This is a genomic window from Paenibacillus sp. Marseille-Q9583 (genome assembly GCF_976954365.1).
In genome coordinates, this window is the sequence record NZ_CDRJTB010000001.1 from 1 (window position 1) to 57,671 (window position 57,671).

General features: G+C 43.2%; 48 protein-coding genes (1 of these 48 running past the window's edge). All 48 read right to left on the bottom strand.

Features of this window, described 5'->3' with window-relative positions; genetic code table 11:
- A partial coding sequence (pseC, locus tag ACWNM1_RS00005) for a UDP-4-amino-4,6-dideoxy-N-acetyl-beta-L-altrosamine transaminase (protein ID WP_449599048.1) occupies positions 1 to 1,199 on the bottom strand: 1,199 nt, incomplete at its 3' end.
- Between the two features lie 48 nt (positions 1,200 to 1,247).
- Positions 1,248 to 2,195: a dTDP-glucose 4,6-dehydratase gene (locus ACWNM1_RS00010; RefSeq protein ID WP_449599050.1), complete on the bottom strand. Its 948-nt coding sequence runs from the start codon at positions 2,193 to 2,195 to the stop codon at positions 1,248 to 1,250.
- A 95-nt stretch (positions 2,196 to 2,290) separates the two neighbouring features.
- Positions 2,291 to 3,016: a cytidylyltransferase domain-containing protein gene (locus ACWNM1_RS00015; protein WP_449599385.1), complete on the bottom strand. Its 726-nt coding sequence runs from the start codon at positions 3,014 to 3,016 to the stop codon at positions 2,291 to 2,293.
- Positions 3,017 to 3,039: 23 nt separating this feature from the next.
- The gene (gene pseI / locus ACWNM1_RS00020; RefSeq protein ID WP_449599052.1) at positions 3,040 to 4,095 is read right to left on the bottom strand and encodes a pseudaminic acid synthase; all 1,056 of its coding nucleotides are present in this window, start codon (positions 4,093 to 4,095) and stop codon (positions 3,040 to 3,042) included.
- Positions 4,096 to 4,108: 13 nt separating this feature from the next.
- On the bottom strand, positions 4,109 to 5,620 hold the full coding sequence (gene pseG / locus ACWNM1_RS00025) for a UDP-2,4-diacetamido-2,4,6-trideoxy-beta-L-altropyranose hydrolase (protein WP_449599054.1): 1,512 nt from the start codon (positions 5,618 to 5,620) through the stop codon (positions 4,109 to 4,111).
- A 44-nt stretch (positions 5,621 to 5,664) separates the two neighbouring features.
- Positions 5,665 to 6,669 (bottom strand): SDR family NAD(P)-dependent oxidoreductase, encoded by a 1,005-nt coding sequence (locus tag ACWNM1_RS00030; RefSeq protein WP_449599387.1) that lies wholly within the window; start codon positions 6,667 to 6,669, stop codon positions 5,665 to 5,667.
- A gap of 130 nt (positions 6,670 to 6,799) precedes the next feature.
- On the bottom strand, positions 6,800 to 7,972 hold the full coding sequence (locus ACWNM1_RS00035; protein WP_449599056.1) for a motility associated factor glycosyltransferase family protein: 1,173 nt from the start codon (positions 7,970 to 7,972) through the stop codon (positions 6,800 to 6,802).
- A 24-nt stretch (positions 7,973 to 7,996) separates the two neighbouring features.
- On the bottom strand, positions 7,997 to 8,608 hold the full coding sequence (locus ACWNM1_RS00040) for a hypothetical protein (RefSeq protein ID WP_449599057.1): 612 nt from the start codon (positions 8,606 to 8,608) through the stop codon (positions 7,997 to 7,999).
- A 116-nt stretch (positions 8,609 to 8,724) separates the two neighbouring features.
- Entirely contained in the window at positions 8,725 to 9,960 is a 1,236-nt protein-coding gene (locus ACWNM1_RS00045; protein ID WP_449599059.1) for a flagellin N-terminal helical domain-containing protein, read from the bottom strand.
- Between the two features lie 242 nt (positions 9,961 to 10,202).
- Positions 10,203 to 10,445, bottom strand: coding sequence for a carbon storage regulator CsrA (gene csrA, locus ACWNM1_RS00050; protein ID WP_449599388.1), 243 nt, complete (start codon positions 10,443 to 10,445; stop codon positions 10,203 to 10,205).
- A 1-nt stretch (position 10,446) separates the two neighbouring features.
- The gene (gene fliW, locus ACWNM1_RS00055) at positions 10,447 to 10,893 is read right to left on the bottom strand and encodes a flagellar assembly protein FliW (RefSeq protein WP_449599060.1); all 447 of its coding nucleotides are present in this window, start codon (positions 10,891 to 10,893) and stop codon (positions 10,447 to 10,449) included.
- Positions 10,894 to 11,008: 115 nt separating this feature from the next.
- On the bottom strand, positions 11,009 to 11,575 hold the full coding sequence (locus tag ACWNM1_RS00060; RefSeq protein WP_449599062.1) for a DUF6470 family protein: 567 nt from the start codon (positions 11,573 to 11,575) through the stop codon (positions 11,009 to 11,011).
- Between the two features lie 16 nt (positions 11,576 to 11,591).
- On the bottom strand, positions 11,592 to 12,509 hold the full coding sequence (gene flgL, locus ACWNM1_RS00065) for a flagellar hook-associated protein FlgL (protein WP_449599063.1): 918 nt from the start codon (positions 12,507 to 12,509) through the stop codon (positions 11,592 to 11,594).
- A 15-nt stretch (positions 12,510 to 12,524) separates the two neighbouring features.
- Positions 12,525 to 14,108, bottom strand: a complete 1,584-nt coding sequence (flgK, locus tag ACWNM1_RS00070; protein WP_449599064.1) for a flagellar hook-associated protein FlgK — start codon at positions 14,106 to 14,108, stop codon at positions 12,525 to 12,527.
- Positions 14,109 to 14,162: 54 nt separating this feature from the next.
- Positions 14,163 to 14,663 (bottom strand): flagellar protein FlgN, encoded by a 501-nt coding sequence (locus tag ACWNM1_RS00075; protein ID WP_449599065.1) that lies wholly within the window; start codon positions 14,661 to 14,663, stop codon positions 14,163 to 14,165.
- Between the two features lie 12 nt (positions 14,664 to 14,675).
- Entirely contained in the window at positions 14,676 to 14,960 is a 285-nt protein-coding gene (flgM, locus tag ACWNM1_RS00080) for a flagellar biosynthesis anti-sigma factor FlgM (RefSeq protein ID WP_042192418.1), read from the bottom strand.
- A gap of 102 nt (positions 14,961 to 15,062) precedes the next feature.
- The gene (locus ACWNM1_RS00085; RefSeq protein ID WP_340973211.1) at positions 15,063 to 15,473 is read right to left on the bottom strand and encodes a TIGR03826 family flagellar region protein; all 411 of its coding nucleotides are present in this window, start codon (positions 15,471 to 15,473) and stop codon (positions 15,063 to 15,065) included.
- Positions 15,474 to 15,643: 170 nt separating this feature from the next.
- Positions 15,644 to 16,282 (bottom strand): ComF family protein, encoded by a 639-nt coding sequence (locus ACWNM1_RS00090; protein ID WP_449599066.1) that lies wholly within the window; start codon positions 16,280 to 16,282, stop codon positions 15,644 to 15,646.
- 176 nt (positions 16,283 to 16,458) lie between these two features.
- The gene (locus ACWNM1_RS00095; protein ID WP_449599067.1) at positions 16,459 to 18,471 is read right to left on the bottom strand and encodes a DEAD/DEAH box helicase; all 2,013 of its coding nucleotides are present in this window, start codon (positions 18,469 to 18,471) and stop codon (positions 16,459 to 16,461) included.
- 126 nt (positions 18,472 to 18,597) lie between these two features.
- Positions 18,598 to 19,044 carry a glycosyltransferase family A protein gene (locus ACWNM1_RS00100; protein ID WP_339799138.1) on the bottom strand — a complete coding sequence of 149 codons (447 nt, stop codon included), beginning with the start codon at positions 19,042 to 19,044 and terminating at the stop codon, positions 18,598 to 18,600.
- A gap of 237 nt (positions 19,045 to 19,281) precedes the next feature.
- Positions 19,282 to 20,004 (bottom strand): response regulator, encoded by a 723-nt coding sequence (locus tag ACWNM1_RS00105; RefSeq protein WP_042131342.1) that lies wholly within the window; start codon positions 20,002 to 20,004, stop codon positions 19,282 to 19,284.
- A gap of 4 nt (positions 20,005 to 20,008) precedes the next feature.
- Complete coding sequence (locus ACWNM1_RS00110; RefSeq protein ID WP_042131343.1) at positions 20,009 to 21,169, bottom strand: sensor histidine kinase; 1,161 nt, start codon at positions 21,167 to 21,169, stop codon at positions 20,009 to 20,011.
- Positions 21,170 to 21,226: 57 nt separating this feature from the next.
- Positions 21,227 to 23,959: a stalk domain-containing protein gene (locus ACWNM1_RS00115; protein ID WP_449599068.1), complete on the bottom strand. Its 2,733-nt coding sequence runs from the start codon at positions 23,957 to 23,959 to the stop codon at positions 21,227 to 21,229.
- A gap of 228 nt (positions 23,960 to 24,187) precedes the next feature.
- The gene (locus ACWNM1_RS00120; protein ID WP_449599069.1) at positions 24,188 to 28,228 is read right to left on the bottom strand and encodes an Ig-like domain-containing protein; all 4,041 of its coding nucleotides are present in this window, start codon (positions 28,226 to 28,228) and stop codon (positions 24,188 to 24,190) included.
- Between the two features lie 201 nt (positions 28,229 to 28,429).
- Entirely contained in the window at positions 28,430 to 29,632 is a 1,203-nt protein-coding gene (gene metK / locus ACWNM1_RS00125) for a methionine adenosyltransferase (protein ID WP_449599070.1), read from the bottom strand.
- Between the two features lie 340 nt (positions 29,633 to 29,972).
- Complete coding sequence (locus ACWNM1_RS00130; RefSeq protein ID WP_076285662.1) at positions 29,973 to 30,239, bottom strand: alpha/beta-type small acid-soluble spore protein; 267 nt, start codon at positions 30,237 to 30,239, stop codon at positions 29,973 to 29,975.
- A gap of 153 nt (positions 30,240 to 30,392) precedes the next feature.
- Positions 30,393 to 30,929, bottom strand: a complete 537-nt coding sequence (locus ACWNM1_RS00135; RefSeq protein ID WP_449599071.1) for a hypothetical protein — start codon at positions 30,927 to 30,929, stop codon at positions 30,393 to 30,395.
- 85 nt (positions 30,930 to 31,014) lie between these two features.
- Complete coding sequence (locus tag ACWNM1_RS00140) at positions 31,015 to 33,750, bottom strand: hypothetical protein (protein WP_449599073.1); 2,736 nt, start codon at positions 33,748 to 33,750, stop codon at positions 31,015 to 31,017.
- Positions 33,751 to 34,554: 804 nt separating this feature from the next.
- Positions 34,555 to 34,896 (bottom strand): hypothetical protein, encoded by a 342-nt coding sequence (locus ACWNM1_RS00145; RefSeq protein ID WP_042131350.1) that lies wholly within the window; start codon positions 34,894 to 34,896, stop codon positions 34,555 to 34,557.
- A gap of 219 nt (positions 34,897 to 35,115) precedes the next feature.
- Positions 35,116 to 39,072, bottom strand: a complete 3,957-nt coding sequence (locus ACWNM1_RS00150; protein WP_449599074.1) for an S-layer homology domain-containing protein — start codon at positions 39,070 to 39,072, stop codon at positions 35,116 to 35,118.
- Positions 39,073 to 39,231: 159 nt separating this feature from the next.
- A complete protein-coding gene (locus tag ACWNM1_RS00155; RefSeq protein ID WP_234530644.1) occupies positions 39,232 to 40,359 on the bottom strand; it encodes a glycosyltransferase family 4 protein in 1,128 nt (375 codons plus the stop codon).
- Positions 40,360 to 40,475: 116 nt separating this feature from the next.
- Entirely contained in the window at positions 40,476 to 41,231 is a 756-nt protein-coding gene (locus ACWNM1_RS00160) for a WecB/TagA/CpsF family glycosyltransferase (protein WP_042192439.1), read from the bottom strand.
- Between the two features lie 6 nt (positions 41,232 to 41,237).
- On the bottom strand, positions 41,238 to 42,374 hold the full coding sequence (gene csaB, locus ACWNM1_RS00165; protein ID WP_449599390.1) for a polysaccharide pyruvyl transferase CsaB: 1,137 nt from the start codon (positions 42,372 to 42,374) through the stop codon (positions 41,238 to 41,240).
- Positions 42,350 to 44,386 carry a DUF5693 family protein gene (locus tag ACWNM1_RS00170; protein WP_449599075.1) on the bottom strand — a complete coding sequence of 679 codons (2,037 nt, stop codon included), beginning with the start codon at positions 44,384 to 44,386 and terminating at the stop codon, positions 42,350 to 42,352. The genes csaB and ACWNM1_RS00170 overlap by 25 nt, the downstream gene beginning before the upstream one ends.
- A gap of 233 nt (positions 44,387 to 44,619) precedes the next feature.
- On the bottom strand, positions 44,620 to 46,341 hold the full coding sequence (locus ACWNM1_RS00175) for a phospho-sugar mutase (protein WP_449599076.1): 1,722 nt from the start codon (positions 46,339 to 46,341) through the stop codon (positions 44,620 to 44,622).
- 47 nt (positions 46,342 to 46,388) lie between these two features.
- On the bottom strand, positions 46,389 to 46,811 hold the full coding sequence (fabZ, locus tag ACWNM1_RS00180) for a 3-hydroxyacyl-ACP dehydratase FabZ (RefSeq protein ID WP_042192447.1): 423 nt from the start codon (positions 46,809 to 46,811) through the stop codon (positions 46,389 to 46,391).
- Positions 46,812 to 47,068: 257 nt separating this feature from the next.
- Entirely contained in the window at positions 47,069 to 47,305 is a 237-nt protein-coding gene (locus ACWNM1_RS00185; RefSeq protein ID WP_449599077.1) for a DNA-directed RNA polymerase subunit beta, read from the bottom strand.
- Between the two features lie 10 nt (positions 47,306 to 47,315).
- Positions 47,316 to 48,137 (bottom strand): flagellar hook-basal body protein, encoded by an 822-nt coding sequence (locus ACWNM1_RS00190; RefSeq protein WP_076285654.1) that lies wholly within the window; start codon positions 48,135 to 48,137, stop codon positions 47,316 to 47,318.
- Positions 48,138 to 48,189: 52 nt separating this feature from the next.
- Positions 48,190 to 49,068 carry a flagellar hook-basal body protein gene (locus ACWNM1_RS00195; RefSeq protein ID WP_149645345.1) on the bottom strand — a complete coding sequence of 293 codons (879 nt, stop codon included), beginning with the start codon at positions 49,066 to 49,068 and terminating at the stop codon, positions 48,190 to 48,192.
- A 47-nt stretch (positions 49,069 to 49,115) separates the two neighbouring features.
- Complete coding sequence (gene mreB, locus ACWNM1_RS00200) at positions 49,116 to 50,114, bottom strand: rod shape-determining protein (protein WP_042192456.1); 999 nt, start codon at positions 50,112 to 50,114, stop codon at positions 49,116 to 49,118.
- Between the two features lie 129 nt (positions 50,115 to 50,243).
- Positions 50,244 to 50,531 carry a sporulation transcriptional regulator SpoIIID gene (spoIIID, locus tag ACWNM1_RS00205; RefSeq protein ID WP_234530662.1) on the bottom strand — a complete coding sequence of 96 codons (288 nt, stop codon included), beginning with the start codon at positions 50,529 to 50,531 and terminating at the stop codon, positions 50,244 to 50,246.
- A gap of 273 nt (positions 50,532 to 50,804) precedes the next feature.
- Positions 50,805 to 51,545 carry a peptidoglycan DD-metalloendopeptidase family protein gene (locus ACWNM1_RS00210; RefSeq protein ID WP_449599079.1) on the bottom strand — a complete coding sequence of 247 codons (741 nt, stop codon included), beginning with the start codon at positions 51,543 to 51,545 and terminating at the stop codon, positions 50,805 to 50,807.
- 61 nt (positions 51,546 to 51,606) lie between these two features.
- Positions 51,607 to 52,758 carry a stage II sporulation protein D gene (gene spoIID, locus ACWNM1_RS00215; protein ID WP_449599080.1) on the bottom strand — a complete coding sequence of 384 codons (1,152 nt, stop codon included), beginning with the start codon at positions 52,756 to 52,758 and terminating at the stop codon, positions 51,607 to 51,609.
- Between the two features lie 235 nt (positions 52,759 to 52,993).
- Positions 52,994 to 54,370 carry a UDP-N-acetylglucosamine 1-carboxyvinyltransferase gene (gene murA, locus ACWNM1_RS00220; protein ID WP_449599081.1) on the bottom strand — a complete coding sequence of 459 codons (1,377 nt, stop codon included), beginning with the start codon at positions 54,368 to 54,370 and terminating at the stop codon, positions 52,994 to 52,996.
- A gap of 200 nt (positions 54,371 to 54,570) precedes the next feature.
- Positions 54,571 to 54,828 (bottom strand): DUF1146 family protein, encoded by a 258-nt coding sequence (locus ACWNM1_RS00225; protein WP_076285651.1) that lies wholly within the window; start codon positions 54,826 to 54,828, stop codon positions 54,571 to 54,573.
- A 299-nt stretch (positions 54,829 to 55,127) separates the two neighbouring features.
- Positions 55,128 to 55,544 (bottom strand): F0F1 ATP synthase subunit epsilon, encoded by a 417-nt coding sequence (locus tag ACWNM1_RS00230; protein WP_042131365.1) that lies wholly within the window; start codon positions 55,542 to 55,544, stop codon positions 55,128 to 55,130.
- A gap of 103 nt (positions 55,545 to 55,647) precedes the next feature.
- The gene (atpD, locus tag ACWNM1_RS00235; RefSeq protein ID WP_042192466.1) at positions 55,648 to 57,048 is read right to left on the bottom strand and encodes a F0F1 ATP synthase subunit beta; all 1,401 of its coding nucleotides are present in this window, start codon (positions 57,046 to 57,048) and stop codon (positions 55,648 to 55,650) included.
- Between the two features lie 261 nt (positions 57,049 to 57,309).
- Positions 57,310 to 57,671: the end of an ATP synthase F1 subunit gamma gene (gene atpG, locus ACWNM1_RS00240; protein WP_042131368.1), read on the bottom strand. The gene runs 508 nt beyond the window's last position; only the last 362 of its 870 coding nucleotides appear in the window; the start codon falls outside the window, past its right edge; it ends in the stop codon at positions 57,310 to 57,312.

Below are 57,671 nucleotides of genomic sequence, written 5' to 3' on the forward strand. Positions count from 1 at the left end.
CCATTCTGACCACTAAATTGCACAGCAACCTGACGCACAGCTTGTATTACATCCTTTACATCATCATCTGTCATTTTAGGGTATAAAGGTAGTGTGATTGCTGTGTTATAGTAATTTTCCGCATTAGGGCATAGCCCAGAAGGATAACCCAATTCGCTATAATAAGGCTGCAGATAAACGGGGATGTAATGGACATGAACACCAATGTTTAAATGGCGTAATGCCTCGAACCAATCTTTTCGCGTGCCTTGAAAAACTTCTGGAAGCCAACGTGTAACATAAAGATGCCAGCTTGAGTTACTATTTTCCTTTTGATAGGGCAGCACTAATCCAGGGATATCTGACAATTCGCGGTTATAACTATCGGCAATCTCTCTTCTTCGTTCTACAAACAGATCCAGCTTGTTCATCTGTGATTCACCTAATGCAGCCTGCATATCCGTCATTCTGTAGTTATAACCCAACGTCTGCATTTCATAGTACCAAGGCCCATCATTTTGCAGCATATCCTCCGGATTTTTAGTCATTCCATGACTGCGAAACAACTGAAGAAGGCGATGAAATTTTTCATTATCTGTGACTATAACTCCACCCTCACCTGTAGTCACATGTTTGACTGGATGAAAGCTGAACATCGTCATATCAGCCCCAGTTCCAATTTTATCACCATAATAAGTTGCGCCAAGGGAGTGTGCAGCATCTTGGATTAGTACCAGATCGTGATCTCGTGCGATCATTTTTAAACGGTCAACCTCAGTAGGCTGACCGGAAAAATCCACTGCAATGATTGCTTTGGTCTTTTCCGTGATTTTTTTCTCCACCTGACAAGGATCGACATTATAAGTTTCCATGTCGATATCTGCAAATACTGGGATGCCCCCCATGTATAACACACAGTTGCTACTAGCTAAAAAAGTAATGGGTGTTGTGACAACCTCATCTCCTGGACCTATTCCTGCTGCAAAACAAGCACCATGGAGCGCAGCAGTTCCATTAGTAAATGCAACTGCATATCTGGCGCCGACATAAGCTGCAACTTTAGACTCGAATGCTTCAATGGCCGGACCCTGCGTGATAAAATCTCCGCGCAAAACTCTAACCACTGCTGCAATATCGTCTTCATCCAACCATTGCTGACCATATGGCAACATCGTTTCACGCACAGGCTGAGAGGACGATGTTTTTTTTTCTTCTGACATGCCATTTTGCCTCCCTATCTTCATCTACTTGAGACAATGCAAAAACGGTTACTGAAGACCGCCTGCTCGAATCCATTCCGTCGTACGGTTAATTCCTTCCTCCAATGTAACCTTCGGTTCCCAATCAAGCAGTCTTTTGGCTTTAGAAGAATTGCAAAGTAACTTTTGAATTTCACTCTGCGGATGAATATGTTCTACATGCTTAACTCTTGAAGGATCCTTTGCAATAAGTAATGCCAAATCATTAATTGGAATGTCTCGCCCTAACCCAGCGTTCACAATCTCACCATTTATAGTATCGGAGAACCCAGCCGCCACAACAAATCTTGCACAGTCTTCCACATAAAGAAGATCCCGTGTCTGCGTGCCTTCACCATAAATTTGTAAGTTTTGACCTTGCAAATTGTTATTTATAAATATAGCTACTACGCCGCCTTCCCCACCTGTTTTTTGAAACGGGCCATAGGTATTGAATGGACGGATAACGACAGTGGGAAGACCATAGGCATAATAATAAGAAAGGACCATATTCTCGGAAGCTATCTTAGCTCCTGCATAAGGGGAAGCTGGTTTTGTAGGGTGGGATTCAGAAATGCCGGTATCATCTATGCAGCGGTCGTATACCATACATGTACTCATAAATACGACTTTTGTATTATGTACACGACATCGTTCCATAATGTAAAAGGTTCCTACTGTATCATTGTTAAAGGTCGTACGTGGATCATCAATGGAATCTTGCACATTAATTGAAGCTCCCAAATGATAGCATATTTCAAATCTGTGCTTGCTGAACAGCTCATCAAGTAGGGATTCATTCAGAATGGAGCCCTTAATGAACTCCCGAAAACCAGGATGATCTATAAATTCAGATAGATTCTCTTCACGTCCATTAGATAAATCGTCTAAAATCCACAAATGGTGCCCTTCTTGTAAGAGTTGTTTGGCAACCCAACGACCAATAAAGCCAGCACCACCAGTAAGTAGAATATTCAAATTCTAAACCTCCTTGTACAATAAAAATTTCCAATTTATAAAAGAGCTGATCAAAGGAGGTTTTGTACTATTAAACTCTCCTCTTTGCTTTCAAATTAGATCACAGGTTTCTGTTCAATATGAGCATTAATCTTAGCTATTTGGGGAGATCTCAAAAGATACTTTATCACCTCTGAGGAACTTACCATTGTATCATTTGCAAACTCTTCTGCTATAGCTCGACAGACCAGATAATCCTCTGGGGTATCTAGTGTTATTCTTAATTGAGGTTGTCTTAATTGTTCAGGCACTTCGAACAAGACACTTACGAAAGAGTCCTTATTCTCATATGCATAATAAGTGACATGCTCACGATGCCGATCCTCTTTCCCCATACACTTGATCTTTTCAAGAGCTTTGAATGAAATTACTTCAACAGCCAAACCACGCGGCATTTCACCTTCATACACCAAAATATCTGAAGGATTAGAAATCATTGCTTCGATCATCACATTTGCCAACTCAAAGTCGACGAAAGGACAATCAGCTGTTACTCGCAAGATATAATCCGCCTTATATTCTTTGGCACATTCATAATATCGTTCTAATACATCAGCTTCTGAGCCACGAAAACAGTTTACATTATTTGATTTACACCAGTCTTCAATTGCATCATCTTGTTCAAGAATTGAAGTAGCAACTACCACATGAGAAATTCTTTGGACCTTCTGGCATCGGTTGACAATATAACCAAGAATACTTGTTTCACCAAGTGGCATTAATACTTTGCCTGGGAGACGTGTAGAGCCCATACGAGCCTGAATAATTATAGTAAAGTTCATCATGCACCCCAATCTAAAAACACCTAAATTATATCCCAATTAATTGGTGTCCCCTTTGGGATATCTACCGCAGCAGTTCTACCAATTATCCTATCAAAATATTTAGGGGGTAGACCATAACCTGGTCTGATGATTTTAATATTATCAACACTAAATTGCTCACCTATTTTTATAGCTTTAGAAGCGTAAATTGATCTTCTTAGTTTCCTAGAATCTTTTTCGCTATCTGTAGCACCATAAGATATCACCCCTATTGACTGCCATGCCTTTGTAGCTTCATCAACCAAGTCTTTCATTTCATGAGGTTCCATAGAAAAAGCAGAGTCCACGCCTCCATCTGCTCTTGATAGAGTGAAATGCTTTTCAATCACACTAGCCCCCATAGCAACACTTGCTATAGAGACTCCTATTCCTAAGGTGTGATCTGATAAGCCCACTTCACAATTAAAAAGCTCTTTCATATGTGGAATGGTGGCGAGATTTGAATTGGTTGGCTCGGCGGGGTAGGTGCTTGTACACTTTAAAAGTATCAATTGTTTACATCCAAAATCTCTTGCAGTTTGTACAGCCTCGGCCAATTCAGCAGAAGATGCCATACCTGTAGACATAATTATTGGTTTACCAGTAGCAGCAACTTTCTTAATCAAAGGAAGGTCGGTATTTTCAAAAGATGCAATTTTATAAGCTGGTACATCTAATGTTTCCAAAAAATCAACTGCTGACGCGTCAAACGGTGAACTAAAAGCAATGATTCCTAACTCTCTGCACTTATTAAATATTTCTGTATGCCATTCCCATGGAGTATATGCTTGTTTGTATAAATTGTACAATGAATTTCCTCTCCATAAACTCTGTTCTTCATTAATCATAAATTCTACAGAATTCACATTTAGTGTCATGGTATCGGCAGTATATGTTTGTAACTTAATAGCATCTACTCCTGTTTTAGCCGCAGCCTCCACAATAGCTAATGCTCTTTCAAGAGACTGATTATGATTACCAGACATTTCAGCAATAATAAATGGTTTACACTCCCGTCCAATCCCTCTTCCAGCTATCTCTATGCTAAATTTTGACATATTTTACCCTTCTTCAGAAAGTTATTTTTTTTTTCATAATTATGATTTCATCATCATTACTGAATTGTTTATATCCTGCTTTAGTAAATGTTTTTATCGAAATAATATTTCTCATTTTTATAGTAGCATGTAAGTTATGAATATTCCTATCCCATTCTAAAGCTTTAACTTCAAGTTCTCTTAATATCTTCAAAGCGTAACCCTTGCCTCTATGTTCCTTTGCAACATTTAAGCTGATCATCGCATCATTGCCATCTCTATCGAATCTCACAACTGCAATTTTTTGTTCACCAATACAAGCAACCATTAACTTCCTAGTTAACATAAATTCACTTTGTTTCACCCATTCAATATGCTCACTAAAAGATATCTCTGCAGTATGAAATGAATTGTTCCTTGACACAATTTCATTACGGCATTCCCACATCCATAAAACATCATCTTGCCCTATATTACGTAACTCAATAGCATTTTCTTTCATAATTAAGAGATCCACAACTCTCGAGACTCCCTTGCCATCAACTACCATCATCGCCTTTTGTCTGAAGTTTCGGATCCATTCTTTGGAATTTATTATCCGTTTAAATACCCGGGTCACATCTTCGACTTCAATCAAACTACTTAATCCTACAAATTCGTCCAGGGCTAATAAATGACTCTGTTGAGCAAGTTCCACCTGATTTTCTGCTATTGCTATGACTATTCCAGGTAATCCTAAACAATATCTTTCCCAAGTCATACTCCCACCTGCACAAATCGCTAAATCACAAGAGGACATCTCTATAGCAATTGAATCTGGTTGTATCAAAAATTCAAGTTTAGTGTTCTTTTCGTATAATCTTTTCAATTTTTCAGCATGGGGATTCGTCTTACCTAAGATAATTTTCACTTTTGCGAGAGAATTCAAAAAGGGTTCTAACGCCCTAATGATTTTCAGTGTTTCGTTAGTAGGATCAGTTCCACCAAAACAAACAAAAATATTCTTTACAGATTCTCTATGGTTGAATACTAAGGTTTCACGTACATCTGCAAACTCTTGTCTAAGTAAAGCATACTCTGGTCCCAAGAGTTTTATTGCTGTGTGAGGAATTAACTTGCTGTACCTGTTCTTTTTCGAGTCATCTAAGCTTGTATCTAATAAAACATTGCAATCATGTACTCTATCGGCTAGATCATCTATAACCATTATATTAGTAAACAAATTTCTAAGAGCGACTTCGAATCTGAAATCTAGAGAATAGTGGTCTATAATTAACCAGTCTTCTTTAACAACCGTATATTGTTTACCTATAAGTTGGATAATGTATGTTGATTCTAATACACTTCCAAGAGGAAATTCAGTTTCAAATTGAAGAACAAAGCAACCAAAGCCTTTTATTAATTCAGAAATGAATGGATCAACATCTCTGCAAATAAAAATCACCTCTTGCTTTTGATCTATAAGCCCCTTGCTTAGTGCAAGACATCTCATTACATGTCCAACGCCTAATTGTTCTGACGCATCAGCACGAATAAAATATTTCATTAAACAACTACCCCTAATTTAATTACTGTTTATATAAACATAACTCATAACATTTTTTCTTTTATAAACCACTCTCTGATTTCTTCCTTTGATATAACTAATAATTCATTTGGATATGGCTTATCAATTGGCTTGTTATATATCTTTTCAAATCTCGTATTTTTTTTATTATGTTGAGGGATAATATACATATCTTCAGTCTCATAAGCAATTAAAGCCTCATCATCAGTCATCAATTCTTCGAACCGTTTCTCACCTGAACGAAGCCCGATTACATCAATATTAATTTCGTCAGTGATTTTATATTTCACTTTAGTATTCTCAATAACCACTTCTGCTAGATCCCCCACTTTAATCAGTGGCATCTTAAGAACAAATACTTCTCCGCCTAACGCCAAATCGTTGGCTTTGAGAATAAGATCGATAGCTTGAGAAGGAGTCATCATATATCTCAACATATTCGGATCAGTCAATGTGATTTTTTGGAGTTCTAATATTTGCTTTTTAAACAGTGGAATCACAGAACCTCTAGATCCCATCACATTTCCAAATCTCACAGAGGAAAATATCGTAGATGTTGCCCCTTTGTGATATTCTGTTGCCGAAATCAAGCGTTCTGCTGTTAATTTAGTAGCTCCGTAAGTATTTGTAGGCGAAATAGCTTTATCAGTACTTATAAACAATACTTTTTTCACTTTTCTTTCAATTGCTACTTGAATTACGTTTTGAGTTCCTATTACATTAGTTTGAACAGCTTCAAAAGGATTATACTCACATGCAGGAACGTGCTTCATAGCTGCACAATGAAACACATAATCAATATCTTCCATTGCTCTGCCAAGACGCTGTTGATCGCGAACATCTCCGATTAGAAATCTTAATTGCTCTGCACTTTCTTTGAAATCCATCCCCATTTCATACTGTTTATGTTCATCACGGCTGAAAACACGTATAACTTTAGGGTTCTCTCCTAGTAATTTTCGAATTAACTGTTTTCCTATTGTTCCAGTACCACCAGTTACTAAAATATTTTTTCCTGAATAAGATATTTTCTCCATGTCATCCACCTTATGCTTAGATGTTCAATAGTGTTGATTTATCACAGGGTACCACCTGTATCCTTCATACTTTGCCATCTTCATTCTCCGACCCAAGAAATCAGTTATTAGTCATAATTATCTAGAAGGTAATTAAAGTTTCTTGCAAGATATTTATTATCTCTGCTAAAACAAAGATACAGACAGTTAGAAATTCAAGTTGCACTGCCCTATTTGTCATTAAGTTTGTAGCTGATAGTATTTGCTCGATAGTAAATAAATCCCAAACACAACTTAACATAACTGGTTGCAAATTATGTTTCAAAAGACTATTTTCTGTGATTAGATTAAAAAGTTGATCTGTCTTTTCTAGTTTACTTAATGCTTTCATCAAAGCTTTTTCAGAAGAACGACTTGTCAAACTTATTCTTTTAATTATTTTCAACTGTTCTTCGAATTGAGCCTTCATATCTTCAAGGCTACTCTGCTGTTCTCCCAATACTCGTATAATTTCCGACTTTTCAAGAGGATATGGAGCTGTTTTTTTCATTAATTCTTTTATTGGTAGTATACCTTCCGAACAATACTCGGTTATGACATTTTCCAGATCCATTTGAATCGTGTTTTCAATTTTCGCCCCACCCTCAGTTGCATTAATAACATTCAGTCTCTTTTCAGAAATTTCTATTTCAAACCACGTACGAAAGCTATTCCACAAATCTGTCGTTGCAATATCAGCTCCATAGTAACCTTCCGTATATAAACTCTCTTTTGAATATGCCTCTTCATTAGCAGATTTAGTCTTGTCATATATAGTCCCACCAGCATGTGTTTCATTAACCGAATTCCCAAAAGCTAAATCCTGACCCACTAAAACAATCGGTGAAGCACCAACATGTGCTGCAAATCCAAAGGCAACGTGTGCACATGATATACCAATGCTTATTGAGTTATCGTCTGATAGTCCAAGAATCTGCTGTAGCCACATATATTCACCAACATCTTGACGCATTGGAATAATAATATCACCCTCACGCTCTTCAAAAATCTTAGGATATAGGAGCAATGGAGCTACAATGGGAATATCAGAGGGAAATCCTTTATTCTCGTAAAAGTAAGAATAAACCACTTCACCTCTTTCAATTGAACACACGAAATCTGGAATAATCCCCTCATCACATAGTCTTTGTGCAATAGTATCAACTGCTATTATAACTGCTTTAGAATTAATTTTTTTTAATTGTTTGATATTGTTATTTAGTGATTGTCCAGCAGCCACAACTATAGCCGGGAAATTCTCAAATTTGGTTTTCAAGCGAGAATCATCTATAGAGCGCATTCATTGTTTTAGATTTTTCATATTTTGCTTAAAACCTATTAAACTATCATCGACTGAGTTCCCATAGATCATAGATTTATATTTTGCAGTTTTTTTGATTTCCTTCACTATTGATATACACATATCCAAATCATATTGCCTATAATAATAAGTAAAGTAAAACTTAATATTTTTAAGATAAAAAATTGCACTTGTCGAGAATATTCTATCAAGAAAAAAAGGGAGCTTACTCAACCCATCAGCAAAGAGGATTACATTGGGAGATTTAAAAAAATTCAAATCTCTTTGATTTAATGCATAATTAAAAAAGGATATCTTGGGTTCAACAATGACGAGAATCGACTCTTGGCTCATGGTTTGAATAAGATTCGTTATTTCTTTTACTGAACTGATGCCCACTAAAAAAATAAGTTCTTTTTTAAATGGGTTGGGCAAATTAGACTCATCCAATTCATCCTTTATTGTCAAAATCCCACCATTGAGAAAGATTTTTTCGTTACCTTCTTCGCCGTCAGCAAATATTTCAAGACTTGTATCGCCCTCTTGTGGTTCACCTATCCAATGGTTTGAATTTTGAGATAAAATGTCTATATTACGGTCCAGTAAATTCATATTTGCTTTCTCCCTTACTCAGATATCTCTCACTATTTAAACTCTATCTATAGTAATATAGCCCCACAATGTGGGGCTATATTAACCATTACAATAAATACTATAATTTCAAAATATTATCTCAACAGTTGAAGAACGCCTTGCGGTTGTTGATTTGCTTGCGCCAACATAGCTTGAGCAGCTTGTGCAAGGATGTTATTTTTCGTTTGAGACATCATTTCTTTCGCCATATCCACGTCACGAACACGGGATTCAGCAGCAGTTAGGTTCTCAGAAGCAGTTCCCAAGTTGTTGATTGTGTGTTCTAGACGATTTTGTACAGCACCCAGTTTGGAACGTTCACTGGAAACCTTTTGAGTCGCTTGATCAATAACTTTAATTGCCACAGTTGCTTGGGATTGAGTGGAAATTTGCAAACCTTTAGTACCCAAAGCTGCTGTTCCCATATCTTCAATTGACAGACTCATCGTTTGGCCTGTGTTAGCACCGATTTGGAAGCTAGCTGTTCCGTCAGTTCTCTTGTCAGCGGCTGCTTTTGTTTCTGAGAATGAGGACAGAGCGTTAGTTGCAGAGGTACGCACATTGCCTGCAGTATCTTTTACTGTGATAGTAAGGCCATTAATTGCACCCACAAATCCCGCTACACTGGCAGTAGCTAACACATTTGCACCTGACATTACTAATGATGCGTCACCACCTGCAGATAACAAATGGGTGATTTGAGTACCAGCAGATACTGTTTGTGTTTTCGAGTAAGTAGTACCATTTTTAACATAAGATACAGTAACTGTATCTCCTACAGCAATACCAAGGTTATTACCGTTTTTATCGTGAAGTTTATCAAGTGATGAAGTTAGAGCCAGAGCACCAGAAGAGAGTTTCAAAGAAGCATTAGTATTGATGTTTTTAGTGGCACTGTTAACCCCTTTACCCATGGAACCATCCAGCAAGTTCTTGGTATTGAACTGGGTTGTGGATTGAATACGATCAATCTCATCGTTCAATTGAATCATTTCTTTTTGTAGCTCACTACGGTCACCAGCAGTGTTCGTGTCATTTGAAGATTGGACGGATAGTTCACGCATACGTTGCAGAATGCTGTGAGTTTCGTTCAGTGCGCCTTCAGCCGTTTGAATCAAAGAGATACCGTCTTGCGAGTTACGGGAAGCTTGATCCAAACCGCGGATTTGGCCGCGCATTTTTTCGGAGATTGCCAGACCAGCGGCATCGTCACCTGCACGGTTGATACGAAGACCGGAAGACAATTTCTCAATATTTTTGTTAGTGTTAGCAGTGTTAGCAGACAGTTGGCGGTGAGTGTTCAACGCCGCGATATTGTGGTTGATAATCATTTGATATTTCCTCCCTGAAATTAAGTTAGTTCCACATCCATGTGGTAAACGCCGAACCATTAAGGTCGGCCGCCCTGCCGGATCAGCGTCTATTACATATATCGACGGCATGCCTCCAACTGTTTAGAGCATTTCGAAGTTTTTTTGAAATTTCTTGGAGAAATTCTCCTAAATTAAACAAAAAACCTGAGTCTGCGGTTAAGCAGTCCCAGGTTCTGGATTCTGTGTATACGATATGTCAATTAATCATTCTTATTTACACTACGAAGTCGATGGATCAATGCATTCAGATCAGTCTGCTGTGGAGCAACGGACTCACGGTTGGCCTCTTGAATCGAAAGGTATACCTCTTTACGAAAAATATCGACATGCTTCGGTGCAGAAATACCGACCTTTACGGTGTCACCATCCACGCCTAAGATCGTCAGCTCTATCTGATCTTGGATAACGATGGATTCCCCTTTTTTGCGGGAAAGTACGAGCATATCATCCACCATCCTTTCCATCGATAACCGACTGCTCTTGCAGAAGGCTATGCTTCGTATGATAAGGCGCTTTATGCAATACGATTTGTTTGCCAAAACGTCCTACAGGATTCAATACAATGGGGGCAAGAAGATTAATTGTAGACTTCTCAATGTTGTTTTTCAATGTAATGATACAACGGACGTACACATCAGATTTAATATCTAACTCTTCGGCCTCATCATCCGGCAATTCAAATTCATAAGTTGGATGAAAAACAAATGGATCACCCAACAGAAAAGATAATTCCTTATTTTTCACTGACTGTAAATACCAAAAGGGCATCTCCGCCATCGCAATCAATGCAAAGTCTGTTTCTTCATCGAAACCGGGTAATCCTTTTGGAAAATGATATATCTGCTCTACATCTACTTCCAGTTTACCCCAAGATAGTGTTTCTATAATCAAGTTGTCCACTCCTCAAAAGTTTTGCTGTGCAAAACTAGCTTCTTAAGAAATCCTATTACATTGTATAGCACAAAAGCTATAGAGGCGCTTTCTGGCACATCTATAGCTTAAGAAGCTACAATTGAACATTCAATTCTGGTGGAACAAACTGAATCGAAGCGTATTGCTGCATATATATGTTTAACTTTCCACGAGTATATTCAATTTCCGGATTACGCCTTTCCACCTGAATATCCACTTTCGCAGCTCGAAAATCAATTTGTGGAGCTCTCGTTTCAATGCGAATATCAACATTATCGTAGGATGCCGGACCTCGAATCTCTGGAAACGAATTTGGCTCGGTATCCATTCCGTACACTTCCGCAATTGTATTACCAGGTCTAAAAAACTGTGCCATTCGATTCCCTTGTTCAACCTTTCTTGCAATGCCCTGAAGATATAACTGTTGAATTCCGGAATAGATACGCTTGTTCATATCGAGCATCTTTCCACCATTATAGGCTTCCCACGCTCGTGATTGATCTACGGTAAGCTCAGGTCGAGTCGATTGAACCGTTAATTGCCCCGGAGTAGTTGTTACATTGATCTCAGCCTTAGGCTGAGTTATCGTGTATGTGCCCGGATCAGCATCAATGCCAATCACTGCAGGCGTCTGACGGATTTGCAATATCGGCTGAAGCAACGAGCACCACCTCCGTTTATCTGATAAAGTCTACGAGAGTTGTGGATATAATCTTTGCACCCACAGACAAGGAAGCATTATAGATATTCTCTTGAATCTTCGAATTCATAATCAAACCTTCATAATCGGCATCCTCTGTCTTTGCCTGCAGATCCGTCAGGTTAATATTCAGATCACTAAGCCGCTCCTGCATCAATTCAACGCGGTTAGTCTTTGCCCCTATCTCGGAACGTGCAGTCAAAATACTCTCCATACGTGTGTCAAGTAAATCAAGTTGTCCCGATACTACCTTTAGATCGCCAGCCTTTAATCCAGCAGAAAGATTATTAATAATTGCAAACAGATTGTCAGCATCTCCCGTGTTACCGAACACTTCATTTCCAGTCGTGCTAATAGGCAAACGCACATCTTCACCTACGATAAACTGAATTTGCCCAGCATCCGTAGTAATCGGCTTAGATACATCATATGAACCATCTGCACCTTTAACGAAATCATAAGGTTTCGTGTTGTATTGCTCGCCATTAAAGATATACTTACCATTCAACGTACTGTTAGAAATATCAACAAGTTGGTCTTTTAACTGCAATACTTCTGCGTTGATACTGTCAAGCGCTGACTGCGGATTAGTCCCTGTCGCAGCTTGTACGGTCAATTCACGAATCTTTTGAACGACATCCCCAACTTGCCCTAGAACTGTATCATTATAATCAAGCCATGAAAGGGCGCTATCTACATTCTTGGTATATTGCTCGTTAGATGAAAGCTCCGCACGATAACGCAGGGAATACGTAATTCCTACCGGATCATCGGAAGGCTTATTGATTTTGCGACTGCTTGAAAGCTGTAACTGTGTGTCGTTCATCGTACGGGCATTACGGTTTAGGTTAAGCAGAAGCTGTGAATTCATCATGTTAGAGGTTACTCTCAACATATGCTATATCTCCTTTTATCTGCCGACTGTGCCGGTGGAATTAATCAATTTGTCGAGCAGTTCATCAAAAGTAGTCATAAAACGCGCAGCGGCACTATAAGCATGCTGGAATACGAGCATATTCGACATTTCTTCATCCAGTGAAACGCCACTGACTGATTGACGACGGGAGTTAACCTGCTCTACCAGATAATCTGAGTTGTCTGTTTGACGCGCTGCCTCCTGCGATTGAATACCCAATTGGCCAACCATAGAACCTAGAAGCCCACCCACAGTATTGCTAACTTTACCGTCCGGCGTAGTGAATTTACTATCCTTCAGGTTTGTCAGCAAGAGCGCCAGGGTGTTATTTCCTTTAACGACCTGTGTGTTGCCAGCTGCATCAACAGTTGTACGTAGTGAAGTTGCGAATAAGCTAACATCTGCAGCAATTTCCGGATTCAACTTGATCGTTCCAGCGTCACCAGAGGTTACAAAGAAATCACGACCAGAGCTTCCATCCATCGCATAACCTAACTTGTGAAGTCCGTTCAGGCCTTTAACAATGGTTTTAGCGTCCTCATACATCGTTGCTCCCTTAGGCATTGCCTGACCAGCAGCCAATGTAATTACGGTGCCATCTGCTTGCTTAATCTTGGCATCATTAGTCAACATCGTACCCTCAGGAAGATTAGAACCTGCCGGTATTGTAATTTCAACGTCACCAGTAGCAATCGTACTAGCCATATCGTTGAGTTGTTTCTTGTAGTCGGTCACATAAGTATTTTTGGAGAAAATCATTCCGTAAGCCTCGCCGCCCTTCAACGTTCCAGCGGCATAAGCATTATTAAGAAATGCACTATCTACGGTTGCAGTAACTTCTCCACCTTCTACCAGTGGTTGTCCACCTAAAGAAACGTTATAACCAGCTTCCGTCTCCACAACAGTAATATTAGCAATCTTGGATAGCTTGTCCGCCATCAGATCGCGTTGATCGCGTAAATCATTCGCCTGATCGCCCATACCTTCAATCTTATAGATCGATTTATTTAGATCTGCGATAGCAGTCAGGTAACCCTGAGCCTCTTTTGCTTTAACGTCAATATTAGTAGCTAGATCCCGATCGAGATTATCTAATTGCTTGCTCATATAATTCATAGCATCGGTCAAAGATTGTGCAGTTTGTACTACAATCTTACGAGCAGTAGGATCCTCAGGGTTTTTACTAAGGTCAGACCATGATTTCCAGAAGTTATCTAGAACTGTACGAATACCTGTATCCGATGGTTCGTTAACAATCGCTTCTAGTTTAGAGAGGGTATCTGCTTGAAGCTTCCAGTTACCAAATGCAGAATTCTCACCACGATACTGATCATCCAGAAACATTTCCCGAATCCGATCGATAGATGAGAATTCCACCCCTGTACCCATTTGACCAGGAACGGTAGATTTATTAAATCCGTACGCTTCAATAGGTAAAGCAGCCTTCATATTTACACGTTGACGGGTATAACCCTCGGTATTCGCATTTGCGATATTGTGTCCAGTCGTATTAAGAGCTGCGGTCTGAGTAAAAAGGCTGCGTCTCGCCGTCTCTATCGAGTGAAATGTGGATGTCATGCTTCTTACTCCTCCTTATGTTCTGCTCCAGCAGAACACTTCATCAGTACAATTCTAGCCTCGTGCATCAAAAATCCCCGACCGATTTACGCCATTGCCCTTATCGGACGGACGATGATATGTGATATCCTGATTCGGTCTTCCGACCAGCAGATCCAAAGAATAATCTATAAAAGTAAGCGACTGCTCTATCAGCTTCTGATTAAGGTCATTTGCTTCTTTCAAGCGGTGCAAAGTGCCAGAAAGCCTCTGCTGAATATGCAGCAGTCGTGCCTTGTCTTCAGGGTCAAATATAAGTCTGGACAGCTCAGTTAGGTTCAGGTTCAGGTTGGAACGAATACCTACGCCTTGCAGAACGGTATATGCCGCCGCGATTCGCTGTTCCTCGAGCTGTCCAATCAGTTTCATTAACTTGGACTCACGGTTCAGGATGTCGATTAATGCATCCACCTTGTTGTCCATAATCGTCTGTTTTTTCTCAGCGGCCAGCTCCAGCATTTGATTATGCACTTCGTCCAGCCGCTCCAATAGTTCTATTAATGTCGTCAATGCCATGGATGGTTTCACCTAATTCTCGGAGGATTGCTTAAAGTAAGGGGCGAGTTTCTCTGCTAGCTTAGCTGCATCTACTTGATAGGTACCTGCGGAGACCTGTTGCTTCAAACTGTCGATCTTAAGTGCACGTTCAGCATCATTACCAGAATTCTGTGCTTGCAAGAGCTGAATTGCTTCATCAGAGATCGAAACCTCATCCTTGCGTGAACTTTTCTTCATTTGTTCCTGCCTTTGCGCATCCGCGCTGCGTTGATACGGATTCATCGCGTTAATTCGTCCGGTCTCGTTAATTTTCATAACTTCACCTTCCTTCTAATATAAAAAAGCCGATAATCTTTACTAAGTTTATCGGCGTAGACTGAAACATTCTTTATAGCTGCAAACGTTTTTTTGCAGATTTTATAGGTCACGCAACTTGTCTATGGCACGATATGCACCGTCTGTTGTCTTTTTGGTAGAATCCTCAGCAGCACTTTCCTTGGCGGCATTGGAGAGATCCTTCCTTAGCCGAGAACGGCAGCTATCACACATATGCCCATCGCGAATCAGCGTTCCACACACCTCGCAGGGATACATCATATTAGGAGCATTTGCTATAGATATCCGGCCCTCTCGAATAAATCGGGTGATCTCTTTTATCGAAATTCCCGTAGCATCGGACAGCTCTTGAATGTTGGTTCCTTTGTTCTCCCGCAAATATTCCACGCAGGTCTCATATTCATGCTCCAGCTCTTTGATGCAGGGCTGGCACAACCCCATAAGATTCTTAACAAACAACCGGCCGCACCTTGGACAATTGTCTAGATTCATAACAAGCAGCCGCTCCTCTCCGTACATTCTGTACAACGCATAATATTCTTATGCTCCTAGATTACATGATTGCAAGGAATTCGTCTATGGGACGGAAGAAACCCTATTAAGGGTAGCTTCCTCTTCAAAAAGTGAATAGTAGTGTTCACAATCATGCATTTTGTTCCCACTTAAGAACGTGCCCAAGTTAGGCTATACACCTCTACCGCATGACCATAATCTGAACCCATTTGTTGTATGATCTCAGCGCACGCACGAATGGTACTACCCGTTGTATAAATATCATCAACAATAATAATCCGGACAGGACGATTTAGAGGTACCTTCCTTTTCATCCAATCTGCAAATTGTGCTGTTACTGCCGGATTCTCTGCAAAAGCGTGCTTCATATCATCTAGTCGTTCTGCCCGACTCTTAAAGCTCTGTTTTCCCGTATGGTGTGTGCGGATCAGTAGCGGAAGCTGTGGAACCTTCCTACGTCTAGATAGCACATCAGCTAATCTTTCTGCTTGATTAAACCCCCGCTCCATAAGCCGGGAAGCACTGACAGGCACTGGCACTAACAAATCAGCAGACCAAGAACGATGTATGTTGGATGGTTTTCGTGATAAAAGAGCGCTCTGCTTCTCTTTTTTTAGGGCTAGATAGGCTCTATCCAGCATGAGGCCAAGTAAAGGGGCATATCTTTCATTCCCGCGATATTTATACTGACCCAACCATTCTCGCATAACACTAGTGTAAGCCACTGCACTTCGATTACAAATAATCGGTGGCGGTTCACTACTGCGGGTACAGTCAGGACAGCCCACATGCCGACCACATTTCAAGCAGCGTAGGGAAAGTATCCAAGGAATGGATTCTATGCAATTCCTGCAAACTCCAGGAAATTGCGAGGATCCAGGGTTGCGCTTGCCGCAGGTTAAGCATGGAGTTACGGAAGGGGACAAGAGTGCCTGCGATTTAGTTAACCATGAGAACAGAGAGTTCATCTCGACACATCCTTACTGATATATCCTTTGCGGCGAGCGATGATGTTCATAGTACGAATTTGGGAGATAGCTCCACGCTGTGATCGGGTCCACTGGGGAGAAGCAAATACAACACGCCCAGCAGGATCATCCTTAGATCGCCCGGCACGACCCGCCATCTGAACCAAGGAGGCTTCGTCAAAAAGATCGCTGTCCGCATCCAAAATAAATACATCGCTACGAGGCACTGTAACTCCTCGTTCCAGAATTGTAGTCGTTATTAATAGGGAGATAGCGCGGCTACGGAAAGCAGCTACCTTCTCTGCCCGGAAGGGATCTTTGGAGGAGGTACCCTCGATGACTACGCCGGGAAAGCTCCGACGAAGCAGAACCAGTAATCCTTCAATATGTGCAATACGCGACACAAAACAAAAGATTTGCGCCTTGCGCTCGAGCGACCTACGAAGCGTATGTATGATCGATCTAGGTAAGTCCCCACGCTTTAGGCATGTTTGAATGGATATCATACTCAGGTGCTGCGGCACAGGCAAAGGATGACCATGGAAGCGGACAGGCACTCTGGCATGTGGAAGTCTGCCTGACCGGACCAACCGCTGCATTTCATGTGGTGGAGTGGCTGATAAGTAGATAAAAGAGCCATCTACCTTACAGGCTTGTTCTGCGGCATAAGCCAACATAGGATCATTGTGGTAGGGGTACGCGTCCAGCTCGTCTATGATTACGAGATCAAAGGCTTGATGGAAGCGCAGCAACTGATGGGTGGTCGCGAGCGTTAAGCGACCGCTCACCCAGCGTTCTGCGCTGCCGCCGTAAAGCACGGCGAGAATCTCCGCCGGGAAAGCCTTCGCGAGCCGCGGAGCGAGTTCAAGTACGACGTCGCGCCGCGGCGTCGCTACGAGCGCCCGCCCACCGGCGGCGAGCACGGCCTCTAGGAGCGGGAAGATCATTTCTGTCTTCCCGGCTCCCGTTACCGCCCAGAGCAGAAACCGCTCTGGGCACGGTTTGGCGGAGCGCTCACGCCGCTCCGCCAGAAAACCTAGTGCAGCGCCAGCAGCTCCCGCCTGCGCTGGGCTGAGCCCCCACCGGCCTGCGGCCGCGGTGGGGTCAAGGGCGGCCGTGCACCGCACGGCCGGAAGCGCTGCGCTGCGCAGCAGCAGCGCGCAAGCCCGGCTGCGCCCAAGTGCGAGGCAGGCCTCGCAATAGGCGCAGCCCATAAGGCCGCACGCGGCGCATGCCGTGCGGCCGGTGGGAGCGCTGCCGCAACGCAGGCAGCGCGAAACCGCGCGGCGGGCGACAGCGCCGCGCCACAATACGTGCGGCAGCCTGGCCGCCACACGCGCAAGAGCGCCAGCACCCGCAGGGAGCTGGCGGGCCCATGCCCCATGCGCAGCCGGGGCGGGACTACCCACGGCGGCTGTCAACTCCAGCCGCCCCTGTAAATGCGCCAGTTGTGCCGCCTGACGCCAACGACCTGTCAGCTCTGGCAATCCTTCTGCCAGCAGCGCCTCAATTTCCGGCTGCAGTAAAGAGCGGCCGGCCACAGCCCACGATAGTTGTTCTGCCTCCGATTCAAGCAAAGCATAATCGAGATCATTTCTTCTACTGTAACTTCTGCTATCAATGTTCTTCTTACCCTGTTCTATTACCCAACCTAATTCATAAGGTCGCCATAGCGATACCCCATCACTAAGCCACTCTTCCTTTCCCATTCCTCCTGCTTCCCTTTCCTCCTTCAACTCAGGCTCAAGAACACTGCCTACGTATTGCCCCCACTCCTTAGCCCCCCAGTTCCTCATTCCATCCCTTTGTTTAAAATAATCGCGGAGCTTCACCGCCCACCCCAGCGGCAGTGCAGGAGATAATAAGACCAGTTTGTCCACCGTTACTAAGCCTCTGCCTTGACGCTCCGGTCCAGCGCCAGACCACCACCATCTATCTACAGTAAGATCTAAAGAAATCCAAATACTCCAAATCCCTCTACATTCCAAGGCATACACAGTCGCTCGCATAAATCCGCCTCCTTAACTTTCACCATAAATCACTCTCCCCCACAACACTCCCCTTACCGCCAAACGCAAAAAGCACACTCCTCCATTTCTTGGAGAGTGTGCTTCACCCGTTACTCACATATTTACTTAAAATCTGTCGCGCTTTGATTCGCATCCCCTACTTCCTGCCATCCCCATAAAAGGCAACGAAACAGACTGCCCTGACAACCGCAAGTCTACCACAATCCCTTGTTGCTGCAACTCTTCTTCACTCATCTGAAAAGTGTACATAGATGTTGCAAGATCGATAGAGCAGCCACTATCAGCCAGCCTGGAAACAATTCCAAGGGTTCCATCGCTCGAGCCATCATCCATGAACGTTACTCGAAATCGTTTTCCGGTTAAAAAAGCTTGAAATGTCAGCGCCCGAATGTACCATTCCACAACAGATGCATGATTGCGAGTAATCAAAATATAATGAATCCATTTCACGGACTGCGGTGTCTGCCGCACCTTCTGCCGATTATGCAGCATATGAATAATCACTGCAGCGGATACATAAACAGCCGCAATCCATATCAACTGGGCTACCATGGAGATGCACCTCCTCTGTATACCAACACTATATGCCGGCTTTAAAAGGTCGGTGACTGCCCAGAGTTCCTATCAAGCATAAACGCCTTCGGCGTCCTTGCAAGGACGGTAAGCGTTTGAATGAGAAATATAAGACATAAAGTATGGTGTGAAACTTATACTTTCTTATATTTTAAAGGAACAAGCTGTGCTCTCCTTGATTTCATTCCTATATGTACCGTAAATCTGTAAAAATTTTTATAAAGTTACCCAACCATATTTGATTGAGTTGATTACTGCTTGCGTACGATCATCAACTTCCATTTTTTGCAAAATACTACTAACATGGTTTTTGACCGTTTTTTCACTAATAAACAAATACTCACCGATCATTTTGTTACTTTTACCTTCCGCCATCAGCCGCAGTACTTCTGCTTCACGACGTGTAAGAGGATTGTTGTCACCGGCCACAAACTTAACACCGGCTTCCTTCACTACCGTATCAGCAGCTACTCCAGTCTCATTAAGGTAAGTCATGCGCCGCAATTGATTGATTAGCTTCCCGGTAACCTTTGGATGAATAAAAGCGTGTCCCTCACAGACCGAACGGATCGCATTAATAAGGGATTCAGCCTCCATATCCTTCAATAAATAACCATTGGCACCCTTACGAAGGGTTTCAAACACATAACTCTCATCATCATGAATCGATAGAATAATTACCTTAACCTCCGGGAACATTTCCCGCAGTTTTTGAGTGGCCTCCACGCCATTCTCAATAGGCATATTAATATCCATCAGTACGATGTCTGGTTTAGTTCCGTTACAGAACTCTAATACCTGGATACCGTCACCACATTCACCGATGACTTCGATATCCTCCTCCATATTCAAAATACGTTTCAGCCCTTCACGAAAAAGCTGATGATCATCCGCCAAAAGAACTTTAATGGGCGTTTTAGTAGAGTTTAAGTTCTCCATCACATTACTCCTTCCCTTTCTCCACGTTCGTCGGAATGTGGATCACGATTGTTGTCCCCTGATTCTCGGCTGATATGATTTCCATTCTGCCTTCAAGCAGCTCTACACGTTCCCGCATACCTACTAGCCCGAAGCTTTCACGATTGCCCTGCGGATTTTTTAATTTCTGCACATTAAAACCTAATCCATTATCCTTAATCACAATCTTAATTAACTGCGCTTGGTAAGTAATCTCTACCAATACGAAACTCGGGTAGGCATGTTTAGCTGCATTAGACAAAGCTTCCTGGACCAATCGGTATACCGCTGCCTCCATGGCTGAAGATAGTCGATGTTCCTGACCTCTGGTTTCCAAGGTCGTCCTCAGCTTCGTCTTCTCCTCAAAATCATGCACATATTTCCGCAAAGTCGGAATTAATCCCAAATCATCGAGAGCCATCGGTCGTAAATTAAAGATGACCTTACGCATTTCTTCCAGGCTGTATCGAACCTGTCCTTTCAAATCTATTACTTCGTCCTGCACCAACCCAAATTCCTGCTTTACCAGCATTCTTTCTACAATTTCCGTCCTAAGGACTAGATTCGCCAGCATTTGAGCAGGACCATCATGAATTTCCCGGGCAATTCTCTTCCGTTCTTCCTCTTGAGCCAGGATTATCTTGAGTCCTATCATCTGTCTGTTCTTCGCAGATTCGACAATTCTCGTCACCTGACCTAGTTCTCCCGACAAATATTCGAGCACTACGCTCATTTGTGAACCAATTGACTCTGCGCGCTCTACAGAATTTTCGACACTGCGCACTCGCATTTGTAATTCATCACGTCTTGATCGAAGATAGACCTCTCGCTCACGCGTCATCATGAGTTCGAGCTGTAGCTCCGTAGCCTTCTCATAGGCAATACGGATATCCTTCTCCGAGTAGCGGACAAAGTCCCGGCTGACCTCTGTCAGCCGGATTCTGGAGCGGTGATACTGCAGCTCCAGCTTGTCTACTTTTTTCAATGTTTCATCCGTTTCGTCCATGACCCGCTGCAGTTCTTTGTTGAGTGCAGCAAGTTCATCACGCGCAACCTGCAATATTTCAAAAATCTGATACTTGCTGCTCTCCATCACGTCGATGGTATTTTTAATGACGCGATCAATCGCATCGGCTTGAAATTCCACGGATGCTTGCCCCTTTTCTATCGAATCGTTTTAAAGGTTTTCCTTTATATTAACATATCACGATTCGATAGTTACGGTCTTCGTTTTCTGTTCCCATTTTACAGTTAATCCTAGCTGTTCAGAAACTAGTCTTAACGGTACTAAAGTCCTACCTTGTAAAATGATTGGTGCTACTTCAGCACTCTGACGTTTACCGTTCAGCAGATACTCCTTTTTGTTTACGGTAAGATCCAGTGCCTTGGCCCCGCGTAATACCATGATCTTCTTGTTCACCTGATCCCAAGTAGCACTGCCTCCGAAAGCATCAAGGACATACCGAATTGGCACATAAGTACTGCCGTCTTTTACAATTGGAGCTACATCAATAGCTTTCTTATTTCCGTTTACGGTCATTGCCTTCGAGCCAATGCTCATAGAAGCTGTCCCTTTTGGTAAGCCTGCATCACTGGAAAGTGAAGGCATTGTAAAGGTGATATTATCAAAGGCAACTGTACCCGTCTTCGCCCGTTCATCCTGGCCTTCCTCTACGTTGACTACATAGAGTCTCTTCAGCGTTGCTGGGAATTTAATGCCTGAGCCTGACAAGTCAATGTTAATATTCTTCCAACCATTCCAATCGATGATCTTCGCAAGATCCACATAAGCTGTAGCTCCACTGTTGTCTACAAATTCAGCACGCAGCCAATTCAAGCTCATATCGCCCATCACATCAACCGACATTGAAGTTGCAAGCGCTGGAACTGTTTTTCCGCTTGTACCATTCAGCTGAGCATAAGCATACATTTTCCCGCTTCCAGCTGTCATATCATAACTGAGTGACAGCACCTTGGAGCCTACTCTTTCAGCCGTTCCATCCACTATCGTTGCAGTACCCTGTACCGCTGGAACATTGGTAGTAAAGTCGATTGGATAGCTTACCTTCTCGAAATCTTCCCATGTTGTAGCTGCTGCTGTTGATAATACAACCACTGCACTAAATCCATCATAACGGGCAATAGCGTAACCTGTAGTAACCCCTGCATCAACGGCGTTTACAGTGAGCTTGCCATCTTTCACAGCTCCCTTAAAGCCTACAAACTCCCACTTCAGGGCTGAATCCGGAACATTAATAGTTGTTCCACTCTTCGTTGCCGCTGTAACAGGGACAGACACAGTAGTTCCGGCTGTCAGTGGCGCTGTAGCTGTACCTACACTCATACTGGATAAATCATTACCACCTAGGACTGTAACAGTTGTAGATGCGCTTGCGGCACCGCTTTTAGCCGTTAAGGTAACGGTACCTGGCTTCACTGCCGTTACTTCACCTGCACTTACTGTCGCGCTTCCGCCGCTTGATACCCAAGTAGGATTACCTGCTGCTACATCAATAGGGTTGTAGTAAGTGTCATAACCTTTTAAAGAATACGTTGCCTTTTGTCCAACCAGCAGTGCGGAACTTCCGCTAATTTTGATCCCTTTCACCTCACCTTGCGGTGCATTAGTGTAGACACCAAGCCCGTTAACGATACTACGTTGCTCTGTGCCATACTCTGTATTAAAAGTGAGTGTAGTAGAGGTTTCACCGAGGGGCCGGTCTACCATCGTTGTAGAGCCACCTCCATCGAGATTAAGACCTTTCCAGACTCCGATATTCGTCATGAATGATTGCAATTCGGTTAGAGACATCCCTGAACTATTGCCATTTTTCTCAGTAGCTATGATATATACATAACGTCCGTCTTGGGAATATCCTAAAGCTGTGCGTGCACGATAGCCTCCAATGCTGTTAGTAGATCGAGAAAACGTTGCTGCTTTTCCGTTATTTACTAGAATCGTATGTCCGCCGATCATGGTTTGCAGATTCGCAGGATCTAGCGATTGCTGTGTAGTCTTAGATTTCAGAGAGTACACACTTGTTACAGGTTGTCCTACCGTCAAATGGGCAGTAACATATCGTGCGGCTAAGCCATGTGCCCGCAAAATATAAGCTCCCTTTGGAACCGCCATAGAGAGTGCAGCATTTTCTGAAATTTGAGTAACTACACCATTCTCAACAAGTACCTCTGTTGGAGTGGTGGAGCTATTTTTAGGGCGGTCCAGTGCAGTCCATACATCTGTGTAAATATACATAGCATTAGCATGACTATAAGTCGAGCTTCCGCCTTCAGGGCTATAAGCACCTTTATTGATACCGGAGATCTCAAACTGTGCGCCATCTGGCGCAGTTACCATCCCCTCAAAGCTGTACTCGTCAATAATAGGTTTGCGCTCCTTTGTCACTGCAAAGGCATACATTCCATCCAATTGTGAAGGGGTAGACACCAGTACTCCACCTGATACTTGTCCACCGATCGGAGCACCCTCTCCACCTGTATTAAAATAATCGCCATTTACTGCGGCCACGGCTCCAGTTTCCTTGGCCATCCCGCCAGTACTTTGCCGCGTAGTCAGGTTTCCGCCTTTACCAGTCATTACATCTAAGGAAACATATGGATTGTTAAGATCCACACGAATGACATCCGCAAGCCCAGAAGCACTCGCCCCAGAACGTGTAGTAGTATATTTATATTTCATCATAATGGCGCCCGAAGTAATCACTTCTTCTCCCAGCTTACTTACTTTAAAAGGAGCTGTGGCTGCAGCTGCGATTGGTGCAGACCCCTGACCAAACAGCATCATACCTTCACTGCCGATGACCGGCATAATCCATAACACACCAGCCAATGAAGCAGCAATCCACTTTTTAGTGGAAGATAATCTTATTCCCCGTACAACCTCGCTACTCTTCTTCTCCAAGAAAACTTCATTCATTTCAACGTAACTCTCCCATCTCTTTTGTACTCTATCAGTCCATATCAATGTCTGGAAACTGGTTCCTATTTTTCTAGTTCTCTTTTAATAGACTGAAAATAAGCCAAAAAGTTGCGAAATTGAGAGATTTCAAGCTTTATAGAGCCAAAACTGTCATAATTAGACGACAAAAAAAGCCCGGCATGATTGCCGGACTTTTCCAACTAATTTAGTGTTTACAAGAATTGACTACAAGTAATCTGCCTGTTTCAGCATCCGCTGTAACATCACGGCAGCTTGAGCACGTGTGGCATTGCCTTGGGGGCCAAATTCACTGACTGTCATGCCCAGAATAATCCCTGATTGCACTGCCTTTGCGACGAACTCTGCACTTTGATTCTGAATCTTTGCTTTATCCTTGAATTTTGCAAGTGTTGAGGCAGAAGTACCGCTTAGTGTAATAGGATGATTCGTATATTCCATCGCACGGATCATCATGATCGCCATCTGCTCGCGTGTTATATTATCATTTGGACGGAAAGTACCATCCGTATTCCCTGTAATAATTCCAGCTTTAGCCGCTGCACCAATGTAGTCTCCAGTTTGTGTAGAAGGCTGCACATCCCGGAAACGTTGTGCGGTCTCACGATCTCCTAGCAAGCCTAGACCTCGACTGAGCATAATAGCAAACTCAGCACGGGTAATTTTTTTCTCCGGATTAAACGCACTACCGTAGCTGCTATCAATAATATTCTTTGCGTTAAGCTCAGCTACGATTGCATTACTCCAATGCTTACCCATATCCGTGAAGGCTCTGGTGGATAAGAAACTCCCTAATATCTGATTACCAGCGGTTCGAGCACGAATAACCGTATAGTTGCCAACCGTACTGATTTTTGTAGGTAGATAAGCTGCATCGTAATAGGAAAGGTCTAACCTGGCCGCGGATGTCTGCGCACTATTTAATGAAGAAGTAGTACGTACGGTATATTCACCTGGTACTGTCAGTGCCTTGGCATTCGAATAATTACCGCTAACGATCGCCGTCACCCGGACATCCATAAGACTAGTAATAGTACGCATACCCATCGTCTGTAGCTTTTGCTCAAAAGGTGTAAACGTACCTGCTGGGACTTTATCCAAGCGGAACACGAGCGAGATATTTTTACTGTCCGAGATCAGGCTGCTCGCCAGCCCATTCATATCAATATCATTGAGCCCTACGCTAAATAGATTATCTCCATGACGAATCATGAACTTAGTATTTTTATTACGGTTCACCGCATCTAGAAATGGTTTTAGCGGAGCCGTTACAAAAGCTGCTTGCTCCGTGGAAGGAACCTCAAAAGCCAACACATCATTATTCATCTTATACAGATATTCATAACTGGCAGCTATTCGATCTGCGTTTAAAGTATATCTTTTTACAGATTGATTATATACAGAACGGTCATCCACAATTTGCGAGGAATCGCTCTTTAATAGTGCATACTCTTTTCCAAACTCACTCGTTGCAAGTGTTCCTAGGTAGGATGGACGATTTCCAGATCCAGTGGTCACGCCAGTTAGATTCTGAACTGATAAAGCTGAGAATGAGGAAAGAGTATTCCCACTCAAATCCTTAATCGTACCGGTACCAGACATATAGGATAGGTCCACTTTTTGACCGGTCTTTACAACCGAGGATAACGTTATTTTTAGAATATTACCTGAGAGATAGTAGGATTGCACTCCCAAGCTGCTTCCGTCTGCTCGAACTCCAAACTGATTCGCATAGAGGGAACCGGATGACTGCATATTCTTTGCAAAAGTAACTGTTAACTCGTCACCTGTAACGGTCGCTGAATTAATCTCTGGAATAGTAGTGCCACTGTTCTCTGAAATGGATACAGGCTGTAGGTTAATATACGCTGCCCGATTCCCATTCAAATCATTTATCCCGGCAGAACCCGGCACATAAGATATAGTCACATTCTGATTAACCGCGAGCGCTGTCTGAAGCGTCAAAGTGACCTGAGTGCCGCTGACCGATACATTAGTCACATAATTAGGCGTGCTGCCCACTAACACAGAGAATTGGCTATTCAGTGGGAGATTGGTTGTAGATAAGCCTTCATTATAATTCAAAATGATTTTAGTGCCGCCTCCGGTTGCACTTTGAAACACTGGCGCAATCGTATCGTTACTGTTACGGATATTGAAATCAGTAAAGTCCGCAATATTTTGTCCATAAGAATTCAGCAAAGGATACGAACCTGCATAGTAGGACACCCGAACGTTCTGTCCATTCGATGCTTCACTGCCCAATGTTAAATATACTGTATTGCCACTGGAACTGATCGAGTTGACCCCAAGTGAGCTTCCATCTGCAGTCACTGAGAACTGGTTATGAGCGTAATAGGAAACCGATTTTAGTGTGTCGTTAAAATTTAATACTACAGATCTCCCCGTGATTCGCCCATCTTTAGGTGTCGGCATGGAGGACTCAATAGAGTTTGTGATCTGTTTAGAGCTAAAAGTGCTCGCTGCATTTCCGCTTGGATCCTGAATCGTCCGCAGTCCGCCATTATAGCTGACCTTTACAATCTGCCCAACGGCTACTCCTGTACTCAGCACCAAGTAGGCACTGTCTCCCTGAATATAAACACTTTCAATCGCTCGATTCTCATCGTTCACCGTAACTCCAAAGCTTGAGGTTAACAGCGCTATGGATGAATTGAGAGACTCATTATATTTCAGACGAATGGTTCGATTATTCTCAAGCTGTGCTGATGTGAGCTGTGGAGCTGTTTTATCCAGAGACAAGGTCTTGAAGCTCCATGAATTTTTACCACTTAACCCGTCATATAGAACGTTAGCATCACTTGCGTCTACAAAAGCCCCTTTAGCGATATCAATGTAATAAGTTGAATCACTATCTAACGCTACAGAAGGTGTGATTATAAATTCTTTAGCTGTTGTGGTACTCCGAGTAACGTTAACCGGCACCTGAGATCCTCCGCTTTTATATAGAGCCACACCATTGGCCACTGCACCGTTATAATTCACATCCCGATTAAAAGCGATCGAAAAGGATCTGTTGTTAGCAATAGATTCACTTCGATCAGATGGATTCAAAGCACTTACGCCAAGTCCAGTCAAAGATACCGTTGTGAAGGTCCAAGTGTACGGGCCCGAGGCAGGAAATACATTTCCATCTTGATCATAAAAAGCACCCTGGGGGACCGTAACTGTATATTGTGTGCCGTTTAGCAGCGGTGAGGCTGTGGATGCTGGATTCAATATTATAGTTCTGCTACTTCCTCCAGTAACGGCTGGGGAGTTCACATTAAGCCATCTTGTTCTAGCATCGTTAGCTGCCCCTGGGGACACCGTAATTACACCTGATGCAGGCATCATAGGACGGTCAAAAGTGAGCTGTAGCGCTCCTGTGGTAGATATACCGCCTGCACCGTTAGCCGGGGATGGAGTCATTGGAATTTCAGCTACACCTTTTGTAGAGAAACTCCATACATTGCCGCTAGAAATCCCAGAGAACGTTCTATTATCAACATCCTTAAAAGCGTAGGCATCAATAAGAACATAATAATTCCCTCCGGCCGCCAATGCTTTCTCTAGCGTTAATTTAACTGTAGTAGAGTTAGCATCAGTCAGAACGTTAACTCTAGTGTCATCATCCTTTATTCTGAACTCTTGCACTGTTGTATTATCTGCTGAGGAGAGGATTCGGATAGAGCCCCCACCTTTTAACAGCTGCTTATTTAGTGTCAGACTAAGTTCCTTTAAACTCCCGGCATCTACTCTTGCATTACTAGCCGGTGAAAAGTTGCCTGCCGTGATAGCCGTATTACTCTCTGGAGCGGTGGTAAATGCCCATGAAGTAAGTCCTGATTCATTACCCTCATTATCTTTGAACAATCCTTTGGGAATTGTGACCGTGTATGCCTTATTCGGAGTGAATTGTTGGTTTGGCCCTAACTTAAGCTCGTAGTCTTTTGAACTACCAATTAAACCATAACTACCAATAGGAATCGTCACAAAAGGTGTACTATCACCCTGACCCGTGATGGTAATTTCTCCAGCCTGTGGGTTTACTTGACGATCAAAGCTTAATTTAAGAGATGACCCGATATTTACATAGGTTGCTCCAGGTGCTGGCGACACACTAATGCCAAATTCCGCTGCAGCATGTACTGCCGATATTCCAATTCCGATAGAAGGATACCCTGCTCCAAGTACCAGTTCTCCTGCTAGAAAAATTGCCGTCCATATTGAAATTTTTCTTTTCATGCCGTGATAGACTCCTCTCAAACCATACTAACGTCTTTATGTATATTCTTATATTTCGGTTAAAGGGCTTACAAAGTTTAGTAGTCTACTTCTCTATGATTAGAATCAATCCTAATTCTGTCCATTACATAAAAATAGCCCGCAGAGTTGACACTAAGTGCCAACTTGCGGGCTTAACGAATTATAAGAACATATACTTAACTACAATCCTGCTTGACCTCTGAGTAATTCTGCTTTATCTACGCGTTCCCAAGGAAGATCAACATCAGTCCGTCCAAAATGGCCGTATGCTGCAGTCTGTCTATAGATTGGTTTACGCAAATCAAGCATGGAGATAATACCCGCAGGGCGAAGATCAAAGTTGTTGTTGATCAGTTGAACCATCTTTTCCTCACTGATTTTACCTGTTCCGTATGTATCCACATTAATCGAGACAGGAGTAGCCACACCAATGGCATAAGCAAGCTGGATCTCACATTTATCAGCTAGACCTGCAGCTACAAGATTCTTCGCCACATAACGAGCTGCATAAGCCGCAGAACGGTCCACTTTAGTTGGATCCTTACCAGAGAATGCGCCGCCGCCGTGACGAGCATATCCGCCATACGTATCAACGATAATCTTCCGTCCAGTCAGACCGGCATCCCCTTGAGGACCACCAATCACAAATCGTCCTGTTGGGTTAATAAAATATTTAGTTTCAGCATCGAGCAGTTCCGCAGGAACAACCGGCATAATTACATGCTCTTTAATATCTGCCTGAATTTGTTCAAGAGAAATTTCTTCCGCATGCTGTGTAGATACTACGATAGCATCCACGCGTACAGGCTTCTCATCTTGATACTCGATCGTAACTTGTGTCTTCCCGTCAGGACGCAAATATTCCAAAGTTCCGTTCTTACGAACTTCAGATAAGCGACGAGCAATACGGTGAGATAAAGCGATCGGTAGCGGCATCAGTTCAGGTGTCTCATTCGTAGCAAAACCGAACATTAAGCCTTGATCACCCGCACCAATATTTGCCGTTTCTTCAGCCAATTGTGCTGGATCACGGTGCTCGAGAGCAGAGTTTACACCTTGAGCAATATCAGCTGACTGCTCGTTAAGTGAGCTCAATACTGCACAAGTATTATAATCGAAACCATATTTTGCACGTGTGTAGCCAATTTCTTTAATGGTATTGCGTACGATGGCAGGAATATCTACATACTCAGATTTGGTACTGATTTCCCCGATCACCAAAACAAGACCAGTTGCTACTGCTACTTCGCAGGCTACACGAGCATTTGGATCATTAGCTAAAAATGCATCCAATACCGCATCGGAAATCTGGTCACAGATTTTATCCGGATGCCCTTCCGTCACGGACTCGGAAGTAAACAAATGACGCCCTTTAATAGACAAGTATAACAACCTCCCTTATGGTTAGTCTGACACTGTATAAGGAATTCCTTAATAATCACAGGCCAAATTAATAAAAACTATAAACAAAGAAACTCAGGGGCCTGTTCTTTTTATGAAGGATGATTGCAGTATTTCATGTTTATATTCACTAAACTCTTCAAAAAAATGAACCTTTCCCATATGGAAAAGGTCTAAGGCTTTCCTCAAAAGTCATATTATCTTATTTGGGAGGTGGTGTCAATTACTCCGAAGCCCCTCCATCACAGTATAAATATTGATTCCGCAGTATTAAAAAGTAATATCAGATAGGATTAATAAGATTTTTTTACCCCTGATATTATTAAAGAAGAGACTGTTCGGCTTGCTTAATGAGTCTCTTCGTGATTTCTCCGCCAACAGAGCCATTATCTCTTGAGCTAAGATGTCCAAGATACTGGCTACGGCCAGAACCACTACCTCCGATTGCTCCTAATTCAGAAGCAAACTCTGTGTCTGCTCCGCCTCCATAATGCGCTCCATATAAACCGAATTCAGCTGCAATTTCATATTGCATTTGCTTCAGCATTGCCCGACTTTCCGGTACCACTGTACGATTGTTACGTGCCATGTTTCAGCACCTCCTGTGAATTTGTAAGATTACAGGAATATTGTGCGACCAACATCTACTCTTCAATCGCGCCAATGATTTGTAACTTTGGAAATCAGTTTGAAGGTATGATTAAGTACTTTTACGGGCATTATGAATATATATTATTACAAATTATTTTAGTGTATATCCACCACGAACCATGACAACAAGGCCAAGAGTTTGTCCTGTTTGGACGGTAATACCACGACCATCACGAGGGAAAGATAATAAATGGTTAGTCGGTGCAGCTACTCCATTGGCAAGATCTTTACCATCCGTTAAATCAGCAACACCATTTGCATCCTGAGAGTAGATAACCGCTTTACCCGCACGAACAATAAATTCAGCACCTGCGGAAGCAATTAGAGTTTGACCTGGTTTTACATCGACAATTACGGATTCATTACTGCTAGTAGTCGGGTTTGTTGTAGCTGTTGGAGCTGAGCTTGGACTCGGAGTAGCTGTAGCTACTGGAGCTGTGCCTGTACCACCTGTAAGTGCTTTCTGAATTTGCTGATCAACATAGCTTTTGGTAACCACTGGGTCATCTGCTGTTCCAGGCTGTGAACCCACACCTGCACCTTCAGCTGTAACATTCAACAGTGATCCAGCCCATACACCACCAGCCAGCAATACAGCTGCAGTTGATACTTTCCATACCGTTTTCAATGAAGTTCCTCCTCATATTGGGGTAAATGCCTATAAAAAAAGAATAGCCTCCGAAGAGGCTATTCTGTGCTTCGGTAATCGGAGATTACTTAGCGGAGATTTCTGTTTCACCAGTGATTTTGTTACCATCAACATCAGTTGCGTTTGCTGTCTTAGCAATCTTAACGATGATTCTGTTAACATCATTGGAGTTCAGATCCAAGTCGCCAGTTGCACTTGCATCAATGGCTTTCTTGGAGAAAGTAACAGACCATTTACCTTTATCTGATCCATTAAGAATTGGTTTTACAGTGTAATTAGCTTGATTAATAACGTTAGATGCAGACGCATCATTGTTGATGTAGAATTCCAGATCTTGTTTATCAAGATCTACTACTTCTTTAGAGAATCCAAGGATCAGCTCATAAGAGTTGCCGCTGGAAACCACTGCAGAAGTGAAGAGTGGGCTAGTTCTGCTAGTAAGCTTACCCTTCTTCGAAACCGCTTCGATAGCATTGCCAGATACATCAGTAACGCCGTTAACTACAAATTTGTAGTCTGACTTAGTTTCAGTGATTGAAGAGCTAGGGATATGGATTGTTGCACGAGCATACTTCGGACTAGTTGAAGATGTTGTTACAACTCCAGCATCAGTAAGAGTTTGAATAGTTACATAAGTACCAGCAGGCAATGCCTTGTCGTCCAATGTGTAGCTATTTACATCTAGTACAGAAGCAACGTTCAGACCACTTGCATCTTTCAGATCAACAGTTACGGTAGCATCACCATAAACAGTATCAGTTACAGCTGCTTTTGCGCTGTCATTGATTACGATTTGGTTGTTGAACAGTACTGGAGCATCGCCATCAGTAGCAGCGGATCCGATAGTCACTGTCAATACAGTTGCTGCAAGCTTGTTACCAGAGAAGGATTTATCTTTAAAGAGTCCTTCTGGAAGACGCACAGTGTACTCACCAGCATCTACATTAACAGCAGTTAATGTATGAGTTTTTCCGCTACCACTTGTAGTGTTAGCAATCGCAGTAGATTGACCAGTTTTGTTATTGATCAGTACTACAGAACCTACTCCAGTGTTTACAACATCTTCAGAGAAAGTCAGTTTGAGACCTTTAACAGAAGTTGAAGTTGAGTAAGTGATACCAGTAACTGTTGGAGCTACAGTATCCTTAGTGAAAGTGACTGCTTGACTCGAAGCAGTTCCCAATGTGTTACCCAATGTATCCTTAACAGTTGCTCCGAATACAACGGATCCAGTGAAAGTACCAGTGGATGGGAAGCTAGTCAGAGGGCTTTGCAGGGTAAATTTCTTGCCGTTAGCAGTAGTAACAACACTAAATGTACCTTGGCTTTCTCCAACAGAGTTCAAGAGACGAACATTACCAACCAAAGATGCACGGTCAACGTTCTTGTCAAACTCAACTTCTACGAATTTGTCGCTCACAGCAGTTACGCTCTTAATTACAGGAGCAGCAACGTCAGAAACAACAGTTACAGTAGTTTTGATTGGGTTTGGATTAGCTACGTTACCTGCATAGTCAGTTACATTAAGCAGGGAAACGTCATAAGTCTTACCACTATCCAATGTTACTCCACTCAGTTTAAACTCAGTGTAAGTATCATTTTGTACAGTTACAGCAGCAGCTGAACCATTTACATAAGCAACAATGCCAGTAGTTTTAACTGGTTCGCTGAAAGTTACATAAACATCTTTAGTAGTTGCTTTTGCAGTAGAAGTAACAGAAGCAACAGTTGGAGCTACAGTATCAGCTACAGTAAGCAAAGTTGTGAATGCTGGAATAGCTTCACCAGCTGTTGTTTTAACAGCATCGTTCACTACAACTGTGTAGTTACCTTTAAGACCTTTAACACCTGGCAGTGTAATTGTAGCTTCAGTATTGTCAGCAGCGAAAGTTACAACAGCGTTAGCTACTTCATCGTCTTTGCTTCCAACTTTAGTTACTTTTACAGTACCATCAAGAACTTTTCCACCTTCAGCCAATGTATCAGTATCGATAGCACGGTTGAATTTAACAACTACTTGTTTAGCGTTTGGAGCAGTTGCGGAAACAACTTTAGGAGCTGCCAAAGTTACTTTTGTAGTGTAATCGTGGTTGTTGTGTTTGAAGTTGATTGTAGTTTCAACGCCCGCTACAAGAGCAGTAGTCAATTCAACAGTTGTAGTAGTTTTGTCAGAGAAAGTAACAACTACTTTAGTTGGGCTTACTGCGTCTGCAGAAGCTACAGTAGGAGCTGCTTTCAATTGGTCAACTGCATAAGCTGTTTCAACTACCAAAGAACGGCTAGCGTTAGCTTTGAAGTTAGTGTCTTTAGCAATTAGACCAGCATTGATTACCGCTTGAGCATAACCTTTAGCCCATGCAGATGCAGTGTTGTCGCTAGTTGCTGGTGTTTCAAGTTTCAAAGCGCGGAACAATACAGCCGCTACTTCTTCAACTGTTACTTTACCATTATAGTCGAAGATACCTTTAACAGTATCTTTACCTTGCATCAAGTTAGCTGCAGTAACAGCTTCGATGTAAGGAACTGCCCAGTTCTTAGCGTTGTAACCTTTGTCTTTGTAAGACAATTTGTTAGTTACTTCAGTAAGATCGAACAATTTAGTAACGATCTTCGCGAATTCAGCGCGAGTAAGATCTTTTTCAAGGTGAGCTTGACCATCTGGGTACCCATTGAGAATACCTTTTGCTGCCAAAGCGTCAAATTTTTGTTGCGGAGTTGCTGCTGCGTCACCAAACGCTACAGAGGCAAACATCGAGAATGCCATTGCTGTAGATAATGCTACGGATAAAATTTTCTTCATAACCTTTTTTTCTCCTCCTTGGACGTTCATAAACTGAGATTTTTCTTTAGTTGAGTAGCTCGTGTCACTCATTAGCCGATGCACCCCCTTTCCAGAGTTGAGCAAATTAAGTATAAATAATGTCTGTGACGGGTATCACAGAAACTGGTAAACAATGATCAGGACATGACAATACTAGATTCCTAATTATACCTAAGTATTATACAATGTGCCTCAAGTCACGTAAAGCTAATTTTTCCATTTTGTTAAAATCGCTTTACCACTGGTTAATTTCAACTGCCTGTGTAAATGACTCTACACCTTAAACGCAGAAGATTTGGAAAAGTTGCGGTTTCTCAAAAAAATCTTTTCTTTTTTTGTTTTCCGGCACAATCCCAATAGAAGATACATATGTATGTTCTACTAACTATTGTTAATCTTGGGTTGCCACGGAAAATAGTATACCATAGTCGTTTTCTAAACGTCATTATGCAATATTTACTAAGTATCATTAACACTAGTGCCATTTATTTAAACATTCCTACAAATTTTGAGTATGCAGGAGCAGATAGCCTGATTTCTCACATCACTGTAGAGCGATTATATGACAACGGTTCCCCTTCTGGGATTCGACTCATAGTTCTTACACTAAAGGTATAACATCCTCTTTCTTGGTTCGCCTCCTGTTTCATTACTTTGATGATTCGTAAGCTAATGGCCACTACTTACCGTCACCATTCGGAGATCCACTTTAAAGACAGCATCATGATGCTGAACGCAACAAAAAAGCGCCGTTGCCGGCGCTTGCTTCTATTACAGTAGGGTCTAACGAATCTTCATAGATAATTGGATCAATTCCTGACGCTTTTCAGGACTTGAGTTTACATTGTCATACATTGCATCAATAGCTGCGCGATTCTCGCGGTAGCTCTTCTCATGTTTGATTGTAGTATGAGACCATTCGATCAGGGCATTCTCAGCCACAACAAGCTCGTTGTATGAATCATGGAATCCTGTAGCCTGCACAAGTTCCTCCATGACCTCTTGCGTAATTTCCTGTAGTGCCCGTTTAGCCGCGATTTCCTTCTCCAACACTTTTGCTCTATTCTCAAACATATTCTTGGCTTTCATGTAATCCAACTGTGCTTTTGCTAAAATCGGTTTCATGGTTGGCTTTCACCTTTCAGAAAATAATATTTTCTAAGTTATTGTAACGTAAATCGAAGCAGAATACAAAATATATGTCTCTGGTAAGTTTACACTTTTCTCTAAGTTGACTATTATACAACTGTAAAATTGGTTGGGATTAACCATTTAAATGGAATGAAGAACGACCAATCCGCAGATATTTCTTGCGAAATTGGCCGTTTTTTTAATCCTAACTCTTTAATTAAAAGTTTTCGGGAAAATACTTGTGCTCTTTTTGAGCAGTTCTACAGCAATCTTACCAGCCTCTGCACGTGTAAGCTTACCTTTTGGATTAAAATTATATACTGGCTTCTTTTGCCCTGTAATCGTCACTGCGCTGCCTTCCATGATCTTAGCCTTGGAAACTGCCTCAATAGCTGGCCGAGAGTAAAAGTCCATATTACCGGTGTCTACAAAAGATTTAGATAGACTGGTTAACAACTTATTGTCATTTGTAGACATTTTCAGCTTAAGAGCCCGAGCGATCATCACAGCCGCCTGTTCTCGCGTAACAGGTTGATCCGGACCAAAGAAACCATCGCTTAATCCAGTAATAATACCAGCTCTTGCTGCTGTCTCAATATGTTTGAAGTCCCAAGTTGTAGAAACTGCTTCAGGTACAATATCGAAGAACGTCTGCTGATTATTATTATAATTCAATGGAAGGCTCAAGCCCTTCACTAACAACGTAGCGAATTCTCCACGTGTTGTTGTATTATCAGCACCAAACTGGTCAAACCGCAAATTCTTCATAATGCCTTTAGAATAAAGACCATTCAAAATATTTCTAGCCCATGGGTGATTAGTAATATCGTTATATCCACGACGAAGCTTCATTACAGTGTAATACCCAAATTGATCAAATGGCACCGTGATGGTGTGTTTCTTTGTGTCCACTTCTCCACCAATATTCTCCCATTGTCCTGAGTCCGTGTAACGGAATACAGTGATTGTGGAACCAACCTCATCAACAATATTTGGATTAAAGGTTAGTGTAAGATCACCTCGCTGGGATGGTACAATCTTGCGTTCAGCTTCAATTTGTGTGAAATTACCTTCTATTGAGTATGGAGCAATCCCGTTAGTAGCCGGTTTATAAAGAGCAGTACCTTTTGTACCTCTTTCTCCCAAACCTCCGCTAAGCCAATAAATATCGGATACACGTGAGAAGTTATTAGTTTCTACTGTTGAGTTAAATCGTAATACAAGATCTGAAGGGATCAACAACGTACTCAAGCCACCTGGAGTCCGTGCATCAGCATCGACGTTAATAGTATTGCCATAATCATTTTTACGTTCAACAACACCATCCAATGGATCAGCAATACCGAACAATAGTTTTGTATCTGGATAGTACTTAGCTGCACCAGAGGTAGTATAGCCTTTCATAAGTGTACCTTTAGGGAAGCTCAGCTCTAGTCCCTTATTAAACGCACTATACTTCGTTGCAACTTTCTCAGCCATATACTGCGTATCTACTTGAACGGCACTCGCATAATACACGCTTATCGTATCACTGAGAGTAGAATCAGCGCGAACAATTTGAATTTTAATTGTTGTGGCTTTATCTGCTTTTAAACCTACAAAATCCAGTGTGAAACGATTCGGCAGATCAGTGCGCTTTTCGGCCTCATATTTATCAATAATGACTTTTGTAGCACCTTCAGCCTCAATATCAAAACGAACAAAGTTTTTGTTAACGACGATCTGTTCACCTACGGTTGCCACCGGGGACAGTACGCGATAGGGAGAAACTTCACGAACAACTTCCAGACGCTGATTTGTACGTGCACCTGTGTCATTGATTAATTCAAGATTATATACAATGCTTCCAGCAGTTTCAGCTGGGATATCACGAATTCGAAGCATAAATTCTGTGCTGTTACCGGAGAAATCATAATAATATTTTTGATTATTATAGGTGAATTCATTTAGCTTCCTGTGTCCAGAAGCATTTCCAGTCAAAACTTCACTACCAAAAGAAAGGAACAGGTCTGATCCTTGGTACAGGTTAAGCTTAGTAGCCGCCCCGCCTCTTAACACCAAATCATATTTAGTTTGGCTAGTAACAAATTTTTCATCCTTATAAATGAACTCAGAAGTTAATCCAAGAATGTCATTAAGTTCTTTATCTGTATAATCCTTCACTAAATCATGGGTAAAATCGACCCGTCCCTTAGATATAGACGGATGGAACTGTGACAAATTAGAGACATTCGTATCGATAATATAAATTCGCAGTTCTTTTCGAACTTCCCTTTTATTATTTGCCTTATCCATCGAGGTTCCAACAAACACAATCTTATTCTCACCATAAACTAGTGGACCTGCGGAGGATATAGGTAAATCAAAGGAAAACTTTGGATTCGTCAGCGTTACATTAAATTCATAGCCATTTGGTTTTGCAGTTGTTTTTATTTTATCGTTCGAAATCCCATTAATAAAGAATTGAGGATTACCGATGCTTTCAAATCCAATATACTCACCAGAAATAGTCATACTATTAGAGCTAGTAGCAGAATTAAAAGTATAGGTCTGTCCATCATTCAAATTAGCAACATAGATATAATTCTTAGAAACATAGGCGATATCGGCATTATAAAAGGATTGAGACCCCGAAAATTGAAATTTCACCTTTTGCTGGCCATTTGAGAACCCTTCAACTTTATACACCTTTTCATTAGCTTTTAAGCCTGTGACATTAGGCTGTTCTGTCAGGACTAGCGAAGCACCCAGTGGTAGGTAAGAACCCTGCAATATCGCTCCTGCTTTTGGGGCAACATTTGTTTTCACCAAAATGTAGAAATCGGGTTTTTCAACCTGAGAACCATTCAACGCTAGTTTTGAAACGGAAGAAATATCAACACTTGCAGCTTCTTTATATCCTGAAAGATAAAACATATCTGTAATCACAGTCTCATCTTTCAGATATTTATAACTTTCTTTGGTTGAAGTCTCGTAAGAACCATATTTAATGGACAGTACCACGTTGCCAGATCCCGAAGTAAGGGTAAATGGCGTTGTGGTCTCGAATGAAACCAATCGATATTGAGGCGTTACACCATCTGGACCAGGAATTACAATTTCTTTTTGGCCAGCACTAGTATCTGGCGTATAAACACCATCTGCCGAAATCGTGTATGATTTCAACACTTTAACCGGAACAACCTGATCATTAATTTTGACAATATGATCATCTTCAAAGGATTTATCACTTGCACTATAAGGTAAAAGAACTTGTCCTATGATATTTGCAGTAGTATCTGAAGCAGTTAGTGTAGGAATATTTTCAAGAATGTTATGAGCTCTATAATTCGTTCCATCACCATGATAAATTTGTAAGTCAGTAAAAGGTCTGTTTGTATTAAAGTAATAAATTGAGCGTTTTATTGTAATCGAGTCCGCTGCATTCTGCACAACGATCTCCAACGTGTTTTCCCCTGATTTAAGCGTTAATGCTGGAGTGAAAAATGTACCATCCTCAAGTAGCGAGGTTTGCAGTGATGATCCTCCATTCAATGAAACGCCCACTCGAGTTGCATTGGTCACATTACCTTGTAGCGTAATCTGTTGATTAGGAACAACAACCTTAGTTCCCTCATTCAAATTAATCGCGGAAGGTCCACCTCCAAGAACTTGTAGAGAGGAGATATAAGGAACCTTATCATAAAGAACATAAAATGATTCTGAGCGCTCTAAAGTACCTTGCATCCCAGAAAAAGTAATCTTATTGTATCCTGTAAACAATGTGAGCCCACTAGCAATAAAACGATTAGTAGGATTTGTAGTATCAGTGGTTACTGCGCCGGTAGTCGAGTGGGTAGCATCCGTAACCCATTTACTACCATTTTGAGTCAATTGCTGCACAGTGACTTTCATTGTAGAAGTTGTTACCTGTGCATACGTACCAGTAATCGAAAAATTCGGATTGCTTGTCTTATAAACGGTTTGTCTTGAAATATTATATTTGGCATTCGGATCGTTATCCGGCACAATCTCCTGTTTCAGCTCAATTGTATTTCGCAGCGTGAGATCATCCGGACTGAAGTATGTCGTGGTAGCCGCTGCCGCTATCGGCGTGTATTTACCTGGGAACATAGAAACGATCAAAGCCGCCAGCATCAGCCAAACGAACGGTCTCTTAAAGCGTTGCATGTGTTATATCTCTCCTTTGAGTATAAGTTCTCGTAAACCTTCACTTTGTTCTTTATCGGTCATAAGTATCAATATTTTTAGGGAAAACAACAAAAAACTCATCCGAAATCGGATGAGTTTTGTTAAGTTTAGAAAATTTTAGAATAATTGCTTAGTCGCTTAAGACTTAGAGCCTCTTTCCGGATTAGCCTTCATCCGCATTCTTAAAAAGAAATTAATCACTGGACGTTTAGTCTTACCAATCAAGCCTGTAATTTCAGCACCGATTTGCAAGAAGAAGAGCATGATACAGATGACCACGAACGTAACCCAGTTCGCTTCGTAAAGAGCTGCGGATGATTGAATGACCGCTAAAATACCGAAAAATGCAGCAATACCATAAATAATGAGTACAGTCTGGCGGTGGCTAAAGCCAAGCTCGCGTAGACAGTGATGCAAGTGACCTTTATCTGGTGCGAAGATTGGTTTCTTCTGCAGCTTACGTCGCACGATCGCAAAGAACGTGTCCGACAATGGTACACCGATAATAAGCAAAGGTGTAATAAACGAAACCACTGCAATCTGTTTAAATCCTAGCAAAGCAAGTAATGCCAAGCAAAAGCCTAAGAACAGCGAACCCGTATCTCCCATGAAAATCTTAGCAGGATGGAAGTTAAAGAACAGGAATCCGATGATGCTACCCAGAAGCAACAGACACAGCATTGCCACCATGGTGTTTCCCATCACGAAAGCCATTGCCGCAATCGTAGCAATTGCAATTCCTGATACACCAGCCGCAAGCCCGTCCAGCCCGTCGATCAGATTAACGGCATTGGTAACACCGACAATCCAGAAAATCGTAAGCGGGATAGCAATCCAGCTCTCCAATGAGGAATACGTATTGTTAAATGGAATATTCACAAAGTCTACAGTAATACCAAAGCCGAAAACAACGATACAGGCTGCGATAATTTGGCCCAGTAGCTTCACTTTTGCTGATAATTCGAATCGGTCATCGAGTGCACCGATAAGTACAATCAGTCCGCCACCACACAGCAGCGCTTTGATGAAGTTGACCTCCCGCGGAGTGAACTCGTATGGAATAATCGGCAATACGGCAAGCAGGCCTAACACAAACGCTAGAAAAATAGCTAATCCGCCAAGGCGGGGCATAATTTTCGTGTGCACTTTACGAGCATTCGGCACATCTGTTGCACCAATCTTAATGGCGAATTTCTTCACCAAAGGTGTGAGGCCAAGTGCGAGTCCCATGCATACGATAAATCCAGCGATGTATATGATTAACATTTGATCAGTCGACCCCCATTTCTCTACCGCATTGAATTATACGCTGTTACAAAAACAAATTCCAATCCTTTATTTAGGCTATTTTTCTCATTTTCTAGGTGAATATCGGCATTTTGCTAGACTTTTGTTACTTTATCTTTCTCACGCACCACTTTTAATGCGAATTTCGGCAGTGCAAGCATTCGTTTGTACCGTGTAGGTTCTTTTAGGAGACGGTATAACCATTCTATTCTCATTTTTTGGAAGGCTATTGGCGCTCTTTTGCTCTTCCCAGAGATCACGTCAAAGCTGCCGCCGACCCCCATCATAATCGGAACGCCCAGTTTAGACTTATATTTAGCAATCCAAGGTTCCTGACTATCCGCACCTCTGGCTACAAATAATAAGTCAGGATTAGCCTTAACAATTCCAGCAACAATTTCTTCATCTGCATCCGGACCAAAATAACCGTCGTGATATCCTGCAATGATAACACCCGGATATTGCAATTGTAACCTTTCAGCGGTTTCCCGAATCACTTCAGGCGTAGATCCTAGGAGATATACCTTCCAACTATATCTTTCACCCTGCCGCATCAATTCATGTAACAGATCATAACCTGCTACCCGTTCTGATACCGGCTCATTACAATAATTAGCAGCCCATACAACGCCTGTCCCATCGGGGACAACCAATTCAGCCGATTTCATAATATCCATATAAGCTGGATCTTCCAGTGCAGCCATAACCATAATGGGATTAGCCGTAATCACTTGATGCGGGATACGGGTATGAACAGCCTCCGTCAAATAGGCAACCGTTGCTGCCATATCAACTTTAGAGACTCTAATTCCAAAAATAGGAACTGTAGGTACCGCGCTTTCTGCTTTCACTTTAGATCATCCTTTATGGTGAAAATATTCTACGATTTGTCGAGCTGGTGCCTCTGCTTCTTGAATCAACTTGGAAATGACATCTTCCCGTGCTGCTCTCCACTCCTGCACTGTGTTCAAAAGATGAACAATCTCGGCAGCAACATGTTCAGCATCAAGTGTGTTCGTTGCTCCTACAGGATGACATTGAATTCTGTCTAGAAAATGATCGATCTTCGGATCATAAGAAATGCCAATCAGTGGAACACGTCTTCCAGCCGCATAGATCAAGCTATGAAGTCGCATACCAATCAGAACATCGCATTGTCCCACTTCCCGTAGCATCTGCTGCGGGTGAATAGCATCCTCACAAATACTGACCTGTCCGCCATGCTCGATTATACTTCCCTTCAGCTTATCCATCAGATAACGTGAAGTCTCATTGTCCGAAGGGGTGTGAAAAGGGAGAAATCTCAAATGTAACGGAACCTCGCGGTTGGCCTTAATCAAGCCTTGTGCAAGAGCCTCCAGTTCTCTGCGGTCTTGCTCCCAAAAACGTACCGATATCCCAATCACCGGAAGTGAATTAGGTAATTCTGAAGCTTGTGTAGTAGCATCCGTGTCCTCTGGCAAAGACAGGCCCATAACCGGGTCGGGAACAACCTCTATCTTCTTCTGTTCCAGTCCCATAGATAGGAGAAGCTCGCGGGATTGTTCATCCCGCACAGATATATAGGTACATTTACGAAACACGGATTTGATTAAAGGGTGAAAAAGTTTACGATTCACTGGCCCAATGCCTTGAGCATAGATAAAGGTTGGTCTCCCCATCCACTGCGCAAGCTTGATAATACCTAAATAGTAAGGAATACTCTTGCTACCTGTGACATCCTGCAGCAAGCTACCCCCACCACTGATCAGACCAGCGCTCTCATAAATCGCTTGACGGACTTCAACAAGCTTCATCCGGTGCACGGATTTCACTCCGTATGTGGCGCTCGTCCACTCAGGATCAATAGACAGCACTATAGGCTCAATGGATATACCCAAAGCTTGAGACTGTTTCTGCAGTGCAATTAGAATGGACTGCAGCACCGCCTCATCTCCACTGTTACGGAAACCATAGTAACCAGAGATAACTATCTTTTTAGGAGTGGCGACCATCGTTTCCAACACCCTTCTGCAATCTGCCATACGATTACGGCAATTATACCAATGATCAGTCCGAGTCCAAGACCGAGCAATCCACGAACCAGCGAGATCAGAACAGGTGAATGAATATGTGCAAAGGTATCCACCATGGAGAGCTGACCAATTACGGCAATAATCATGATAAACGCTGCACTCCGATATCTAAAGGCCAGGAATGCACCAAGAATTAATAACGGATGTGCGAGCAAAAACTCTTTATTACGCGGCCGGACACCAACCGTATTCTCTAGGAATGTACGGAAGGCCATTTCTAGAGGTGTTACGTTACCACCATTTCCAGTACGGCTTAAATAATACATACCTACGACCCCAAGAACCATAGCGGCAAGAACCATAGCTAATGTGATTGGTGTACGCAGCAGCTTACCTGTCTTGTTAAAGACAAACTCTCCACGATAGAGGAGTACATAAAGTGCTACAAGGCCGATAGGCGCCATATGGAGCAGACTAACACCACGGAACTGGTCCAGCACTAGACTGTAGGTTATGTTGTTGAGCAGTGCGATCACGAATGGCACAGCGCTCAAAGAAATTAATGACGTCTTCAAATAAAGCACCAGACTATGCGTAAACCGACGTTGCGGGCTCATAACCTTATAAGTAAGGGTATTGTTCCGTAGCGGAGGTCCCATTTCATTAACCTTACGAATGGCAAGTACAACCGCCAGGGTTGGTGCACTTATCGCAGCCGCTAGCGCCAGTGCCTGCTCAAATAGCTCTGGTTTCAAGACCAGCAGGCCTGCACTTCCCAGTAATCCTAGCACCCATGCAGGGATCGTAAGCCATGGAATAAAGTATGAAATCAGCAGCGCTACTAAAGAGACTGCGCCAACTACCGCAACTAGCTTGAAGTAACGCTGATAAGACGAATCTACAACCTCAAAAGCCGTAGCTTGTCCTAACTTAAACCCATTGTCTTTGATCTGCTCAACGGCACCACCAGGATCACTCAGACTCGTGACAAGGTTGTCTAGCGTATCTGTAATCTGTGCCTTAGCTGTATTTCGCGAAGGAATCGTATTTAAATAAATCATGCGGATATTACGATCCTTTGTTGCCAGGGCGAAGCGATCTGAGATCACTTTTGGATCTAAGGCAGAATCCCCTTCGCTAAGGGAATATAACCGTGTTACGTTATAGTCCAGCAAATAAGCAAGCTTGTTAAAACCCTTCTGCTGCTTCTTAATATTTTCAATCGCTGCAATTCCGATTCCACGTTCCTTAAGGAGATTTGCAAAGTCAGTAATACTAGCCGTATCGGCATCATCATTAAACCCTTTAACGGACTCTCCCTCGAATAGGATTCGTTTTACACCCAATTCTTCATAACGATCTAACAGCTTCATAACTGTTGCTTTATTATAAGTCAAAGAATCCACAAGACGCGGTACAATGGTGAACCCTTTGTCATGCAGCATCTCCAGTGTAAATGGATCCGGCTGAAGTGGCTTCAGTGTAGCATCTTCTATTGGAGTCTCAATAATAAGACCTTGTTGTCCGCGGAAACTCCATTCCTTCGAAGTAATCCCAAGATTACCGAATGCCTCTTTAATGACAGGCGCCAGGGCCTGGTAGTAATCAGGACTAGTAAAAAGAACATAAGTATAGTTCTCATTCACCGGAATGATTGTATCCGTAAGATTAGCGATATCAGCCGCACCCCACATCATTAGACGACGCGCCTTCCGATAATCTTCCAGCGTGCTTTCGTAAATCGCCATACTCTGAACACCAGCATCTTTTAGACGATCTAACTGTTCGGAAATATAATCCTGCGGATTTGCACGATAGCTTGCTACTTCAACTAAATCACGGTAATCAAATACAAATTCCACTGTCTTGGAAGACTTCTCCGTCTGCAGACGGTCATAGACAACTGGCAAGGCAGCTAAAACGCCAACCACAACTATGATCCACAGCCACTTTCGGGAAGAAATATTCCAACGTTGCCATTTTTGCTGCACCAAAAGTACCTCCTCTTTCACTTCAAAACTCTTTTTACAAAAGTAGAAACGGATCGTCATCCTTTTAGAGACGGTACCCGTTTCTATGCAAGCTTAAACGCCTTCGGCGTCCTTCCAAGGACGGTAAGCGTTTATGCGAGAAATATAAGATATAAAGTATGGCGTGAAACTTATACTTTCTTATATTTAAAAAATATAATTTCACAATATAGAGCGCGATCTATATTCTTATTTTATTGTTCCCCGTCAACACGAGCCATAACCTGCTTGGATAGTGTAGCTACCTTATCCTTAGCATTCTGCAAGGATTCACCCACAACCGCAAAATAAACTTTAATCTTTGGCTCGGTACCGGAAGGACGCAGGCAGAACCATGAACCGTCAGCCAGCAAATACTTTAGTACATTTTCCTTCGGCAGACCATTCAAGCCTAGCGAATAATCCAGCACCTCTGTAACGGCAGATCCCGCAATTTCTTGTGGCGCATTCGTACGCCAATCATTCATGATACCCTGAATTTGCGCAACGCCATCCTTACCCTTCAATGTACGGGACTCCAGGCTTTCCAAGAAGTATCCGAACTGCTCATACAATTCCTGAAGAACATCATATAATGTTTTGCCTTGAGCTTTGTAATAAGCACCTGCTTCAGCGATCAACATAGCCGCAAGAACGGCGTCCTTATCACGAGCATAGTTACCTGCAAGATAACCATAGCTTTCTTCATAACCGAAAAGATATGTGTAATCTCCGGATTGTTGGAATTGAGTCATTTTTTCCCCAATATATTTGAAGCCCGTTAACGTATTAAATACAGTTGCACCATAATGAGAGGCTACAGCAGCCCCCATCTCGCTCGTCACGATAGTCTTCACAACTGCACCATTGCTAGGCAATTTACCTTGTTCCTGTAAACGGCTCAAATAATAATGAATCATCAAAGCGCCAGATTGATTGCCCGACAAAACAACAAATTTACCTTCATTATCGCGAACCACTGCCCCCATACGGTCTGCATCGGGATCCGTGCCAATTAAGAGGTCTGCATTCAACTCTTCGCCCAGCTTCATAGCCAGGGTAAAGGCTTCGCGTTCTTCTGGGTTCGGTGATTTTACAGTGGAAAATTCGGAATCTGGTTGTTCTTGCTCAGGTACAACATGCACCTGTGTGAAACCTATTTTCTCAAGCACTTGGCGGACTGGCAGGTTACCAGTACCATGTAGCGGGGTGTATACGATTTTGAAGTCTTTTCCAAGCGTAGAGGCGATCTCTTCACTTGCAAGACTAACCGCAGCGACAGTATCGGTAAACGCTTCGTCATCCTTCTCACCAAGCCAGTGCAGCAGACCTTGACGCTCCGCTTCTTCTTGGGAAATCCGTTTCACACCATCAAAAGTGTCAACCCCTAATATGTAAGAAATGACCTTTTCGGCTTCATCAGGGACAAGCTGTCCACCTTCAGAATTATAAACCTTATACCCGTTATATTCAGGCGGATTATGACTTGCAGTAATAACAATACCGCCCGTTGCCTTCAAATGCCGCACACTGAACGACAATTGGGGTGTTGAACGCAGAGAAGTGAATAAGTGAGCCTCAATGCCATTAGCAGCCAATACAAGAGCAGCTTCAAGTGTGAATTCAGGCGAGAAGCGACGGGAGTCATGAGCGATAACAACAGAAGGTTTTCCCTCTCCAGTATGCGTCTCCAGAATATATTTAGCGAAACCTTGTGTAGCTCTACCTACCGTATAACGATTGATACGATTACTACCTGCTCCAATCACACCACGTAGACCACCTGTACCGAATTCTAGATCTCTATAAAATCGTTCCTCGAGCTCCTGTGGCTCGTTCTCCAGAGCGCGCAGCTCCGCCTTCGTAGACTCATCAACAGATTCGTTCTCCAGCCAGCGAGATAAGGTTTCTGCCGCTTTTGGGCTTAATTGAGTCATTTAGAATCTCTCCTTCTCCATGTATAATATATATTCGCTAATTAATATTAGCTGAGCGCAAACATAATTTCCCCAGAGGCAACAACTTTCCCCTCAACCGAAGCAGTAGCTTGTCCTTTTCCAATACTGCCCTTAAGGCGAGTAATCTCCACTTCAAGAGTGAGCGTATCTCCCGGTACGACTTGACCACGGAAACGGAATCCATCGAGCCCGGCTAAAAAGCCAATCCGACCGCGATTCGCTTCTACCCCTAGAATAGCAACCGCACCAACTTGTGCAAGAGCTTCTGTAATCAGTACGCCCGGCATTACCGGATAACCTGGAAAATGACCTGCGAAGAAAGGTTCGTTGATCGTTACATTTTTAATGCCAACAGCTCGTTTACCCATTTCAATCTCAGTGATTTTGTCCACCAGCAGAAATGGAGGCCGATGGGGGATGATTTCTTGAATTTGGTTGATATCCAGCATTATTAACAAAACTCCTTTCGGATGTTACTTTATTTATTCTTCGCCGAACTGCATAAATTTAGGCAGCTTCGGTAAAAACTATATATATCCTTCACCACCTGCAGAAGTGGAGGTTGAGATAAGGGGCTTTCTCCACCGGATGCGATAGCATGGCGGAGAGGGCCCTTTTTGCTGCCCGAGGCCCCCCACCATTATACATTTATCCGTATAAAAAAGAAAACTCCCTTAAGCAAGAAGGGAGTTGTTATCATCTTAAATTATGGAGCAAAAACCAAATCATAGACATGTTTCCACGTGCTCCATTGTAGAACATCGCTAAACTCTTTTTTGCCAAGGACAACGTAACCGACAACCAGTCCGCCTCCAAGTGCAGCTACGAGAAGCAAAGGAATAAGAATCCACTGGATAAGTGTCCATTTTGATAATCCTCGTCGCTTCGACTCTTTCTTGTCTTCTGGTTTGTCTTCCGACTTCACCTTTTTCTGACGTTCCATTCCTTCACCTCTACCCGCGCATGTTATTGGCCAGACCTAGCATCTGATCACTGGAAGAAAGCGCCCGAGCTGCGAGTTGATACGTACGTTGAATCTGCATCATTTCTGTCATTTCTGTGGTCATATCGACATTTGACTGCTCCAGCCACCCTGAGCGTACTCCAATTCCAGACGCCTCACCTGCCGCTCTTTGTACAAAAGCCTGCTGTGCTGTAACTCCATCGGCAAGCATATAGAAATTCCCGTCCACTGCCTTTAAAGCATTCTGTGTCTTAGGTTCTACAATCATTATAGTACCTGCTACCCGAACAGGTCCATTCTCTGACTGTTTCGTTAATACACGACCGGATTCATCGATAGCTGCATTCACGCCCACAGGGACCGTTAAAGGATTACCTGCTGTATTCAGTACCGGATTCCCCGTATTATCTACAAGGACCATTTTCGTTGCATCGGTGGTGTCAGGCGTAAAGTGAAAATCACCTTGTCTTGTATAAGCTGTAGTTCCATTGACCTGAACGCCAAACAGCCCATTACCCTGAAGCGCCAAATCGGTTGGATTACCTGTTTCTTTAAGGGGGCCTTCTTCCCAATTAGTCGTAATCGAAGGCACATAAGTCCCAAAACCGATATTAAAGCCTAGAGGTGTAGCGCGGCCAGGCTGATCATAGTCGTCCGATTGCTGCTGCACACGAGTCAGCACATCCTCAAAGGAGCCTTTCTTGCTCTTATAACCATTTGTATCCATATTGGCTAGATTATCCGCTATAATATCAAGCCGCTGCTGAAGGCTCGACATGGAGACTGCTGCACTAATCGTTGAGTTGTTCATAGATCAAACCTCCTATAAGCTGTACCTGTAAAACCCATTTCATAAGCAGCACTTATACCCTGCCGACTTCAGTTACAGCCTTCTGCAAGCTGCTATCATAGTATTGGACGATCTTTTGGTTCGCTTCATATGCCCGGTATGCGGCATTCAAATCTACAGTAACCTGAGTAGGGTCAACATTGGAGCCCTCTAAATATCCTTGACGCACCTGTAAGTTATCAGTTGCATTGGAGTAACGAATGTCTGCCGCCGCTATATCATCAGCGTGAAACACACCTTTACCATCACGCACAAGCTCCTGCGGCTTTGTAACTACACTCACACCAATCTTGGTCCCTGTCGGAAGTCCTGTTACTGGATTTAGTACATTACCCTGCCCGTCCACTTTAAGAGTGTCCTGATTTCCTGTCAAGACAAGAGGCTTGCCAGTGGAATCCAGAACCTTGAAGCCTCCACTGCTCAACACTTCTCCCGTAGCCGCATTTACTGTGAAGCTTCCATTTCGGGTAAATAAGTTATTGCCCTCAGCATCCTGAACGGTAAAGAAAGCCTGTGGACGGTAAATAACCTCACCCTCAGGACTTACATATTTTCCTGAACCATCAAAGGCTATATTTTGACCCGTCACAGGGTCGGCGACTTGCAAATCTGTAGATAAAGCAAAATCCATAGACTTGCCGCTCTCCCTTAAATCACCCTGTAAATATTGGGATATTGACTGTTCTGCAAAAACTCCCGTGTTAAGGCGCCCCACCGGCGTGGTATTGCCATTAATCATAGCCGAGATCAAGACATCCGGAAAAGCATGATTAACACTGTCAACCTGCTTATATCCCGTTGTATTTAAGTTAGCGATGTTCTGTGTTGCCGTATCGTGTCTACGTTGCTGCGCAACCATACCTGCAGCGGCCGTATATAAACCTCTTATCATGAAGGTAGTCTCCTTCCGAATCTAATGCTACCTTTTATATCGGCTGCTTAGAACTTTTTCTTTACGACCTTGTCCAAATTGTCCAGCATAATTCCTGTTCCTTTTACCACACAGTGCATAGGGTCTTCCGCTACCCAAACAGGTACATGTAATTCTTCTGAGAGTAGCTCGTCCAATCCGTTAAGCAAAGCACCTCCACCAGTCAGAACTACACCCCGGTCAATGATGTCCGCAGACAACTCTGGTGGTGTACGCTCCAGTACCGATTTAGCTGCAGCCACAATGGAAGAAACCGGATCCCATAATGCTTCCTTTACCTCAGCCGCCGTAATAGTGAGCGTTTGGGGAAGTCCGCTTACCATGTCCCGGCCACGAATATCCATTTCGGACTTCATCAAACCAGGTCGAACCGTACCAATAGTAACCTTAATATCCTCTGCTGTCCGTTCACCGATCAACAATTTATACTTTTGTTTAATATATCTTAAAATGGCCTCATCGAACTTGTCTCCAGCGACTTTAATCGAAGAAGCGGTAACGACGTCGCCCATAGAAAGTACGGCTACATCCGTCGTTCCGCCACCGATATCGACGACCATGTTTCCACTTGGCTGATAAATGTCCATTCCCGCTCCAATCGCAGCGGCCTTGGGCTCCTCTTCCATAAATACTTCCTTAGCCCCGCTGCGTTCTGCCGCTTCCCGAATGGACTTTTGTTCCACAGATGTAATATTTGTAGGGGCGCATATCAGAATGCGAGGCCGTGAATACCAGGTGCGACCGCCAACACGGTCGATAAAATACTTCAGCATCATTTCCGTGACTTCAAAATCTGCAATGACACCATCCCGTAAAGGACGGATAGTTGTTATATTTCCGGGTGTACGTCCAACCATGCGACGTGCCTGTTCTCCCACCGCAAGGACTCTCTTCGTATCACTTTCAAGTGTGACCACGGAAGGTTCATCCAGAACGACTCCCCTTCCCTTAACATGTATGAGCACATTGGCCGTGCCGAGGTCGATTCCGATATCCTTGCTAAACATAATGAAAGAGCCCCCAAAGTGTTATTTTAATTGAAAAAACAGCAGTTAGTACTAAATTTAAAAATAACATACTTTAGGGGAACTACACAATGTTTTAAAGCTTAATATTTCCTTAAATTTCCGAAAATCTCATGTCTTTGATGCTACAGCAACCTCACGTTTTTTCCCCGTCGTTTTTTTATATTTAATTTTTGTGGCTTCTCCCCCCCGAAGATGTCGGATGGATTTGTGATATTCAAGAATGTGCTTCACCTGATCGGCCAGATCAGGGTTGATCTCTGGCAGACGCTCCGTCAAGTCTTTGTGCACCGTGCTCTTTGAAACGCCAAATTCCTTGGCTATGGTCCGGACCGTATGCCTGGTTTCCACGATGCAGCGTCCGATTTTGATCGTACGTTCCTTGATGTAATCGTGCACGCTCCCGCCTCCCAACTGTGGATAGTTTGGTACATTATATGAGGGGCGGGCTTATATATTCGCGCTTTCAAGACATGACAAGCCTGTGAGGGCTCATTTTATTTAATGGACAACCCAAGAAGCCTTGTTATTCGCATGACGGAACGTCGTTAGTCCTTTAAAGACATAAACCGTTTCTCATAGGAAAATAAGGCTCTTTATAAGCATGCTGCTTACGAAGGGCGTTATTTACACACAAAAACAGGGGGCGAAGGCCCCCTGTTTTAAATTTTCTTATCGACCTGGCAGTAACTCTGATGGATTAACTACTTTGCCATCCTTGTACACTTCAAAGTGTACATGATTGCCAAGATCCTTCTCGATTTCACTGCGACCTGCGGTTGCAAGCGTATCTCCTTGCTTCACAACATCGCCTTGTTTCACTTTTGTGTCACCAAGACTTTGGTACACGGTCTTCATGTTACCTTGATGGGTAATCTCAATGACCTTACCTAACACTGCAACATCGTCCACTCTAGTAACTTCACCGCTAAGCGCTGCTTTGACGTCGAACGTATTGTTGTCTTCACGGGCAAGATCGATACCGACATTAGGAATAAATTTGTCGTTATACTGCACCATTGCGGCAACGTGATTGTCCTCTGTACCATTCTCATCATAATACGGTTTGACCACTTCTACTTCACCTGGATTGGCTACTGGCCAAACCAGGCTTTCCGCTGAAGCAAGAACTTCAAGGGCATCTGGATTACTGTTTGCAGTACCAGCTTCATTAGTCGAAGCTCCTACTTGCTGTGATGTGGCGGCGGTGTCCTGTTTAAGCGGTTTTTGGCCGGCATCCTGATAGACCCACACCAAAGTTAGTATAATTGCCGCTGCCGCCGTGTAGACTGCTGGGAACACCCAACGTTTAGATAGCATCTTGCTCCATGAAGAAGGTTTAGCACCTAAATCTCCCTGCGATTTTTTGAGAGATTCATCATGGTTTGTTTTGTTTTTGTCTTGTTCATTCATATGGTTATCACCTCAGTAACCAGTGTTACCGGGCTTCTATCTTTTATACGTATCTTTCAAGTTATTTTTTCAGAAGAGTTGAGATTTGTGTAAAAGAGATACCACTGTAATAGTGTTTGAGAATTTGAGTAGCCGTTCCGCCTTCCTTCGCCATCCCATTTGCTCCCCACTGGCTCATTCCCACACCATGCCCATTTCCGAAGGTAGTTATATAGATTTTATTCCCTTTTCGCCCCCAACTGAATTGGCTGGAACGTAACCCTAGCTTCTCTCGCACTTCTCTTCCAGTAAAAACAGTACCTCCAATAGAGATTTCCTTAACCCGATGTCCAGTGGTGAGAGACAACACTTCTACCAGCAATTCAGAGGAAGTAGAGATATTTTTTGTCATGCCTGATTGGGTAGTATTTTTTGAAGCAGGAATTACTCTGTCGTTCAGCCCAAGTCTAGTAAGTATTTCCGAGATGGTGAATGTAGATGTCACCGCATAGTTTGGGGTAATCTCTTTCTCCCAAGGACTAGTTACACTGCGCAGATAGGGAATCGCTGCATTCCAGTATTCTTCCGAGTTCTCGGTATATCCTCCACTGGAGGCGAAAAAGGAGGCCGTAATCGGCTGCCCTTTATAAGTCATAATGACACCGCGCGTCTCAAGGACCGCGCGCTGAAGCTTTGCAAGGTCGGCGCTTCTTCCGCCGAGCTTCCACTTCCGTTCCAGCGTATCCTTAGATACGTAAGCCTGATGGCTTACCGTATCTGTTACATCCGCCCCCGGAACGGGGACGCCGCTTCTGTCGCCAGCCAGCAGGCGACGAAGGATAAATGTGCGGGCCGCTACGGCCTGCGCTTTGAGCGCTTCAAGCTCAAAGCTGGCCGGCATCTCGGCCGCAAGCACGCCGCTGACGTATTCCTCCAGCGGCAACGTCTCTATTTGTCCGCTACGCGACAAATAGACGGAGACCTTCGGCTGCGGTGCTTCCTGCGCAGCCGCCTCCGGCCCCGCTGGTGCGGCTGGTGAAGCCGTTACCGTCGGCAAGGCCGGAGGCGCCGGTTGTCCCCGGTGCAGCGGGACAACCGCCAGTGGAATCAGCAGCGCCGCCAGGATAGGCGCTGCGAGCCAGGCGGCGGGACCGAGGCGCCTGAGCCGGGGAGCAAGGGGACGTGAGTGCCAGCGCGTTGACTTGTTACGTCGCAAGTAGCGGAAATCTTTCATCTCTATGGCTCCTTCCGTGAGTCACTGTTGATTCTTATAGATATGAATTTACAGCAACTACTAGAACAATATTTGAGAGAAAGAGACTAGCTTTCTCGTATCTATCACTATGCCCCGCGTTAAAAAATTACAAACGAAAAAAATCCTCATTAGATGAGGATTCAGATTTACTTTCTTCTCACTAAAAAAAGAACAGGCCGCATCACTGCAGCCTGTTCTCACCTAATGACTGATATTATACCCAAGTTGCTTGAACCTGAAAGCGAGGTTTAAGTTCATCGCTTTTGCTTGATTCGCTCTTGGCTACTTCAGGTTTAAGAGTTTCGTCCTTCACCGTTTGCGCGGCTGTGTCTTCCATGGAGATACGCCATATTTCCGCACCTAGTCCAGACAGCTTCTCAGCCAAATGTACATATCCACGGTCGATATGATGAGTTCCGCTTACCTCAGTAGTGCCTTCAGCAACAAGACCTGCCAAAATAAGCGCAGCTCCCGCACGTAAATCCGTAGCACAAACCTTGGCTCCGACCAATTGCGCATTACCTGTAACGATTGCTGAGCGACCTTCGATCTTAATCTCAGCATTCATGTTGTGGAATTCATCCACATGCATGAACCGGTTCTCGAATACAGTTTCTGTAACGACACTAGTTCCTTCAGAGCGCAGCAATAATGCCATCATTTGTGACTGCATATCCGTTGGAAAGCCTGGATACGGCAAAGTCTTCAAATCAACAGCTTTAAGAGGTTTGTCACTAATTACACGAACCCCATTCTCATCTGGAATAATGGTCACACCCATCTCTTCCATCTTAGCAATAACAGGTCCCAAGTGATCAGCGATTGCGCCTTCCACATATACGTCGCCACCTGTAATTGCTGCGGCAGCCATATAGGTACCAGCTTCAATACGGTCAGGAATCACATGATGTTTAACGCCGTGCAGACGTTCTACGCCTTCAATACGGATAACACCTGTACCCGCACCGCGAACGATTCCGCCCATACCATTCAAATAATTGGCCAGGTCGACAATTTCAGGCTCTTTAGCCGCATTCTCAATCACGGTCACACCTTCGGCGAGTGCCGCTGCCATCATTATATTTTCGGTCGCACCCACGCTAGCTACATCCAAATACACTTTGGCTCCGCGCAGGCGACCGTTACTTTTCGCTTCAATGTAGCCCTGGCCGAGACTAATCTCTGCACCAAGCGCTTCAAATCCTTTCAAATGCTGATCAATCGGTCGTGTGCCAATGGCGCAGCCACCAGGCAAAGAAATTCTTGTATGACCAAGCCGTGATAATAGAGGACCCATGACTAAAAAAGATGCCCGCATTTTCCGTACCCATTCATAAGGTGCTTCACAGGAAGTGATGTTTGTAGCATCCACCTGGATAATATCGTTTTGATATGTAACCCCTGCACCCAGAGATTCCAACATTTTTGAAATCGTCATTACATCATCAAGCGGAGGTGCGTCCACAATGACGCTTACTCCTTCTTCTGCCAATAGAGAGGCGGCTATGATCGGTAATACGGAATTTTTTGCGCCGCTAACTTTCACGCTCCCGGTCAATCTGTTGCCACCGCGGACGATAAATTTGCTCATTTTCGGTTTCCCTCCGCGTCCATTATTTCTTAAATTATTTTTTAGATTAAAAGTAATTGCAAAAAAATTCGCATACTCCATCAATACGCCCATTCAGCCGGGCATGTTCCTTAAAGTTCAGTGTTGACATAATAAAACCTTATTATTCGACACTTTTTGACCATTGCGACCTATGACACTTATAACCAAACTACATATTCCTAAAACATATAGCGGATCATCCCACTCCAGCTAAGGTAATCCAGAAAGAATCCTGCAACAAAACGACCAAGTACAATAGCCAGAAGCAAGTGCAGCAGCCTTCCTTGAGGACTCTTGGGATATCTTATGACCAAATCCAGCTTAAGGTTCTGCAATGCCCACCAAGATAATACAACACTGAGCAAAGAAACAATCATTGAGATCATGCTGCTGGTTCCAGCGGCACTAGACCATCCATTGGACAATATATCCCCCATGCTAACCCTCCGTGTTCGTATTACTCGGAAATCGACTCTTATATCATACTTGTGCAGGGCAAAAGAATCCAGTACTTTTACAAATTTTTAAACAATTCAATGCCAATATCCAAAAAAATGAAGAAATCTTAACCTTTACTACATAGATTACTATAACAAGCTTAAACGCCTTCAGCGGCGTCCTTATAAGGACGGTAAGCGTTTATGCGAGAAATATAAGACAGAAAGTACTGTGTAAAACTTATACACTCTTATATTTAAAAAAAAGCAGTCAAGCTTAGAGCTTGACCGCTTATATCCTACTGTTGTCCTTTACCAGTGGACACTTTAATCCGTGTAACAGCGCGTTGCAGCGCCAACTCCGCACGGCGGTGATCGATATCATCTTGTTTGCTACGAGTCTGGAGACGGCGCTGAGCGCGTTCTCTAGCAGCCTCGGCGCGTTCAACATCAATATCCGTTGGCAGTTCGGCACTTTCGGCCAGCACTGTTACTTTGTCCTTATGCACTTCAACGAAACCGCCATGAACGGCGATGGAGATCGTAACACCGTCCGATTTGACGGATAACGGAGCAACCTGAAGTGGAGTCACAAGCGGAATGTGTCCAGGCAAAATACCCAACTCGCCTTCGACTCCCCGTACTGTCAAGCTATTCACTTGTTTAGAATAGACGAGATGCTCCGGCGTGACAATTTCCAACAAAAAGGTATTCACTTCCATTCCTCCTTAAAGCTTTACGAAGTAAAGCTCTCATCGAAAGCATACACTTAGCTTTACGAAGTAAAGCACGCTTCAAAAGCATTCACTAAGCTCAGTGTTACATCGATTTCGCTTTTTCAACCGCTTCTTCGATTGTACCCACAAAAAGGAACGCTGCTTCTGGAAGATCATCATGCTTACCATCCAGGATTTCCTTAAAGCTACGTACAGTTTCTTTGATTGGCACGTATTTACCCTTGAAGCCGGTAAACTGTTCAGCTACGTGGAAAGGCTGTGACAGGAACCGCTCAACTTTACGAGCACGAGCTACGATAACCTTATCATCCTCACTCAATTCATCCATACCCAAGATGGCAATGATGTCTTGAAGTTCGGTATAACGTTGCAGCAATTGTTTAACACCTTGTGCCACATTGTAATGCTCTTCACCAACAATTTCCGGAGCTAGCAGACGCGAGCTGGAAGCCAGTGGATCAACCGCTGGGAAAATCCCCTTCTCGGAAATCTTACGCTCAAGGTTAGTTGTTGCATCCAAGTGAGCAAACGCCGTTGCCGGAGCAGGGTCAGTGTAGTCATCCGCTGGTACGTAGATTGCTTGAATGGAAGTAACGGATCCTTTTTTGGTAGAAGTGATACGCTCTTGCAACTGACCCATTTCAGTAGCCAGGGTTGGTTGGTAACCTACCGCGGACGGCATACGTCCGAGAAGAGCGGATACTTCGGAACCCGCTTGGGTAAAGCGGAATATATTATCGATAAAGAGCAGCGTATCGCGACCTTCTACATCACGGAAATATTCCGCCATAGTAAGACCGGTCAAAGCTACGCGTAGACGCGCGCCTGGGGGCTCATTCATTTGTCCGAACACCATTGCTGTTTTCTTAATAACGCCGGAGTCCGTCATTTCGTGATAAAGGTCATTACCCTCACGAGTACGTTCACCCACACCTGCGAATACGGAAATACCGCCGTGTTCTTGGGCAATGTTATTAATCAATTCTTGAATCGTTACTGTTTTACCTACACCGGCACCGCCGAACAGACCAACTTTACCGCCTTTAGCGTAAGGTGCAAGCAAGTCGATAACTTTAATACCCGTTTCCAAAATTTCGGCTTGTGTCGACAATTCATCAAATGTCGGAGCCAAACGGTGAATCGGGTTCTTTATTTCAGCAACAACTTCACCAGCGTTATCAATTGGATTTCCAAGTACGTTAAATACCCGGCCTAATGTCGCTTCCCCAACAGGAACCGAAATAGGACCACCTTGGTCAATCGCATCCAGTCCGCGAACCAGACCATCTGTAGAAGACATCGCGATACAACGTACCAAATTGTCTCCCAAGTGATTGGAAACCTCAAGTGTTAGGTTAATCTGGCGACCATTGTCCAAGACGGTTTCAATTTTGATAGCGTTGAATATCTCGGGCAATTGGCCGCGTTCAAATTCAATATCGACAACCGGACCCATAATGCTTACAACGCGTCCTTTGTTCATCTTCATTTCCCTCCTCGAAAGCTGTTACATCAAGAAGAAACGACGTTGTCGCCATATAAAGATGACAACCGTTTCTCGTAGAAATATAAGCATTTTGTATAGTGTAAAGCCTATACTTTCTTATATTTTAAGAAGAACTGCAGTGCCGTTCTTAAGGAGCCATACTCCAGAAGCGGGCGATACTATGTATCGCTCCATACGGCACTGTTTCTCGTAAAATACAAGGCAAGTCAAGCACGCTGCTTAACTGTTCTTGTATTTTTAAGACTGAGCGTTCGCTCCGGCCACGATCTCGGTAATTTCCTGCGTAATTGCCGCCTGACGGGCACGGTTGTACGTAAGGGTAAGTTCTCCGATCATTTTCGACGCGTTCTTTGTTGCACTGCCCATCGCTGTCATTTTCGCACCCAGCTCACTGGCCTTGCCATCCAGAATTGCGCTATAAATCAAAGTTTCGGCGTATTTCGGAAGTAGTACTTCGAGTACGCCTTCTGGTGAAGGTTCATATTCGTAATTAGCAGTCGCTTCATGATGCTCATGATTTCCTACGCCTTCCATAGGCAACAGTCGATCAACGGTTGGGATCTGGGTAATCGCATTGACGAATTGGTTGTAGCAAACGT

Excerpts from the sequence above, each read along its gene's own strand:
- flgL (WP_449599063.1), bottom strand. The coding sequence starts at position 12,509 with ATGTTGAGAGTAACCTCTAACATGATGAATTCACAGCTTCTGCTTAAC.
- murA (WP_449599081.1), bottom strand. The coding sequence starts at position 54,370 with ATGAGCAAATTTATCGTCCGCGGTGGCAACAGATTGACCGGGAGCGTG.
- ACWNM1_RS00085 (WP_340973211.1), bottom strand. The coding sequence starts at position 15,473 with ATGAATCTAGACAATTGTCCAAGGTGCGGCCGGTTGTTTGTTAAGAAT.
- mreB (WP_042192456.1), bottom strand. The coding sequence starts at position 50,114 with ATGTTTAGCAAGGATATCGGAATCGACCTCGGCACGGCCAATGTGCTC.
- flgM (WP_042192418.1), bottom strand. The coding sequence starts at position 14,960 with ATGAAAATTAACGAGACCGGACGAATTAACGCGATGAATCCGTATCAA.
- ACWNM1_RS00155 (WP_234530644.1), bottom strand. The coding sequence starts at position 40,359 with ATGTTAATCATATACATCGCTGGATTTATCGTATGCATGGGACTCGCA.
- flgK (WP_449599064.1), bottom strand. The coding sequence starts at position 14,108 with ATGACATCCACATTTCACTCGATAGAGACGGCGAGACGCAGCCTTTTT.
- ACWNM1_RS00175 (WP_449599076.1), bottom strand. The coding sequence starts at position 46,341 with ATGACTCAATTAAGCCCAAAAGCGGCAGAAACCTTATCTCGCTGGCTG.
- ACWNM1_RS00015 (WP_449599385.1), bottom strand. The coding sequence starts at position 3,016 with ATGAACTTTACTATAATTATTCAGGCTCGTATGGGCTCTACACGTCTC.
- atpD (WP_042192466.1), bottom strand. The coding sequence starts at position 57,048 with ATGAACAAAGGACGCGTTGTAAGCATTATGGGTCCGGTTGTCGATATT.
- ACWNM1_RS00140 (WP_449599073.1), bottom strand. The coding sequence starts at position 33,750 with ATGAAGAAAATTTTATCCGTAGCATTATCTACAGCAATGGCATTCTCG.
- ACWNM1_RS00095 (WP_449599067.1), bottom strand. The coding sequence starts at position 18,471 with ATGCGAGCGACTGTGTATGCCTTGGAATGTAGAGGGATTTGGAGTATT.
- csaB (WP_449599390.1), bottom strand. The coding sequence starts at position 42,374 with ATGGTCGCCACTCCTAAAAAGATAGTTATCTCTGGTTACTATGGTTTC.
- ACWNM1_RS00210 (WP_449599079.1), bottom strand. The coding sequence starts at position 51,545 with ATGAATGAACAAGACAAAAACAAAACAAACCATGATGAATCTCTCAAA.
- pseG (WP_449599054.1), bottom strand. The coding sequence starts at position 5,620 with ATGAAATATTTTATTCGTGCTGATGCGTCAGAACAATTAGGCGTTGGA.
- ACWNM1_RS00120 (WP_449599069.1), bottom strand. The coding sequence starts at position 28,228 with ATGAAAAGAAAAATTTCAATATGGACGGCAATTTTTCTAGCAGGAGAA.
- ACWNM1_RS00105 (WP_042131342.1), bottom strand. The coding sequence starts at position 20,004 with ATGGAGAACTTAAACTCTACTAAAACGCCCATTAAAGTTCTTTTGGCG.
- ACWNM1_RS00195 (WP_149645345.1), bottom strand. The coding sequence starts at position 49,068 with ATGATAAGAGGTTTATATACGGCCGCTGCAGGTATGGTTGCGCAGCAA.
- ACWNM1_RS00075 (WP_449599065.1), bottom strand. The coding sequence starts at position 14,663 with ATGGCATTGACGACATTAATAGAACTATTGGAGCGGCTGGACGAAGTG.
- ACWNM1_RS00100 (WP_339799138.1), bottom strand. The coding sequence starts at position 19,044 with ATGGTAGCCCAGTTGATATGGATTGCGGCTGTTTATGTATCCGCTGCA.
- pseI (WP_449599052.1), bottom strand. The coding sequence starts at position 4,095 with ATGTCAAAATTTAGCATAGAGATAGCTGGAAGAGGGATTGGACGGGAG.
- ACWNM1_RS00040 (WP_449599057.1), bottom strand. The coding sequence starts at position 8,608 with ATGAATTTACTGGACCGTAATATAGACATTTTATCTCAAAATTCAAAC.
- csrA (WP_449599388.1), bottom strand. The coding sequence starts at position 10,445 with ATGCTCGTACTTTCCCGCAAAAAAGGGGAATCCATCGTTATCCAAGAT.
- ACWNM1_RS00130 (WP_076285662.1), bottom strand. The coding sequence starts at position 30,239 with ATGGCACGTAACAATCGTACAGTGGTACCGGAAAGTCGGGCAATGCTG.
- fabZ (WP_042192447.1), bottom strand. The coding sequence starts at position 46,811 with ATGCTGGATATCAACCAAATTCAAGAAATCATCCCCCATCGGCCTCCA.
- ACWNM1_RS00150 (WP_449599074.1), bottom strand. The coding sequence starts at position 39,072 with ATGCAACGCTTTAAGAGACCGTTCGTTTGGCTGATGCTGGCGGCTTTG.
- ACWNM1_RS00190 (WP_076285654.1), bottom strand. The coding sequence starts at position 48,137 with ATGAACAACTCAACGATTAGTGCAGCAGTCTCCATGTCGAGCCTTCAG.
- ACWNM1_RS00145 (WP_042131350.1), bottom strand. The coding sequence starts at position 34,896 with ATGAAACCGATTTTAGCAAAAGCACAGTTGGATTACATGAAAGCCAAG.
- ACWNM1_RS00225 (WP_076285651.1), bottom strand. The coding sequence starts at position 54,828 with ATGGGGGATATATTGTCCAATGGATGGTCTAGTGCCGCTGGAACCAGC.
- spoIID (WP_449599080.1), bottom strand. The coding sequence starts at position 52,758 with ATGAAAGATTTCCGCTACTTGCGACGTAACAAGTCAACGCGCTGGCAC.
- ACWNM1_RS00045 (WP_449599059.1), bottom strand. The coding sequence starts at position 9,960 with ATGATTATCAACCACAATATCGCGGCGTTGAACACTCACCGCCAACTG.
- ACWNM1_RS00185 (WP_449599077.1), bottom strand. The coding sequence starts at position 47,305 with ATGGAACGTCAGAAAAAGGTGAAGTCGGAAGACAAACCAGAAGACAAG.
- ACWNM1_RS00115 (WP_449599068.1), bottom strand. The coding sequence starts at position 23,959 with ATGAATGAAGTTTTCTTGGAGAAGAAGAGTAGCGAGGTTGTACGGGGA.